This window comes from Catenuloplanes sp. NPDC051500 (assembly GCF_044454585.1).
Taxonomy (GTDB): domain Bacteria; phylum Actinomycetota; class Actinomycetes; order Mycobacteriales; family Micromonosporaceae; genus Catenuloplanes.
Genome location: NZ_JBITDX010000003.1, coordinates 374,765 through 420,422 on the forward strand (window position 1 = coordinate 374,765; position 45,658 = coordinate 420,422).

At 70.6% G+C, this 45,658-nt stretch carries 33 protein-coding genes, 1 tRNA gene and 2 riboswitches; of the genes, 21 read left to right on the top strand and 13 right to left on the bottom strand.

Annotated features, from left to right (window positions below):
* Window positions 1-94: 94 nt before the first annotated feature.
* From ACIA8K_RS08290 to ACIA8K_RS08315, 6 genes are all read left to right on the top strand, one after another.
* Window positions 95-1,402, top strand: coding sequence for an ABC transporter ATP-binding protein (locus ACIA8K_RS08290; RefSeq protein ID WP_396056323.1), 1,308 nt, complete (start codon window positions 95-97; stop codon window positions 1,400-1,402).
* Window positions 1,403-1,630: 228 nt separating this feature from the next.
* A complete protein-coding gene (locus tag ACIA8K_RS08295) occupies window positions 1,631-2,386 on the top strand; it encodes an HAD family hydrolase (RefSeq protein ID WP_396056325.1) in 756 nt (251 codons plus the stop codon).
* 57 nt (window positions 2,387-2,443) lie between these two features.
* Window positions 2,444-4,810: a glycoside hydrolase family 65 protein gene (locus tag ACIA8K_RS08300; protein ID WP_396056327.1), complete on the top strand. Its 2,367-nt coding sequence runs from the start codon at window positions 2,444-2,446 to the stop codon at window positions 4,808-4,810.
* 218 nt (window positions 4,811-5,028) lie between these two features.
* Window positions 5,029-5,160, top strand: a riboswitch (cyclic di-AMP (ydaO/yuaA leader).
* 2 nt (window positions 5,161-5,162) lie between these two features.
* Complete coding sequence (locus ACIA8K_RS08305) at window positions 5,163-6,161, top strand: coiled-coil domain-containing protein (RefSeq protein WP_396056730.1); 999 nt, start codon at window positions 5,163-5,165, stop codon at window positions 6,159-6,161.
* A gap of 213 nt (window positions 6,162-6,374) precedes the next feature.
* On the top strand, window positions 6,375-7,622 hold the full coding sequence (locus ACIA8K_RS08310; protein WP_396056329.1) for a hypothetical protein: 1,248 nt from the start codon (window positions 6,375-6,377) through the stop codon (window positions 7,620-7,622).
* Between the two features lie 244 nt (window positions 7,623-7,866).
* Window positions 7,867-8,556 carry an HAD family hydrolase gene (locus tag ACIA8K_RS08315; protein WP_396056331.1) on the top strand — a complete coding sequence of 230 codons (690 nt, stop codon included), beginning with the start codon at window positions 7,867-7,869 and terminating at the stop codon, window positions 8,554-8,556.
* Here ACIA8K_RS08315 and ACIA8K_RS08320 read toward each other — a convergent pair.
* Complete coding sequence (locus tag ACIA8K_RS08320; protein WP_396056333.1) at window positions 8,553-8,675, bottom strand: 50S ribosomal protein L36; 123 nt, start codon at window positions 8,673-8,675, stop codon at window positions 8,553-8,555. The two genes, ACIA8K_RS08315 and ACIA8K_RS08320, sit on opposite strands and share 4 nt — an antisense overlap.
* A gap of 58 nt (window positions 8,676-8,733) precedes the next feature.
* Between ACIA8K_RS08320 and ACIA8K_RS08325 the strand changes: the two genes are divergently transcribed.
* Window positions 8,734-9,513, top strand: coding sequence for an SDR family NAD(P)-dependent oxidoreductase (locus tag ACIA8K_RS08325; RefSeq protein WP_396056335.1), 780 nt, complete (start codon window positions 8,734-8,736; stop codon window positions 9,511-9,513).
* A 30-nt stretch (window positions 9,514-9,543) separates the two neighbouring features.
* Here ACIA8K_RS08325 and ACIA8K_RS08330 read toward each other — a convergent pair whose 3' ends face one another.
* From ACIA8K_RS08330 to ACIA8K_RS08340, 3 genes are all read right to left on the bottom strand, one after another.
* A complete protein-coding gene (locus ACIA8K_RS08330; protein WP_396056337.1) occupies window positions 9,544-11,352 on the bottom strand; it encodes an immune inhibitor A domain-containing protein in 1,809 nt (602 codons plus the stop codon).
* A gap of 122 nt (window positions 11,353-11,474) precedes the next feature.
* The gene (locus tag ACIA8K_RS08335; protein WP_396056339.1) at window positions 11,475-13,100 is read right to left on the bottom strand and encodes a sulfatase-like hydrolase/transferase; all 1,626 of its coding nucleotides are present in this window, start codon (window positions 13,098-13,100) and stop codon (window positions 11,475-11,477) included.
* A 49-nt stretch (window positions 13,101-13,149) separates the two neighbouring features.
* Window positions 13,150-13,836, bottom strand: a complete 687-nt coding sequence (locus tag ACIA8K_RS08340; protein WP_396056341.1) for a hypothetical protein — start codon at window positions 13,834-13,836, stop codon at window positions 13,150-13,152.
* 364 nt (window positions 13,837-14,200) lie between these two features.
* Between ACIA8K_RS08340 and ACIA8K_RS08345 the strand changes: the two genes are divergently transcribed.
* The 7 genes from ACIA8K_RS08345 (at window position 14,201) to ACIA8K_RS08375 (ending at window position 23,482) form a co-directional block, all read left to right on the top strand.
* Window positions 14,201-16,060 carry a protein kinase gene (locus ACIA8K_RS08345; protein WP_396056343.1) on the top strand — a complete coding sequence of 620 codons (1,860 nt, stop codon included), beginning with the start codon at window positions 14,201-14,203 and terminating at the stop codon, window positions 16,058-16,060.
* 139 nt (window positions 16,061-16,199) lie between these two features.
* Complete coding sequence (locus tag ACIA8K_RS08350) at window positions 16,200-17,798, top strand: O-antigen ligase family protein (RefSeq protein ID WP_396056345.1); 1,599 nt, start codon at window positions 16,200-16,202, stop codon at window positions 17,796-17,798.
* On the top strand, window positions 17,758-19,209 hold the full coding sequence (locus ACIA8K_RS08355; RefSeq protein WP_396056347.1) for a lipopolysaccharide biosynthesis protein: 1,452 nt from the start codon (window positions 17,758-17,760) through the stop codon (window positions 19,207-19,209). Before ACIA8K_RS08350 ends, ACIA8K_RS08355 begins: the two co-directional genes overlap by 41 nt.
* A gap of 22 nt (window positions 19,210-19,231) precedes the next feature.
* Window positions 19,232-20,350 carry a polysaccharide pyruvyl transferase family protein gene (locus ACIA8K_RS08360; RefSeq protein ID WP_396056349.1) on the top strand — a complete coding sequence of 373 codons (1,119 nt, stop codon included), beginning with the start codon at window positions 19,232-19,234 and terminating at the stop codon, window positions 20,348-20,350.
* Window positions 20,347-21,492 carry a glycosyltransferase gene (locus ACIA8K_RS08365; RefSeq protein ID WP_396056351.1) on the top strand — a complete coding sequence of 382 codons (1,146 nt, stop codon included), beginning with the start codon at window positions 20,347-20,349 and terminating at the stop codon, window positions 21,490-21,492. The genes ACIA8K_RS08360 and ACIA8K_RS08365 overlap by 4 nt, the downstream gene beginning before the upstream one ends.
* The gene (locus tag ACIA8K_RS08370; protein ID WP_396056353.1) at window positions 21,489-22,319 is read left to right on the top strand and encodes a glycosyltransferase family 2 protein; all 831 of its coding nucleotides are present in this window, start codon (window positions 21,489-21,491) and stop codon (window positions 22,317-22,319) included. Before ACIA8K_RS08365 ends, ACIA8K_RS08370 begins: the two co-directional genes overlap by 4 nt.
* Window positions 22,316-23,482: a glycosyltransferase family 4 protein gene (locus tag ACIA8K_RS08375; protein ID WP_396056355.1), complete on the top strand. Its 1,167-nt coding sequence runs from the start codon at window positions 22,316-22,318 to the stop codon at window positions 23,480-23,482. Before ACIA8K_RS08370 ends, ACIA8K_RS08375 begins: the two co-directional genes overlap by 4 nt.
* On the opposite strand, the gene ACIA8K_RS08380 is transcribed toward ACIA8K_RS08375, so the two are convergent.
* From ACIA8K_RS08380 to ACIA8K_RS08400, 5 genes are all read right to left on the bottom strand, one after another.
* Window positions 23,462-24,967, bottom strand: coding sequence for a sugar transferase (locus ACIA8K_RS08380; protein WP_396056357.1), 1,506 nt, complete (start codon window positions 24,965-24,967; stop codon window positions 23,462-23,464). The two genes, ACIA8K_RS08375 and ACIA8K_RS08380, sit on opposite strands and share 21 nt — an antisense overlap.
* A gap of 52 nt (window positions 24,968-25,019) precedes the next feature.
* Complete coding sequence (locus ACIA8K_RS08385; protein WP_396056359.1) at window positions 25,020-26,090, bottom strand: LCP family protein; 1,071 nt, start codon at window positions 26,088-26,090, stop codon at window positions 25,020-25,022.
* A gap of 225 nt (window positions 26,091-26,315) precedes the next feature.
* Window positions 26,316-28,133, bottom strand: coding sequence for an ABC transporter ATP-binding protein (locus ACIA8K_RS08390; protein ID WP_396056361.1), 1,818 nt, complete (start codon window positions 28,131-28,133; stop codon window positions 26,316-26,318).
* Window positions 28,130-29,734 carry an ABC transporter transmembrane domain-containing protein gene (locus tag ACIA8K_RS08395; protein ID WP_396056363.1) on the bottom strand — a complete coding sequence of 535 codons (1,605 nt, stop codon included), beginning with the start codon at window positions 29,732-29,734 and terminating at the stop codon, window positions 28,130-28,132. The genes ACIA8K_RS08390 and ACIA8K_RS08395 overlap by 4 nt, the downstream gene beginning before the upstream one ends.
* A 41-nt stretch (window positions 29,735-29,775) precedes the next feature.
* Entirely contained in the window at window positions 29,776-30,801 is a 1,026-nt protein-coding gene (locus ACIA8K_RS08400; protein WP_396056365.1) for an ArsR/SmtB family transcription factor, read from the bottom strand.
* Window positions 30,802-31,079: 278 nt separating this feature from the next.
* Between ACIA8K_RS08400 and ACIA8K_RS08405 the strand changes: the two genes are divergently transcribed.
* Window positions 31,080-33,293 (top strand): S8 family serine peptidase, encoded by a 2,214-nt coding sequence (locus tag ACIA8K_RS08405; protein WP_396056367.1) that lies wholly within the window; start codon window positions 31,080-31,082, stop codon window positions 33,291-33,293.
* A gap of 1,014 nt (window positions 33,294-34,307) precedes the next feature.
* Here the strand turns inward: ACIA8K_RS08405 and ACIA8K_RS08410 are convergent.
* Both ACIA8K_RS08410 and ACIA8K_RS08415 read right to left on the bottom strand, forming a co-directional pair.
* Window positions 34,308-34,380: transfer RNA gene (locus tag ACIA8K_RS08410), tRNA-Arg, on the bottom strand.
* A gap of 56 nt (window positions 34,381-34,436) precedes the next feature.
* Window positions 34,437-34,697 (bottom strand): hypothetical protein, encoded by a 261-nt coding sequence (locus tag ACIA8K_RS08415; RefSeq protein ID WP_396056369.1) that lies wholly within the window; start codon window positions 34,695-34,697, stop codon window positions 34,437-34,439.
* A gap of 31 nt (window positions 34,698-34,728) precedes the next feature.
* Here ACIA8K_RS08415 and ACIA8K_RS08420 point away from each other — a divergent pair, with 31 nt between their 5' ends.
* Window positions 34,729-35,832 carry a serine hydrolase domain-containing protein gene (locus tag ACIA8K_RS08420; protein WP_396056371.1) on the top strand — a complete coding sequence of 368 codons (1,104 nt, stop codon included), beginning with the start codon at window positions 34,729-34,731 and terminating at the stop codon, window positions 35,830-35,832.
* Here the strand turns inward: ACIA8K_RS08420 and ACIA8K_RS08425 are convergent.
* Window positions 35,829-36,038, bottom strand: a complete 210-nt coding sequence (locus ACIA8K_RS08425) for an RNA-binding S4 domain-containing protein (protein WP_396056373.1) — start codon at window positions 36,036-36,038, stop codon at window positions 35,829-35,831. The genes ACIA8K_RS08420 and ACIA8K_RS08425 overlap by 4 nt on opposite strands.
* A 50-nt stretch (window positions 36,039-36,088) precedes the next feature.
* Window positions 36,089-36,181: riboswitch (ZMP/ZTP riboswitch) on the top strand.
* Window positions 36,182-36,201: 20 nt separating this feature from the next.
* Between ACIA8K_RS08425 and ACIA8K_RS08430 the strand changes: the two genes are divergently transcribed.
* Window positions 36,202-37,623 carry a glycine hydroxymethyltransferase gene (locus ACIA8K_RS08430; protein ID WP_396056375.1) on the top strand — a complete coding sequence of 474 codons (1,422 nt, stop codon included), beginning with the start codon at window positions 36,202-36,204 and terminating at the stop codon, window positions 37,621-37,623.
* Between the two features lie 125 nt (window positions 37,624-37,748).
* Here the strand turns inward: ACIA8K_RS08430 and ACIA8K_RS08435 are convergent, their stop codons facing one another.
* The gene (locus ACIA8K_RS08435; protein ID WP_396056376.1) at window positions 37,749-38,549 is read right to left on the bottom strand and encodes a class I SAM-dependent methyltransferase; all 801 of its coding nucleotides are present in this window, start codon (window positions 38,547-38,549) and stop codon (window positions 37,749-37,751) included.
* A 66-nt stretch (window positions 38,550-38,615) separates the two neighbouring features.
* On the opposite strand from ACIA8K_RS08435, the gene ACIA8K_RS08440 reads away from it, so the two are divergent.
* From ACIA8K_RS08440 to ACIA8K_RS08455, 4 genes are all read left to right on the top strand, one after another.
* A complete protein-coding gene (locus ACIA8K_RS08440; protein WP_396056378.1) occupies window positions 38,616-39,740 on the top strand; it encodes a glycosyltransferase in 1,125 nt (374 codons plus the stop codon).
* 10 nt (window positions 39,741-39,750) lie between these two features.
* Window positions 39,751-40,218, top strand: a complete 468-nt coding sequence (locus tag ACIA8K_RS08445) for a YdeI/OmpD-associated family protein (protein WP_396056380.1) — start codon at window positions 39,751-39,753, stop codon at window positions 40,216-40,218.
* Between the two features lie 114 nt (window positions 40,219-40,332).
* Window positions 40,333-40,671, top strand: a complete 339-nt coding sequence (locus tag ACIA8K_RS08450) for a hypothetical protein (RefSeq protein ID WP_396056383.1) — start codon at window positions 40,333-40,335, stop codon at window positions 40,669-40,671.
* A 106-nt stretch (window positions 40,672-40,777) separates the two neighbouring features.
* Window positions 40,778-43,834 (top strand): EAL domain-containing protein, encoded by a 3,057-nt coding sequence (locus tag ACIA8K_RS08455; protein WP_396056385.1) that lies wholly within the window; start codon window positions 40,778-40,780, stop codon window positions 43,832-43,834.
* The last annotated feature ends 1,824 nt before the right edge of the window (window positions 43,835-45,658 follow it).

Below are 45,658 nucleotides of genomic sequence, written 5' to 3' on the forward strand. Positions count from 1 at the left end.
ACATGGCACGTTTACCCGATTGGCTAATTCCGATGACGCTCGTCACAGTGGACACAGCTGGGGGCCGGCCTCACGAAGCTGCGGGGAGGTGGCGGTGACAACCGTCGCGCTCAAAGACGTCACAAAGGTGTTCCCCGATGGAACGGTGGCGGTCGACAGGGTCAACCTCGACGTCGAGGACGGCGAGTTCATGGTCTTGCTGGGGCCTTCGGGCTGCGGCAAGTCCACAGTGCTGCGCATGGTCGCGGGTCTGGAGGACCCGAGCAGCGGCGTCGTGCTGCTCAACGGCGAGGTGGTCAACGACATCCCGCCCCGAGATCGACGTATCGCGATGGTCTTCCAGGATTTCGCGCTCTATCCGCACATGACGGTGAACGAGAACATCTCGTTCCCGCTCCGCCTCTCCGGCGTCGAGCCGGGCCCGCGCTCGGAGCGGGTGGCTGACGTGGCCGGCGCGCTCGGCATCGGCGAGTTGCTCGGCCGGCGACCGGGCCAACTCTCCGGCGGTCAGCGTCAGCGGGTGGCGATGGGCCGCGCGATCGTCCGCCGTCCCGGCCTGTTCCTGATGGACGAGCCCCTCTCGAACCTGGACAGCGGCCTCCGCGCGGAGCTGCGCGCGGAGATCTCCGGCCTGGTCCGCGAGCTCGGCGTGAGCACCATGTACGTCACGCACGATCAGGCCGAGGCGCTGACCATGGCGGACCGGGTCGCGATCATGCGGAAGGGCGTGCTTCAGGATGTCGGCACGCCCACCGAGGTCTACGGCCGCCCGGCCACGCTCTACGTGGCCGCGTTCCTCGGCAGCCCGCGGATGAACCTGATCGAGGCCTCGGTCTACGTGCACCTGGACCGCTATGTCGCGCTCAATCTCGGTGAGCAGGCGCTCTATCTGCCGTGGGACGACATCCGGGCCCGCGCGGTCGCGCACTTCCACGGCGAGCGGATCGTGATCGGCCTGCGCGCGGAGGCGCTGACCCCTGTCGCGCCGGACTCGCCGGGCGACGTGCTGCAGGGCCGCATCCGCTACCTGGAGCACCACGGGCACGAGTCGCTGGCGTTCGTCGACGTGGGCGCCACCGCGGTGCTTGTGGACGAGCTGGGCGGCGCCGCGGTCGAGATGGACGAGGTGGAGACCGGCCCGATGCGGCGGCTCGGTCAGGCGGTGCAGCGGATCGCCGGGCGGTTCGGCGACCGGAGCGAGCCGGAGCAGTCGTCAGGCGGCGGCCGGACCAGCGTGCTGAGCGACCCGGGTCGTCATCACCGGCGCCCGGCCGAGCTGGCGGTACGGCTCGCTCCCTACCCGGCGATCAGGCCCGGCAGCCCGCTGGCCATCGGCGTGCGGATGGACGCGCTGCACTTCTTCGACGAGCGCGGTGACCGGATCGATGTGGGCTGGCGATAGAGGTGATCATTTGAAGATCAACTAAGGGGGAGCCGAACGGTCAGGCCCGACGGACCCTTTGTGCGATCGTTTGTGTCGTCCGGGCGACATGAAAGGTTCACCGTTTTCCCGCGCGAGCGCGCTGACCGGCGATAACCTGCGGAACGGGGCACCACACGAGCCGCCGCGCCCGGGGTTTGACACCGGCGAAATCCGGTTAAGTTTCCATTTCACGGTTAAATTGAGCGGGTGCTTGGTCTTCCACCTCATGTGACCACCTGCCTGTTCGATCTGGACGGTGTCCTCACCCAGACCGCGCTTGTCCACAACGCGGCCTGGAAGGAGACGTTCGACGAATATCTGCGCAGGCGCGCCGAAGCGGACGGGACTCCCTTCGTCCCCTTCGACTCCGGATCCGACTATCTCAAGTACGTGGACGGCCGACAGCGGGCCGACGGCGTGCGTACGTTTCTCAAGTCCCGGGGCATCGAGCTTCCCGAGGGCACCCCTGATGACGCCACCGACGCCGAGACCGTCAACGGCATCGGCAACCTCAAGAACGTGCTGGTGCTGAAGTACATCGGCGAGGGCAAGGTGAAGGTGTACGACGGCTCGGTCACCTACCTGCACGCGGTGCGCGATGCGGGCATGCGGACCGCGGTCGTGTCCGCGAGCGCCAACTGCCGCGACGTCCTGCGCGCGGCCGGCATCGAGGATCTGCTGGAGGAACGGGTCGACGGTGTGGTCGCCCGTGCGGAGGGACTGCCCGGCAAGCCCGCGCCGGACACGTTCCTCGCGGCCGCGAAGAGGCTCGGCGTCGACCCTCAGAACGCGGCCGTCTTCGAGGACGCACTCGCGGGCGTGGAAGCCGGCAAGGCCGGCGGCTTCGGATTCGTGGTCGGAGTGGACCGGGTCGGGCATGCGGATGATCTCCGGGCCCACGGCGCCGACATCGTCGTATCGGACCTCGCCGAACTCCTGGACGGCGGCGAGTCCCCCCGGTAGGACGCAACCCGCCGGTGGTTCACCGACGGGCTCAGATCAACACTGAAAGGGATCACTGTGATCCGAGAGCGGGCTTATCCGGTCGAGCCCTGGCATGTCCGCGAGACACGGCTCGACCTCGACGTCCTGGCTCAGTCGGAGTCCGTGTTCGCGCTCTCCAACGGCCACATCGGCCTTCGGGCCAACCTGGACGAGGGCGAGCCGCACGGTCTGCCGGGCACCTACCTGAACAGCTTCTACGAGCTTCGGCCGCTGCCGTACGCGGAGGCCGGCTACGGCTTCCCGGAGTCCGGTCAGACGATTGTCAACGTCACGAACGGCAAGCCGATCCGGCTGCTCGTCGACGACGAGCCGTTCGACGTCCGCTACGGCGACCTGCAGTCGCACGAGCGCGTGCTGGACATGCGGTCCGGCACGCTTGAGCGCGAGGTCGAGTGGGTCTCACCGGCCGGCCGGTCGGTGCGGGTGCGCTCGACCCGCCTGGTGTCCTTCACCCAGCGCGCGATCGCCGCGATCTGCTACGAGGTCGAGCCGGTCAACGGCCCGGCCCGGGTGATCGTGCAGTCCGAGCTGGTGTCGAACGAGCAGCTGCCGCCGACCAAGCGTGACCCCCGGGTCGCGGCGCTGCTGGAGTCTCCGCTCGTGGCGGAGGAGCACCTGGTCCAGGACCTGGGCGGACTGCTGATCCACAGCACGAAGAACAGCCAGCTGCGGATGGCCGCCGCGATGGAGCACGTGGTGGAGACGGACGGCCGCCACATGGTCAAGACCGAGGGCAACCCGGACTGGATGCGGACCACTGTCGCCTGCATGCTCGAGCCGGGGCAGAAGCTCCGGATCATCAAGTTCATCGCGTACGGCTGGTCCAGCCGGCGCTCCGTGCCCGCGCTCCGTGACCAGGTCGGCGCCGCACTGGCAAGTGCGCGGCTGACCGGCTGGGACGGGCTGGTCACGGCGCAGCGGGAGTACCTGGACGCGTTCTGGGACCACTCGGATGTCAAGGTCGAGGGCGACCCGGAGGTGCAGCAGGCGGTGCGCTTCGCGCTCTTCCACGTGCTCCAGGCCGGCGCCCGGGCGGAGATGCGGCCGATCGCGTCGAAGGGGCTGACCGGCCCCGGGTACGACGGCCACACGTTCTGGGACTCCGAGACGTTCGTGCTGCCGGTGCTCACCTACACGCAGCCGGATGCGGCCAAGGACGTGCTCCGCTGGCGGCACGCCACGCTCGACCTCGCCAAGGAACGGGCCGAGACGCTCGGCCTGCGCGGCGCGGCGTTCCCGTGGCGGACCATCCGCGGGCACGAGACCTCGGCGTACTGGCCGGCCGGCACCGCGGCGTTCCACATCGCGGCGGACATCGCGGACGCGGCCCGCCGCTACGTGACCGCGACCGGGGACGAGGACTTCGAGCGCGACTACGGGTTCGATCTGCTGATCGAGACGGCCCGGCTGTGGCGCTCGCTCGGCCACCACGACCGGCACGGCCGCTTCCACATCGACGGCGTGACCGGCCCGGACGAGTACACGGCCGTGGTGGACGACAACATCTACACCAACCTGATGGCCCAGCAGAACCTCTACGCGGCGGCGGAGGTGGCGCTGAAGTACCCGGAGAAGGCGAGCGCCGCCGGCATCGACGAGGAGGAGATCGCGGGCTGGCGGGACGCGGGCGCGGCCGTGCACCTGCCGTACGACCACGAACTCGGTGTGCACCAGCAGTCGGAGGGCTTCACCCGGCTGCAGGAATGGGACTTCGAGGGCACGCCGCAGGAGAACTACCCGCTGCTGCTGAACTACCCGTACTTCGACCTCTACCGCAAGCAGGTCGTGAAGCAGGCGGACCTGGTGCTCGCGATGCTGTGGCGCGGCGATGCGTTCAGCGACGAGGAGAAGCAGCGCAACTTCGCCTACTACGAGGCCCGGACGGTCCGTGACTCGTCGCTCTCCGCCTGTACGCAGGCGGTGCTGGCGGCGGAGACCGGGCACCTGGAGCTCGCCCACGACTACCTGGGCGAAGCCGCGCTGATGGACCTGCACGACCTGCACAACAACGCGCGCGAGGGCCTGCACGTGGCGTCGCTGGGCGGATCGTGGATCTCGCTGGTGATGGGTCTCGGCGGCATGCGGGACCACGGCAGTCAGCTGTCCTTCAACCCCCGCCTGCCGGAGCGGATCACCCGGATGGAGTTCGCGCTGCTCTGGCGCGGGCTGCGGCTGCGGGTGGACGTACGCAGCGACGAGGTCACCTACTCGCTGCGGAACGGCACGGGTGAGAAAAGCATCACACTCGTGCACCATGGCGAGCTGGTCACCGTGTCCGCGGACAAGTCGGTGACCATGGCGATTCCGGAGCGCACCGACGTCGGGCCGGAGCCGCATCAGCCGGCCGGTCGCGCGCCGGCACGACGGTCAAGCTCTCTGTAGTCAGCCGATCGACAACTGGTCAGGATAGGTCGCCTCGGGAAACCGGGGCGGCCTATTTCCGTACCATTTAGATGTCGCTCTATGATTTAGGGTCATTGAGCGGGCACTTTCTGTGACTATAGGGTTTTCTTAAGTTTCGTGATCTTGAGCGTGGCTGTTTGTCGCACCTGGGTAGTCTTGCCGCCGGTTGTCATCAGCGGGCGCCGCACCGGCGCCAGTGACCACCACCGCCAAATCGCACAGCGAGTCGGGGAACCACGTTTGTGGGGTGAATCCGCGTCAAGCGGTAGGGGTGTCGTTCCCATCCCGAACCCGTCAGCTAACCCGGCCGGCGGTCCGAGAAAGGGACATGATGCGCCTACGGCGAATAGCGGTGCTTGCCGTGCTGCTGGCGAGCGGTGCCACGGCCGCGCTCGCGACGCCTGCCTACGCGATCGACGAGGGCGGCTCAGATCAGCTCAGAGAACAGCTCGACGCGGCCAGCAAGGGCTTCGTCGAGGCGAAGAACAAGCTTGCCGCCTCGGAGAAGCGCCAGAAGGAGCTGACCGAGGAGCTCAAGACCATCGAGTCGGACCTCGTGGTCCGGGAGAAGACTGTCGGCGAGCTGGCCGGCCGCACGTACCGCAACGGACGCCTCGCCCCGATGGTCGCGATTCTGAACGCGTCCGAGGGCGACGGGTTCATGGACCGCGCCACGTTGGTCGAGACCATGACGATCAACCAGGAGAAGCAGGTCCAGAACCTGGTCACCGCGAAGGACGAGGCCTCGCGTGCGAAGACTGCCATCGAGTCTGAGATCGGTGAGCAGAAGAAGCAGGTCGAGAACATGGAGAAGCGGAAGAAGCAGGCGGAGAGCGCGCTGAAGGCAGCCGGTGGCGGCGCCGCAGCGAACGTCGAGTCCGGCTCCGGTTCCGCCGCGGTCGCGGCGTCGGCCGAGCGCAATTCGGACGGCTCCTTCCCCTCCGAGGGCTGCACGGTGAACGACCCGACCCCGACCGGCGGCTGCATCACGCCGCGCCTGCTGCACGCCTACAAGCAGACGAAATCGGCGGGGTTCAACCACTTCGTGTCCTGCTACCGCAGCGCGGAGGACGGCGGCGAACACCCACGCGGCCGGGCCTGTGACTGGTCGGCCCAGGCGAGCGGCTTCGGCGGCGTCGCGGCCGGCTCGGACAAGGTCTACGGCGACAACCTGGCGAACTTCTACATCAAGAACGCGGACCGCCTCGGCGTGCTCTACGTGATCTGGTTCCGCCGGATCTGGCTGCCGTCGAGCGGCTGGCAGTCCTACTCGGGTGGTGGCAGCCCTTCGGGTGACCATACGAACCACGTACACCTATCGGTGATCTGATGTAGTTCAGGATCCGTTCGAGAACCCGCGGGATAAGCGCATCCCGCGGGTTCTTGCATATGTCACACGCATACAGGTTTGCTGATTTCCGGCGGTGGATAAATCAACCGACCGGGCGACCCGCACTTGACGGGACGCGACCGGCGCGGAACCGTTCAGAAGATCAGCGGGCGCGTCTTCACGGACGTGTGAGGGGAGATCCGGCGGATTGCGATGACAGACTCCGTTGACGAAAACGACATCTTCCAGGGCCGATGTACCGGCGGCCCGCTTGACGGCCGGACGTACGCCATCCGAAAGCCCGCGGGGTTCGTCCTCGCGGACAAGAGCACGGCGACCGGGTGGTACTACGACCGGGTGGACGACGGATTCCGGCTGCGTGCGGGCCAGCCCGTCCGGCTCCGCCAGCCCGACGTCGTCGCGATCGCGGCCGGCGACGACTACGACGTGATCGCCCCGCCGGAGGACCCGGACAGTCAGCCACCGCTGGCGCTTGCCGCGGCGAACCCGAACCCGGCACAGATCACGGCGGAGATCTGGCGCTTCTGGGGGCAGTTCGACGCGTTCGAGCCGTCCGTGCAGCTCGGCGGCGTCTACGCGGCCAAGCCGGGCTACCACAACTACCGCAACGCGCTCGCCACAAGCGACTATTCGCGGGCCGACGTGGCGAACGACAGGCAGGGCCCGGGCGACAAGGCCGCCGCGATCGACCTGACCATGTCCGACACGGCGATGCGCAAGTACACCACCCGGATGGACGTGGCATGCCGGGCGCGGGACGAGCGCCTGTTCATCGGCGGCGCGCCGATCATCCGGGAGTTCATCGGCACCAAGGACAGCCGGACGGTCTACTGCTACGTGCTCACCGGCGGCCGCGCGCTGGGCGTCGGGGCCGACGCCGGGCCGGACCCGGGCCGGGACGACACCCACCTCTGGCACCTGCACCTGTCGATCATCCGCCGGTTCGTCGCCACCCAGGACGCGCTCGACCGGCTCATGTCGATCCTCCGCGGTGAATCGATCGAAACCTGGAAGGCGCGCTCGGAGAGCCCGCGAGGAGAGGAAGAAGACGAGATGTCATACCAGGTCATCCCGGTCCCGGCCGGTTTCGCCTTCGACGAGAACCAGAACCTGATCGATCGGCGGTACGCGGTGTCGATCCCGGTCGAGCCGGCCGGCCGGCCCGGAAACCCGATCGTCGGCACCCGCCGCCTCTACCTGTCGTTCAGCTCGGACTTCACCGGGGCCGAGCCGGTGCGGGTCCGCGTCGCCATCCACAACGGCGAGGGCTGGAGCGTCACGCTGATCGACGTCCCGGCCGGTGGCCGGGTCGGGGCCGCGGTCCCACCGGCCCGGGGCGACAGCGCGTTCAACATTTCGGTGGGCCGGGTGCGGAGAACCGCATCGTCCGGCGAGTTGGAGGCCACCGCACCGCTTTCGGTACTTGTCACCGTCGCCTGAACAAACAATTGTGCGGGCGTTCCGACAATCGGAGCGCCCGCACAATTGTCAGATGCGCGATTCGCCGTACCGGAATAAGCGTCACGGTCGGCCCATATGCCTGTCGCGATGCCGCGCCGTATATCGCCGGATCGATTGTTAAGCGTGGTCGCCACCTCGAGCTCGATCGTGTTCCGGCCTCGGATCGTCGCCGGTCGCCCGGCGCCACGAAACTCGGACGACACGACACCCGCCGCGTGATCGGATGCAGAGCATGAGCACCCTCGTCTTCGACGCCGACGACACGCTGTGGGAGAACAACATCCTGTTCATCCGCGTGGTCGACGACTTCCTCGCCTGGCTCGCCCACCCCACACTTGACCACGCCGCGATCCGCGCCGTGCTCAACGACGTGGAACGTGCCAATGCCAAGACTCACGGGTACGGCAGCCGCGTCTTCCTGCGCAACCTGGCGGACTGCTTCGAGCGGCTGAACGAGCGCCCGGCCACCGAGGCCGAGCGGCGCGAGATCGAGCGGCTGGCCGCCGCGCTCGTTTTCGATCAGGTCGAGCTGATGCCGGAGGTCGCGGCCACGCTCGCCGACCTCGGCGCCCGGCACGAGCTGGCGCTGCTCACCAAGGGCGACGACGCGGAGCAGCGGCGCAAACTCGCCGCGTCCGGGCTGGCCGCGCATTTCGGCAGCGTTCACGTGGTGCGGGAGAAGGATCTCGCGGCCTACCTCGCGCTGACGTCCGAGCTGCGGCTCGACCCGGCGACCACCTGGATGATCGGCAACTCCCCGAAGTCGGACATCATCCCGGCGCGCCAGGCCGGGTGGAACGCGGTCTTCATCCCGCACCCGCACACCTGGGAGCTGGAGCACGCCGCACTTGACCCGGCCGACACCGGCGTACTCCAGCTGCCGTCATTCACCGCGCTGCGTGGGCATTTCTAGCCCTGACGGCCGTTCCAGCGCGGGTTCTTGCGGTTGACCACTGTGACACGGCCCCGGCGGCGGACCACCTGCGAGCCGGGCTTGCGGGCCAGGGACCTGAGCGAGCTGCGTACCTTCATGTTTTTGACAATGATTTCCAGCTAGCCGATATTCCGCGCGACCGGTAGGACTAGACACATGGGACGAGTCGTAGTGGTGAGTGGTGGCGGAACCGGCATCGGGCAGGCGGTCGCGGCCCGGTTCGCGCGGGACGCGGCCGAGGTGGTGATCGTCGGCCGGCGCGCCGACGCGTTGGCGCGCGCGGCGGCCGGGATCGAGGCACAGGGCGCCGGCTCGGTGCTCACCATCGCGGCCGACCTCACGGACGCGGACCAGGCGCTGCGGGTACGCGACGAGATCGTCGAGCGCCACGGCAAGGTCGACGTGGTGGTGGCGAACGCGGGCGGCAACGTCACCCGCAAGCAGGCGCCGACCGACTTCGACGTGGACCGGCCCGAGCTGGACCGGCTGCTGAAGGTGCGCGAGCACTGGCAGGGCAACTTCGAGCTGAACGTGCTCACCGCCGTGCTGCTTGTCGAGGCGCTGGCCGACGTGCTCACTGACAACGGGCGGATCGTGCTGCTCAGCTCGATCGCGGCGTACCGCGGCTCGGGCAACGGTTCTTACGGCGCGTCAAAGGCGGCGCTGCACCCGTACGCGTTCGACCTGTCGTCCGCGCTCGGCGAGCGTGGCGTGACGGTAAACGTGGTCGCGCCGGGCTACATCGAGGAGACCGAGTTCTTCGGCGACACGATCACCGAGGAGTGGCGGGAGAACCAGCGCAAGCAGGGTCACACCGGCCGGGTGGGCACCTCGACCGACATCGCGGAGACAGTGCACTGGCTCGCCTCGCCGGGCGCCGGGCATGTGACCGCGCAGATCGTGCAGGTCAACGGCGGCGCGGCGCTGGGACGGTGAGGAAGGGGGCGCTCACCCGCCCCCTTCCCGTCACTTCGCCGGGGGCGTGACCCTCAGCGTCATCAGCGGGATCAAGCCGGTGATCTGCGACTTGACCTCGATCTTCACGCCCGCGCCGGCCACCTTCACCGAGTTCTGCGGGTTGGCCGCGTTCCAGTAGCGCAGCGGGTCGGAGTCGTCGAAGACCGGGACCGCCTTCTGCCGTGGCACCGAGACCGGCACGCCGTTGCGGTGGAACGTCACCGGGTCCGTCGACTGCAGGCCGAACGAGGCGTCGAACGGCTGGCGGCGGTTGCTGAGCAGTGTGCCGTCCGGGAACGTGATCGGCGTGGGGCGCGCGTCGACCGGCAGGGTGAGGCCGGTGCCGGGGTGGACGCTTGTGTTGTTGTTGCCCGCGGCCGGGTTCACGTACCAGACCACGAGGCCGTCCTGGTAGGGGAAGCGCTCCGCCCAGTCCGGCTTGGTGTTCGCCCAGCCCCAGTTGTACGGGCCGAGTCGCAGTGTCTCGTCGTATCCGGTGTACGTCCGGTATTCGGCGAGGTAGTAGGTGCCGTCCGCGAGCGGGATGACGATCGCCTGCGGCAGGATCCCGTCCGCGTTCGCCGCCGTACCCAATGTCACGTATTTCGATGATTTTCCGGGTTTTATGGTGGTGAAGTTCAACCAGCCGAGGTAGAGCTTCTCCCACGCGCCCATGTAGCCGGGCGTCGAGCCGATCGTCGGGCTGCCCCGGCCCAGCCAGGAACCCGAGGACATCACGGTCCAGAAGCCGGTGCCGTTCTCGCCGCCGGCCGTGTCGTAGAGGTCGGGCAGGCCAAGGTCGTGGCCGTACTCGTGGACGAAGACGCCGAGCCCGCCGTTCTCCGGCTCCGTCGTGTAGTCGCCGATCCAGAGCCCGGTGTCGCCGATCTGCACGCCGCCGGCCAGGTTGCCCGCCGGGCCCGCGCTGCCGGCCAGGCTGGAGAACGCGAACCAGCGGTGCGCCCAGATCGCGTCCGTGCCCTCGGCGCCGCCGCCGGCCTCCTCGCCCGCGCCGGCGTGGATGGCCTGGAAGTGGTCGACGTACCCGTCCGGCTCGTTGAAGTCGCCGTCGTGGTCGAAGTCGTCGCGGTCCCACACGTCGAACGAGGTCAGGTACGCCTTGACCTGCTCCGGCGTCTGCCCGGCGGCGAGCTGCGCGTCGTACCAGGAGGTGGCGCTGTCCTTGACGAAGTTCCAGTAGCCGTCGCGCTGGGGGACGGAGTTGCTGCCGTAGCGCGCCTCGTTGTACGGCACGGTCACCCAGTCGGAGACGTCGCCGCCGACCGTGTACCGCCCGCCGGACTGCTTGTAGTAGAAGTTCGCCATCGACTCCTTGTTGTTGGCGAACAGCAGCTCCTCGTAGTGCGCCGGGTCGAAGTCGGCGTCCCAGATCGTGGTGTTGTCGTCCGTCGCGCCGCCGTCCCACACCCGGTCCGGCTCCGGGATGGCGTTGTGCACCGGGCCTGGCGTGCCACCCGCGGCCGGGTACACCTGGTCGCCGAACTCGACAAGGAACGTCAGCACCGGATCGGCCTTCGTCTCCTTCTTCCGGTACTCGACGAACCGGTTCCCGCCGAGCCGGATGACCTCCGACCCGTTCCGCTTCTCCGTCGTCGTCCGGCCCGCGATCAACTGCTCGACCGCCTCGGTCCGCTCCGCCTCACGCTGTTCGGCGAGTGGGTGCGGCAGGTTGTCGTCGCCGAGCACGGCAGTGGGTTCCGCGTCCGCCGTGCGGGTGCCGGGTGCGGCCTCCGCCGGCGTCGCCATCAGGGCCGCGACCAGGGTGCCGGCCACGACCACACTCAGTTGCCTCTTCACGAGGGCAGGCTCCTTCCCTCCGGATGGTTCCGGGGGACAGCCTGTGGATCTCATGTATCTGGATGTGACGATGTCCTATTTCGTCTTCGTGTCGCTTTCCTCACCGTTCAGGAAGGTCCAGGTCAGGAGCCATTGCCGGTGGCGAAGGCGGAGAGGAAGTGGTCGCGGAAGGACTCCATCGGCCAGGCCGGGGCGTCGGGCGCGGGCGTGAGGCCGGGGGACCAGTTCCAGGAGGCGATCTGGTCGAGGACCGCCGGGTCCTTGGCGACGATGGTGATCGGCACGTCGTGGCTGGCGTTCGGGCCGGTGACAGTGGTGGCCGGCTGGTGGTCGCCGAGGTAGATCACCACGGTGTTCTCGTCGCCGTGCCGCTCCAGGTAGGTGAAGAGCGCGGTGAGCGAGTACTCGATCGAGGTGCGGTAGGCGTCCCGCTGCTCTGCCGGGATGCTCGGGGCCAGGCGCTCCGGCATGCCCGCGAACGCGGCGCCGTCGCCGACCGCGTCCCAGTTGATCATCTCGGGGATCGAGTCCCACGGGAAGTGGCTGGAGAGCAGGTCCAGCTCGGCCATCATCGGCCCGCGATCGGACCGGCCGTGCTCCAGCCGCTCGAACGCGGTGAGCGTGTACTGGTCCGGCATTGTGGTCCAGCCGAACTTCGGGCCCGCGTAGCCGAGGTTGCGGGAGTCGTAGACCTTGTCGAAGCCGTACCAGTCGCCCTCCGGCCAGGCGTAGGTGTTCGCCGGCGCGACCCCGACCGTGGACCAGCCGGCCCGGCGGAACGACTCGGTGAGCGTCAGCCGGTCGCTGGAGACGATCGTGCGGTAGCGCTGCTGGTTGTCGACGCGCAGGCCGGACTGGAACGAGGAGTGCGCGAGCCAGCTGTAACCGCCGAACGTGGTGGACGTCAGCCAGCCGCTGCGGGCCGCGAAACCGGACGCGGTCAGCCGCCGCTCACCGTCCGCGAGCACCGCCCCGACACCCGCGGACATCGCCGGATCCTCGACCGCGCTGCGACCGTAGCTCTCCACGAACGTGAGCAGCACGTCCTTGCCACGCAGGCCGGTCAGCAGCCGGCTCGGCGGCACGTCACCGAACGCGTCCACCGCGGCCGCGGCCGCGAACGCCTCCCGGTCGTGCAGCGCGGCGTTGACCAGGCCGGTGCGCGCGGTGAGGAACGTCGACGCGCCGCGGTCCGCGACCGGGTTGCCGACCAGCGCCAGCACCAGCCAGACCGTGGTCAGCACCACGATCCCGCGCGTGGTCGCGGTCTGGTGCCGGGCGAACGCCCGCCCCAGACGAACCAGAGCCAAAGCCATCAGCAGGGGTACGGTGAGCAGCAGCGCGACCGCGAGGATCACCGCGACGACCGCGCCGGGCCGGCCGATCGAGCCGGTCAGGAACGTGATGCCGTCGTCCGCGAGGCTCCAGTCCAGCACCAGGTCCATCTGGCGGGCGTAGACCGTGATGAAGCCCATGTCGGCGAGCTTGACCAGCACCAGCAGGCCGAGGACCACGCCCGCGACGACCGCCCCGGCGGTACGGGCCCGGCCCGGCAGCACCAGCAGCAGCACCGCCACGATCAGCGCCTCGACCGGGAGGCGCAGGAACGCGCCGGCGGTGAGGCCGGTCGGCTGGTTCGGCAGCAGCAGCGCCGCCACCACCAGGAGACCGGCCAGCACCGTGACCACCGGGCCGAAGACGACGCGCTTCGGCGCTTCCGGCGTTACGTCCTCTTGATCCTCCGGCACACCAAACCCCTTGTCAGAACAGTCAGGTCTAGTGGCCAATACGAGCGGATCAGCCGACGAGTTCGATGACCGCGCGGCGGATCAGGAACTTGCCCGGCTCGCGGACCTCTTCGAACGCGGCGTTGTTCAGCAGAATGCAGCTGCCGGACCCGCTGGTCACCTCGACCGTGATGCTCTTGTTGTTGTCCAGGTTCGTCACCCGCAGCCGGGTGCCGGCCGGGAACTGGTTGCTTGACGCGGCGGGCGCGCCGCCCTCACCGGAGAGCGTAACCGTCGAGCCGTTGCAGACGACCTCACCGTTCGCGGCACCACCACCGGCGTTCGCGTCGTCACCCTCGGTGTCGTCACCCTCGGTGTCGTCCCCGTCCGGCGCGTCCGCGACCGGGGGTGCTTCGCCGGCCGGCGGTGCCTCCTCGGCCGGGGGTGCGGCGACCGCGTCGTCCCCGCCCTGGGCCGGTGCGCAGCCGGCCTGCTTCAGCTGGAGGTCGATCACGGCGATGACCTCCTGCCGGTTCTTGATCCGGGCCTCGGACTGGGCGTCCGGGTTCGCCCGCTGGGCCGCGATGAAGTCAAGGTTCTGCCGGCGCGCCGACTCGATGCCCGCACACGCCGCGTTGGCGCCGGTGGCCGCGTTGCCGATGCCGGCGACCGCGAGCGCCCCGCCGGCCAGCGCGGCCGCGGTGACCCCGATGACGATCTTCCGGTTGCGTCCGATGAGGAGGCGGCGCCAGTTCATGATGTGCTCCATCCGTGTGCCCTGCGTCGTTGCGGCATCCGTTCCTACGCGTCCGGGCATTCGGGGAGATCAAAAGGCGAACCCTAAATGTTCACTAAGAGTCACGGTGCGGTCCGGGTATGGTCTACTCGGCGGACCGGGGTGCGGATTATCTGAAGCGCGCACGACGGTCTGTAATAGCGATGTTCGGTTCTGCGAATTGCGAGGTTTCCTATCTGGGAGCCCGCTGGAGTTGTTGCAGGCCAACGGATGTTTGTCGCATGCAGGTAGATGTGACGGGCGTCCAATGTGACTTAGACGACTGTGGCCGATTGCCGACCGCGTCGATATGATCCCGCGATATTTGAACCGGTACGGTGCTGACGTGCCCGAAACCTCGCAACGATCGCTCGCCGGTCGTTACACCCTCCTCCGCGCGCTCGGGCAGGGCGCCATGGGCCGGGTCTGGCTGGCCCGCGACGAGATGCTGCGACGCGACGTCGCCGTTAAGGAGCTCGTGCCGCCACCCGGTCTCAGCGAGGCGGAAACCGCGCAACTCCGCGAGCGGTCGCTGCGTGAGGCCCGCGCGATCGCGCAGCTCAGCCACTCCAACGCGGTCCGCATCTTCGACGTCCTGATCGACGGCGGCGACCCGTGGATCGTCATGGAGTTCATCCCGTCGCAGCCGTTGCACAGCGTGCTGCGGGCCGAGGGGCCGCTGTCCCCGGCCGCCGCCGCCCGCATCGGCCTCGCGGTCCTGGCCGCGCTCAGCGCCGCGCACCGCGTCGGCGTGCTTCACCGCGACGTCAAGCCGGCGAACGTGCTGCTCGGCACGGACGGCCGGATCATGCTTACCGACTTCGGGCTGGCCACGGTCGAGGACGACCCGGCCATGACCCGGACCGGCATCGTGCTCGGCTCGCCGGCCTATCTCGCGCCGGAGCGGGCGATCGGCGAGCCGGCCGGGCCCGCGTCCGACCTGTGGTCGCTCGGCGCGACCCTTTACGCGGCGGTGGAGGGGCGCTCGCCGTACGCGCGGTCCTCGTCCATCGCCACGCTTGCCGCGCTCGCCACCGAACTACCCGCGCCGCCGCAGCGCGCCGGCACGCTGTTCCCGGTGCTTGAGGGCCTGCTGCGTAAGGACCCGGCCCGCCGGATCAACGCGATCGAGGCGGAGAGACTGCTCCAGCAGGCCGCGGGCTCGGGCGAGGAGACGTCGTCCCCGGTCGCCCCGCGGACCACCGCGCCGCCCTCGCCGGCCGTGCCGCGCCAGCGCCGGGACGAGCGGGCGGAGGCGACCGGCGTGGCCCCCACCTCGGGCGGCGGGGGCGGGACGCTTGATGCGCGCTTCGGCTACCGCGGCCCGGATGCCAGCGCGTCCGCCCCGATCGCCGCGCCGAAGTCCTCGGCCATCCCGGGGGTGGAGGGCAGCTTCGGGTTCTCCGGCTCCGGTGCGCCGGGCACGCCCGCGGCCCGGACGCCGGCCACCTCGACGCGGTCGGCGAACGGTCTTCTCGACCAGTTCCTCGGCCCCGGCGCCGGGCCGGTCCGGCTGGCCGTCCTGCTGCTGGTTCCGTTGCTGGTGCTGCTGATCGCGCTGCTGCTGATCGTGCCGACGCTCGGTGCGGACGACGAGTCCGGACCGGGCGAAAGCGGGGCCCCGGCCGTCGGCGCCCCGGCGGTCGCTGCTCAGGGCTTGACGACGCCCGTCGCGATCGGCTCCCCGACCCCCACCCCGGTGCCGCCGACGGCGAGCGGTGGCGGCGCCGGCCTGCCCCGGTTCGACGTCTCGCCGACGCCCGGGAAGACCTCCGCCGCCCGCCCGGTAGCCGGCCCGGCCACCTCCGCTCCGCCCGCGTCCGTCTTCACCGGGCGCCCGATCGTCGGCTACGGCAGCGGCCGATGCCTGGACGTGCCGAACAGCGACGCGTCCACGCTGCAGCCGATCCAGATGTGGGAGTGCAACGGGCAGCCGGGGCAGTCGTATGAGCTGACCGCGACCGGGCAACTGCGCACCCTGGGCCGTTGCCTGGAGGTGTCCGGCGGCGGTGACGGCGCCACGCTGCGCCTCGCCGCGTGCGACCCCGCCTGGGACCAGATCTTCTCGCTCAACTCCGTCGGCGACCTGACGAACACGCGCGTCGACAAGTGTGTGGACGTGATTGACGGCAACGCCGGCAACGGTGCGCCGCTTCAGATTTGGCAGTGCAACGGTGGTGCGCACCAGAAGTGGTACGTCGGCTGAGCTGAGTGGTGCCGACAGCTGGGCGGACGAGTTCCGGAAGATCGCGAACGGCGTCCACGACGCCGCTGCTTCCTGGCAACCGATACTGTGGCGGTCGTCGGTCCCTCCGCACCGCAGAAGAACGGAAATACGTAAAACCATGGCCACGGTACGCCTGCGGGCGCTCACCGGCTGGGTGGTCGACCGCCCGTCCACAGCGGTGCTCGGGGCGGTGGTAGTCACTCTCGGTATCGGCCCGATGGCGTTGCTGCCGGCCGAGAGTCCTACCTACTCCGGCATGGCGAACATCGGTCCCACGCTGTTCACATACACCATCGCGCTCGTCGCGGCGTTCGCCGTGATGGCCGTGCGCATGCCGCGACGACTGGCCTTCGGAACTCTCACCTGGGTCCCGCTGGCCGCCTGGGTGGCGCTGGGGCTGATCTTCTGGCCGCACGAGCCGCGCACGTTCTCCGGCGCGATCCAACTCGCCCTGGCCGGGATGGCGTTCGCCACCGGCTGGGCCGCCGCGCAGGTGCGCCTGACCCGGCTTGACGACGAGCCCGGCGACCGCTGGCCGCCCGCGCTCGGCTGGGTGTTCGCGCTTGTCGCCTGGGTGCAACTGCTCGCGGTCGGTCTCGCGGCCGCCGGACTGCCGCTGCGCCGGATCGAGGGCGTGCAGGCGCTTGACGTGCTGGGCCGTGCGACAGGGCTCACCGCCCACCCGGGCGAGCTGGCGAAACTGCTGTTCTTCTGCGGCCTGTGCGCGCTCGCGCTGCCGCAGCGCACCGACCGGCAGCGCTGGCTGGCTTGGTCGACGCTCGCCGCGGTGTTCCTCGGCATCTGGCTGACGCAGAGTCGTACCGTGCTGGTCGCGGTGGTCGGCATGGTCGGGCTGTTCCTGCTGCTGCAGATGACCGCGGGCCGCTGGCAGCGCCGGGACCTGGCGATCCTCGGGCTGACCGCGGCGCTCGGCCTGGCCTCGCTGCCGTGGCTGGTCGCCCGGTTCCTGGCCGATCCCGGTGGTGGCGCGCGCGGGCACGTGACCGGCGTCGCGCTGGACGCGATCGCGGCGCACCCGCTGCTCGGCGTGGGCGTCAACGGATACGTGGCGGTGGTCGGCCAGACCGACAAGGTCACCGAGGGTGGCGTCCCGGTGCACAATGTGTTCCTGCTCAGCGCGGCCGAACTCGGCGTGGCCGGCGCGCTGCTGCTCTGGTCGCCGCTGGTGCTTGTGCTGGCCGCGGCCGTGCGCCGCACCTGGGTGACCCGCGGCGCGGACCTGCCGGCCCGGCTGGTGACGAGCGCGGGGCCCGGCGTGCTGCTGATCGCGATGACCGGCTGGGGACTGATGCAGGGGCCGTACCTGCTGATGTTCATGCTGCTCTTCGGCTATTTCGGCGCCCGCATCGACATCGCGGCCCCGCATCCGGGATCGCTTGTCATCCGTGCCGGAGTGGTGCCGCCCGCACCCGAACCGGATACTGACGCAGCGTACGAGCCCGGACCGGCCGATGCGAACGACATCCCCGTCGACCCGGACCCGGACCCGGACCCGGACCCGGACCCGGACCCGGTCGCGGCCGGACCGGAGACCGAAGCGGCCGTGACCGCGGCCGACCCCGAGGTCGAACCGGCGGTGACCGCGGCCGACCCCGAGGGTGAACCGACGGAGAGCGCAGCCGACCCCGAGATCGAGGCGGACATGGAACGGCCCGATGAGAACGAGAAGGCAGGCGACCATGGTCGCCGCCGCTGAGGCGCCGGCTCCAGCACGCCGCCGTGCGTCCCTGACCGTCGCCTCCGGCCTGCTCGGGCTGGCCGCGATCGCGAACCGCCTCACCATCCTGGTTTTGATGGCGCTGCTGACCCGCGGCGCCGGCGCGGCCACGGTAGGCATCTACGGCATCGCCACGCTCAGCGCCTCGTTCACCGCTGCCGCACTGTCGTTCGGCCTGGCCACGTTCCTGACCCGGGAGTATGCGGCCGGCGGCGTCACACCGGCCGAGGTGGCCCGGCTGCACGCGTCGCGCCTGCCGTTGCTGGCCGCGGCCGTCGCGGTGGCCTGGCCGGTGACCGGCTTCGCCGTACCCGCGGATCTGCGTCTGGCTTTTGTGCTTGTCTTCGTGGCCAGCCTGCTGGAGCAGTGGAACGAGACCGCGTGGGTGCTTGTGCGCGGGACCGCCCGGGGCTGGATGGAGGCGGCGACGAACGGCGCGTGCGGCGCGCTGCTCATCGCGTTGTGCGGTGCGGAGTTCTGGCGCACCGGCGCGCTCAACTTCGAGCGCGCCGGGCTGTACCTGCTGGGCGTGGCCGTGCTGCGGTCGTTCGGCGCGATGGTCTTCACCGGCCTGCTGCGGGCGCTGCCGGCCGGGCTGCGCGGCGCACGGACCACAGGCGCCCGCATCCGGCAGGCCGCTCCCTACTTCGCGGCCGATCTGCTCGGGCTCGCCTACTTCCGCAGCGACACGTTCGTGCTGGCGTTCTTCGTGTCCACGGCCGCGATCGGCGCCTACGTCTCCGCCGCCGCACTTGTCGGCCCGGCGGTGCAGGTGGCGGCCGCGATGGGCGTGGGCGCGCTGGCGTTCGCGGCCAGCCGGAAGCCGGACGGGAACCCGGCGGAGAACGACCCGGGCCTGGTGTTCCGGTTCTTCCGGACGGCAGGGCTGGGCGCGAGCGGGGTGCTCTATCTGGGACTGCCGCTCGCGCTGGTGATTCTGTTCGGCGACGACGCGGAGAGCGCGACGATCGGCGGGCTGACCCTGGTCCTCGGCCTGTTCCTGGCGTTGCGGTTCGCGAACTACGGCCTCTCCGCGGTGCTGCTGGCCGGTGGCGGCGCGGGCGGGCGGCTGTTGGTTCTGGTCTTCAGCCTCATCGCGAACGTGCTGCTGAACCTGGCGCTGGACGGCCCGTTCGGCGCGTACGGCGCGGCGTGGGCAACTGTGGCGACCGAGCTGGTCGTGGCCGCGTCGATGCTCTACTTCATCCGCGACCGGGCGCTGATCCGCCCGGTGCTGACCGGCGTGGCGACCGTCGCGGTTGTCGGTGCCGTGCTGGTCGGGGCAGCGCACACTGGCGGCGTCACGGTAGCTTCCCTCGGTGTGGGGGTGTTGCTGCTCGTTCTGGCCGCGGCGCAGCTGCTTCGAGAGCGTCGCCGCGCAACCGGTTGACGTCATTTCACGGGGGATCTTGGTGAGGATAGGCATCGCCGGCTGGTTCGGCTCGGACAATCTCGGCGACGAGTTGCTCCTGCACAGCCTGAGGACGAACGTGCGCGCCGCTGACCCGGCCGCCTCCTTCGTCATCCTCTGCCCGGTTCCGGAGCGGGTCTCGGCGCTGCACGGCGTGGACGCGATCCACATGCCGACGCTCCGGGCCGCCGGCTCCGCGGGCCGGAGCGTGGCGGTCCAGCGCGCGCTGCGCGAGTGCGACCTGCTGCTGCTCGGCCCCGGCACGGTGTTCCAGGAACGCTCGCCGAACCTGCCCTGGCCGGGCACGCTGCCGATGTTCGCGCGGATCGTGGCGATGGCCAGGACTGCCGGAACGCCTGTGGCGATCGCGGGCGCGGGCGTCCGGGAGGGCGTCACCCTGGCGGGCAAGGTGGTGCTGCGCGGGATCGGCGCGGCCGTCCGCGCGGCCGGTGTGCGGGATCAGCGCAGCGCTAACCACTTCGGAAGGTCCACACACGTAATCGGCGACATGGCGTACGCGTTGCCGCTGCCGTCCGTCACGCCGCCGCAGCAGAACCGGCTCGCGGTCTCGATGCGCCCGCTTGCGCCCGAGATGGAGGCGGCGGTGCTGGCCGCGCTGACCGAGACCGTGCGGCGCTTCACCGCGGACGGCTGGACCGGCGCGTTCCTGCCGATGGCGTACGGCCGGGACACCCAGGGCGAGGACGACGCGGTCGTCTACGACGCGGCGTTCAAGGACGAGCTGGACCTGGTGGCGAACCCGCTGGCCGCCCCGTTCAGCGAGGACAACCGGTTCGGCGTCGTGCTCGACGAGTGGATGACGCGCCTGGCCGGGCACCGGCTGGTGATCGGCGCGCGGCTGCACGCGGTGCTGCTCGCGGTCACCCTGGGCGTGCCGACTGTCGCGATCGCCTACGAGCGCAAGGTGCTCGACGCGTTCACCGACCTCGGCCTGGCCGACTTCGTGCTGCTGCCGGACGCGAACGCGGACACGCTGCACGCGACCGCGCTGCGGGCTGCCGCGTCGCCCGAGGTGTTCCGGGCCGCGGCCGGCCGGGTGACCGCGCAGGGCGCGATCGCCAGGGACTTCGTCGCCTCGGTGATCAAGGGCCTGCCGTGACGCGCACGTTGCTGCTCACGCCGTTCGCGCCGGATGTGAAGCACGACCACGCGGCGGCCGACACGCTTGTCCGGCTGGTGCCGTTGCTTGCCGCGCGGACCGAGCTGTTCGTCTTCTCGCCGCAGGTCACCGCGGACCGGGCCGGGGACGGCTACACGCTGCTCGGTGCGGGGGAGCAGGCCCCGCCAGGCCTCTTGCACCGGTTCGGCGTCCGGCCGGCCTGGCTTCGTGAGGCCTGGTCCCGGCAGACCGCCCGGGCGGCGGCGGACGCGATCACACGCCTGAAGCCGGATGTGGTGCACGTGGAGTACCTGCAGGGCGCGGAGGCGCTGGCGCACGCGCGGAACACGGTGCTCGGCCTGCACGACATCACCGAGGCGGTGGCGGCGGAGTCGTACCGGGTGTCGCACGGGCCGGCCCGCGCCTACCGGCTGGCGGAGCTGGTCCGGACGCGGCGGTTCGAGCGGGACGCGATCCGTCGGGCCGGCGCGGTCATCACGCTTTCGGACGCGGACCGGGCCGCCGCGAGCGCGCTCAATCCGCGCGTGGTGCTGGCCCGGGTCGGCGTCGACCTGCCGGAGCTGCCCTGGACGAGCCCGGCGGGTGGACCGCCGACGCTTGTCTTCACCGGTGCGCTCTGGCGACGGGCGAACGAGCTGGTCGCGCTGCACCTTGCGGAGAACGTGCTGCCGCTGGTCTGGCGCACCCATCCGGACGCGCGGCTGCGGCTGGCCGGTGCCCGCCCGGGCCCGCGGCTGAGCGCGCTTGCCGCGGCGGACGAGCGGATCGTGGTCACCGGCGCGGTGCCGGATCTGCGCGACGAGATGCGGGCCGCACACGCGATCCTGGCGCCGTCGATCATCGGCGGCGGCGTGCTGCTGAAGGTGCTGCACGCGATGTCGCTCGGCGCACCGGTGATCACGTCACCGGGACCCGCGGAGTCGGCCGGTGCGGACGACTCGATGGTCTACGTCGGGGACAGCGCGGAGCAGCTTGCGGACGCGGTCGGCGCGGTGCTTGCGGACCCGGCCGCGGCGGCGACACGCGGCGCGCTGGCCCGGCAGCACATCGGCGAGCGGTTCCGCTGGTCGGACACGGTCGACTCCTACCTGGAGGCCTACGCCATGGCGGGCGCACGATGAAGGTCGCCGCGGTGGTGGTGGCGTACAACTCCGCCGCCGACCTGCCGGAGAGCCTGGGCGGGCTGAGCGCCCTGCCGCTTGAGCGGATCGTGGTCGCGGACAACGCCTCGCCGGACAACAGCGCGGAGGTGGCGCGCGCGTTCACGCCGCACGTGCTGCGCCGGGCGAACGACGGCTTCGGCGCGGCTAACAACGACGCGGTGGCCGCGTTCCCTGACTCGGACGCGTACCTGCTGTTCAACCCGGACGCGCATATCTCGCCGGCGGACTTCGCGGAGCTGGTCGCGGCGCTTGAGGCCGATCCAAGGCTGGGCGTGGTGTCGCCGCTGATGCGGTACCCGGACGGCACGTTCGGCGTCTCGTCCGGATCACTGCCGAGCATGGCCAAGGAGTGGCTGGCCGCGCTACGGGTGGACGAGCTGGTGCCGGCCGGCGCGAAGAAGCGGCTTGCCGCGTCCGCCACCATGCGCAAGCTGATCCCGATGCTGTCCTATCTGGACGTCGAGCCCACACCGCGTACCCGAGAGGTGGATTGGGTCTCCGGGTTCTGCATGCTCGTCAGGGCGGAGGCGTTCCATGCGATCGGCGGCTTCGACACCGGGTACTTCCTGTACTTCGAGGATGTGGACCTCTGCGTGCGGCTTCGCGACGGCGGCTGGGGCGTCGCCTCGGTCGGTACCAGCGTGGCCCAGCACCGGGAGAGCACCAGCACGGCCACGGTCGGCAAGCGGCGGCTCTACCGAAACGGCATGAACGAGTACTTCACCAGGCACGGCGGGCGTGCACAGCGCGTGGCCGCCCGGGCGCTGCGGAGGCTGCCGCTGTGAGAATCCTGTTCGTCGCACCCTGGATACCCTCGCCCGAACGGCCGCGCAGCCTGATTCTGCTGCGCATGCTTGCCGAGGAGCACGAGGTCCGGTTCCTCGGGCTGGTCAAGAACGACGCCGAACGCGCTCTGGCCGCGCAGCTGCCTGTCGCGGACCCGGTGCTGGTGCCGAACCCGACGTCCGGTTCGATGGTCCGCAGCCTCGGCGCGCTGATCGCCGGCCAGTCGCTGCAGACCGGCTACGCCAACCCGTCCGCGCTTGTCCCCGCCCTGCGCCAGGAGATCGAGTCGTGGCGCCCGGACGTGGTGCACCTGAACGTCTTCCGCTCCGCGCACCTGGTCGAGGCGGCCGCGCCGGTCCCGGTCATCATCGACCTGGACGAGTTCCGCAGCGAGTACTACAACCAGCTGGCCGTGAACGGCGCCAACCCGGTCTGGCGGGTGCTCGGCCGCATCGAGGGCCCGCGGATGGCCGCGCGTGAGCAGCAGATGGTGCGCAACGGCGTGCGGATCATCCTGTCCGGGCCGGAGGTGCCGGGACCGCCCACGCCGGGCACCTCGGTGGTCCGCAGCCCCTGCGACTTCCCGCTGCGGGAGCCGGGCAGGGTCACCGCGCCGGTCGTGCTGTTCGTCGGCCGGCTCAGCTACGAGGCGAACGTGGTCGGCCTGCGCTGGTTCGTCGACAACTGCTGGCCCGCGCTCAAGGCCGCGGTGCCGGGCGTGACGCTGCGCGTGGTCGGTGCGGACCCGCCGCCGGTGGTGCGCGCGATGGCCGGCGACGGCATCGAGCTGCACGCGAACGTGCCGCGGGTAACGCCGTACTACGCGGAGGCGACCGCCGCGATCGCGCCGATCTTCCGGGGCACCGGAATCCAGCTGAAGCTGATCCAGTCGCTTGCGTCAGGTGTGCCCACGGTGATCAGCTCCACGGTCGCGGAGCGTGCGGGCGTCCGCGACCGGGTGCACGTGCGGGTCGCGGACGAGCCGGCACAGTGGGTGGCCGCGCTTCGTGACCTGCTCACCGATCCCCGATCCGCCGAGGCGATGTCGGCCGCCGGCCGCGAATGGGCCGTCGCGGAACACGGCACGGAAGCGGTGAAACGGCAGCTCGCGGCCGCCTACGAAGGGATCGGGCCGGAGGCCTCAGCGACCCCTGCCGCGTAGCACCTCGGAGAACGTGCGGATGACGACCTTCACATCGAGCCAGAGCGACCAGTTCTCGATGTAGAAGTTGTCGAACCGGGTCCGGTCGGAGATCGGTGTGTCGCCGCGCAGGCCGCTTACCTGCGCCAGCCCGGTCAGGCCGACCGGCGCCCGGTGGCGCATCGCGTATTCCGGGTGCTCCGCGGAGAACTGCTCCACGAAGTGCGGACGCTCCGGGCGCGGGCCGACCACTGTCATGTCACCGCGCAGGATGTTCCACAACTGGGGCAGCTCGTCAAGCGAGGTGCGGCGGATGAACCTGCCGACCGGGCCGACGCGCTTGTCGTTCGCGATCGACCATCGGGTCTGCGACTCCTTCTCGTCCACCGGGTGCATCGAGCGGAACTTGTACACCTCGAAGAGGCGCCCGTTCAGGCCGACGCGCTCCTGCCGGAAGAACACGCCGTGCCGGAAGCCGCTCTCCGCCCACACCGCGAACGCGGTGAGCAGCATGATCGGCGAGACCAGCACCAGGAAGAACAGCGCGAACACGATGTCCGTGGTCCGCTTGATCCACCACCGCGGGCCGGAGAACTCGGTGTGCCGCAGCTGCACAAGCGGGATCGCGCCGATGTGGTCGGTCAGCCCGCCCTGGGAGCGGGAGCCCCACAGCCGCGGTACCACCCACAGGTCCAGGGAGCGGGTGTCAGGTCGGCGCAGCACCTCCCACAGCGCGGGTTCCGGTGCGTCCGGGTCGGCGAGGATCAGCACGTCGGCCTCGCACATCGCGACCGCGGCGGAGAGGTTGTCGAGCGTGCCGAGCAGCGGTGGCGCGCCGCGCCGGGGCGCCTCGTCCACGTAGCCGGCGAAGCGCAGGCCGTACCGCGGGTAGCGGCGCACCAGGCGGGCCAGCTCGACCGCGATCGGGCCGGAGCCGATGATCACCGCGTTGTGCTCCACCCAGCGACGCTGCCGCGCGTACAGGTTGATCGAGCGGGTCACGAACCTGCCGGCCAGCACAAGTCCGGCGGAGATCGCGACGGCCTGGATGAAGCCGGCCACGTACGGTACCGAGTCGTGGCGCAGCGTGGCGGCGATCGCGACCACGGCCATCGCGGTCAGCAGCCGGCCGATCAGCGCGGGCAGCTCGTCCAGGATGCTGATGTGCCGGCGCGCCCGGTAGAGCCCGCCCGTGGCGAAGATGAGCATGGTGAGGGCCGCCATCGCGAGCGTGCCCTTCCAGTACTGCAGGGTCCAGACGAGCGGCGCGAGCAACGCCAGCGCGTCGATCGGCGCCGTGATCATCCAGCCGCGCAGCCTTCGCGTGCGCCCGGACGTGACCGACACCGGGTACGGCAGCACGTCTGTGGACGCGCTGGCCCGGGTCTCCGGTTTCGGCTTGTCCTGGAACCAGCCGGTGTCGTAGGTAGGTGATCTCTGCGCCGGGACGGCCGGCGGGCCGGGTATCGCGTTCGACTCGGAACGCGAGGTTGCCTCCATCGTCATTTACATCCCCGTTGACGTGGAACAGTCAGAGCGGCTTTCCTGGCCGCCGGTGTTACTTCTGCGCGGAGGCGAGGATGTCCGTGACCGCATCCTTGCGTACCGCCTCGTACAGGGCCTTCGCCTTCTCATCGTCGGCGAGGACCACGCTCTGGTCGCCGACCTGCCCGGTACCTGTGGTCGGCGTGGTGAGGAACGTGAGGTTGCCGCCCCGCACGTTCCGCATCTGGGTGGCGAGGTCCACGATTGACAGCGTCTTGTCGACCGAAACCGAGTTCGCCGTGGCCTTTACGAAGTCGTTGATGCTTGCCGGGCTGGAGAGCATGCCGCCGGACGCGGCCTTGTCCAAAATTGCCTTGATCACCTGCTGCTGGTGCCGGATGCGGGCGAAGTCGCCGTCCGCGAACTGGTACCGCTGCCGCGCATAGTCGAGCGCGGTGGCGCCGTCCATGTGGGCGGTGCCCTTCTTGAAGTTCCGGAACGGCTCGTGGATCGAGGTGAAGTCCTGCTCCACGTCGATGTCGATGCCGCCGAGCGCGTCCACGATCTGCTGGAAGCCGCCGAAGTCGATGAGCACCACGTGGTCGATGCGGACATCGGTGAAGTCCTCAACGGTCTGCACCATCAGCGGGATGCCGCCCCACGCGTACGCCGCGTTGATCTTCGCGTCCGCGTCGCCGTTCTGCCCGTCGGCGGCCCGGGGCACGTGCACCCAGGTGTCGCGCGGGATTGAGATCAGCTGTGCGCCGGACCTGTCGGCCGGCAGGTGCGCCACGATGATCGTGTCGCTGCGGGAGCCGGTGGAGTTCTCCGGGTCGCGCGAGTCGCTGCCGAGCAGCAGCAGGTTCAGCGCCTTGGCCGCGGTGGCCTCCCGCTCCGGGCGCGACTCCTCCGGCACCTCGGTGAACGCGTCCACCTTGTCGATGCTCTTCTCCACCGAGCGCACGTAGAGCGCGGTCGCGGCGCTCGCGCCGCCGACGATCACCAGCAGCGCCACAAGCGTGATGACCAGGACACGCTTCCACGACCGCTTCCGCTTGTGCGTGCCCTTTTTCGGCTCACCCGCGGTTACTGCCTCGATGACCTCGGTCGAGTCATCTGCGACAAGGTGCCCCCCACGTTCCATGCGGAGGATCGTACTGATTGACGACCAGCCATACAGCTGTCGTTTTACCGGCAGATACGCGGTGCAACCAGGGATTTTGACTAGACATGTCCGAAAAATACCGGCGGAAATGCCCATTGCCCGATGAAGCTCCGGGGCACGTACCGGGCAACTGTGACAAATCTGCGACCAACATTGTCCTCCTCGAAATGTGCGGTGTCGTCTTCGCCACACGTAATGCGAATGTCACGCCCAGGCCTTCCACAGCCGCGCATAGGCGCCACCCGCAGCGACCAACTCGTCGTGCGTGCCGCGCTCCACGATCCGGCCCTCGTCCACCACAGCGATCCGGTCGCAGGCGCGGGCCTGACTCAGCCGGTGCGCCACCACGATCGCGGTGCGCCCGCGCACGACGGCCGCCGCCGCACGGTCCAGCTCCCTTGCCCCCGCGCTGCCCGCCTCCGCGGTCGCCTCGTCCAGGATCACCACCGGCGGATCGCGGAGCAGCAGCCGGGCCAGCGCGAGCTGCTGCGCCTCCGCCGGTGTGAGCGCCGTGACCGGGCCGAGCCCGCGGGTCCAGCCCACCGTGTCCAGCGCCGCGGTGAGCCGGGCGTCGTCCGCGCCGGGCGAGGCCAGCCGGAGATCGTCGCGAACCTCCCCGGCGAACGCGTGCGTCTCCTGCGAGACCAGGCACACCCAGTCGCGAAGCACTGCCGCGTCCAGGTCGGTGACCCGCACCGCGCCGGCCCGATCGGTAAGCGTGACCCGCCCGGCCGTGGACGGGAACACCGCGGCCAGGATGCCGGCAAGCGTGGTCTTGCCCGCGCCGCTCGCGCCGACAAGCGCCAGCGACGTCCCCGCCTCCACCACCAGATCAACACCCTTCACGACCTCCTGGTGGTACGAGTGCCGCACGCCTGACGCCTCGACCGTGACCGGGCCGGCCGGCCCACGGGTGATCCCGGCCGGCGCGGGCGGCACCAGCAGCACGCCGACCGTCCTGGCCAGCGCGGCCCCGGCGCGCTGGACCTCGTCGAACGACAGCAGCAGCGTGCCGAGCGGCGTGAACAGCCTGTGGAAGAGCAGCGCGGCGGCGGTCGCGGCGCCGACCGAGGCCGCCCCCGCATGCACCAGCCAGTACCCGGTGAGCAGGATGGCCGAGAGCCCGGCCGCCTCCGCCGCGTTCATCGACTTGCTGAACCACACGTAGAGGCGCAGGGCGCGCAGACCCACGGTCAGCGCCTGCCCGGACGCCTCGGCCGTGCGGCGGGTCTGCAACTCGGACATGTCGTACGCGGCGACCGTCTCCCGCCCCCGCAGCGACTCGATCAGGATGCGCCCGCGCTCCGCGGCGAGGCTGCGCTCCCGCGCGTAGAGCCTCGCGGCGTGCGGCAGGTAGAGGCGCAGGCTCACCGCATAGATCGGGAACACGCAGCCGAACGCGAGCGCCAGCCGCCAGTCGAGCGTGAGGAACCCGGGCGCGGCCACCACCACCGTGATCACCGCGATGAAGACCTGGGTGATCAGCGGCACCGCGGTCGCGAAGTTCTCCACGTCCTCGGTCACGCGCGAGGAGACGTCGCCGCTGCCCGCACGCTCCAGCACCGGCGCGGGAAGGCCAAGCGTGGCGCCGAGCACCGACTCGCGCAGCTGGGCCGCGACCCGCGCGCCGAGCTGCTCGGTCGCCCGCCGGGCCAGCGCGGTGCCGACGGCGCCGACCAGCACCGCTGCCGCGACCAGACCGAACAGCACGGGCCGGAACGTGTCGATCAGGCGGCCGAGCAGCAGCGGCGCGGCCACGGTGCCGACCGCGGCGAGCAGCGTCCAGCCGAGCGCGGTCCACGCGGCCGCGGGCTCGGCACGGACCGCACGGGCCAGTCCGGCCGCGGTCTGCCGCGCGGTGGCGACCGGCAGTGCGCTTGTGACCGGCAGTGCGCTTGTGACCGGCAGCGCGCTCGTGACCGGCAGTGCGCTTGTGACCGGCAGCCCGCTTACGACAGGCGGCGCGCTTCTCGCATCACGGCCGGCGCCGCTCGCCGTACCGCCGCGGCGCAGCGGGCTCATCGCAGCACCGCCGCGGCGTAACCGGGGTGGGTGCCGAGCTCGGCGGCCGTGGACAGCACTGCCGGTCCGCTGTCCGGCAGGAACAGCACCCGGTCGCAGTGCGCAAGCAACGCCGGTGACGTGGTCACGACCACTGTGGCGCCGCCGCCGCCCTCCCGCCGGAACGCGGCCAGCCCGGCCGCGACCTCCTGCTCGGTGACCGCGTCGACCGCGGTCAGTGGATCACGAAGAACCAGCAGCGGGGGTACGGCCGCGAGCGCACGCGCCAGGGCCACGCGCTGGCGTTGACCGCCGGAGAGGTTCGCGGACGCGTCAAGCAGGTCCTCCGCGAGGTCGGTGGCCTGCGCCGCCACCAGGGCGGGCCGTGGATCGGTGTCCCGGCCGGTGTCGAGCGCCTCGGTGAGCGTGCGGCCGAAGAGCGAGACGGTGTGCGGCGCGGCCAGCACGTACCGGCGGAGGTCCGGGTGTCCGGGTGTGAGCTGCCCGAAGGTGACCTCGCCGCGATCCGGTGCGCGCCGGCCACCGAAGAGGCCGGCGGCGGTGTCCGCGAGCGTGCGGTCGGCGGTGACGACGCCGAGCATCTCGCCGGGGTGAAGCGTGAGATCGAGGCCGGTGACCGGGCCGATCACCGCGTCGTTAAGTCTGGGCAGGCCGGGAACGCCGGTATTCCTCGACTCCTCGTCCACCGGCAGTGGTGTCAGCGCCGTGATCCGGTCCGCGCTCGCCCGCGCCGCGAAGAGCTGTTGGAGACCGCGCGCCACCCGCTGCACCGGGTCCCCGACGAACGACACCATGGTGACCGCGGTGACGAACCCGCCGATGGTGATCCGCCCGGACGACACCAGGGCGGCGGCCGCCGCGACCGTGCCGAGCAACGCGACAGCTGACGCGAGCAGTCCCATCCCCTCGACAAGCGAGACCGCGGTCGCGCTGCGCAGCGCCGCGTCCCGGGACTCACCGACAGTCCTCCGGTAGCGGCGCAGCGCCTCCGGGCCACCGCCGAAGCCGCGCAGCGTGCGGAGCGAGGTGACGTACTCGGCGGCGAGCGCGGCGGCCCGCCCCACGCTCGACTGCCGCGCGCTGACCCGGCGCTCGAGCCACGGGCCGAGCCGCCGCACCACCCAGGTCATGGCCGGGACCAGCAGCAGGATGCCGACGCCGAGCAGCGGGTCCACCCGCAGCAGCACCACGACCGTGACGATCAGGCCCGCGGCGCCGGAGACGATGTTGACAAGCCCGCGCAGGAACTCGGCCGCGGCCGTGGCGTCCACGGTCAGCACGCTGACCAGGTCCCCGGTCCGCCGGTCCGCGCCAAGCCGCGGCGTGGCCAGCAGCGCCGAGGTCGTCCGCACGCGCAGCCGGTGCGCCTCGGTCAGGACCGCGGCGTTCAGCCTGTAGTACGCCATCCCGGCCGCCGCGCCGAGCACCACGAAGAGCAGCAGGATCGCGGCCACGGCAAGCAGGATCGCGTCCGGCGGGCCGCCGTCGATCGCATGGTCGACGGTCAACCCGATCGCCAGCGGGACCAGCGCCTCGCAGACCTGGTGAAGACCGGAACCGCAACAGCAGAGCGCCACGGTACGGGCATGACGGCGAACCATGTCGTGCAACATGGATCCGGACGCTAACCGGGGCCTGTCGGTCACTCCATCGGTTCGGCCTTGACCGAATCCTGGAAGAGCGCGAGCAACGACACGCCAAGCGGTTCGAGGCGGTAGAAGACCTGCCGGTCCGCCCGGGACCGGGACACCAGCCCGGCCTCCTGCAGGCCGGTGAGCTGCTCGGAGACCGTGCTCGGCGCGCGGCCCAGCACGGCGGCCAGACCGCTTGTGGTGGCCGGCTCGGTCAGCGCGCGCAGCACCGCGGCCCGGCCCGCGCCGATCAGCAGCCCCAGCCGGTCCCGACTCGGCTTCCTCCCCTTGGCGGAGAGCACTGCCGCGCCGCGCGCCTGATACGTGATCATGAGGGTCGCCGGGTCGTCAGTGCTTACCGAGGGGCGGCCCTGGGCCAGTACCACAGGTACCAGCAGCAGCCGCCGATCGCCGCCGGCGAGCGCGGACTCCCGGCGCTTGGGCAACGACAGCACCGGCGACTCCCAGCTCGCCGGCCCGCTCAGGCTGCCCAGCACCGCCTCCGGCCCCTGCTCGGCGAGGACGCGCGCCCGCAGCACGATCTCCTCCTCAAGCACCGCGCGCATGGCCGGCCAGTACGGCGCGACAGCCCGCTCCCAGAACACCTCCACCGCGTCCGCAAGCGCGCCGAACGCCCGCGTGCCGTCGTTCAGGTAGGGCAGCAGGAAGTCCGGCACGCCCTCCGGATAGTGCTTGGCGCACTGGGCCGCGACGACCTCGGGCGGCGTGCTCCGGAGGGTCGCCAGCTCGTCCGCGAGCGCCGGGCGCGAGGACGGCGGCGCGGGCTGGAACACGTCCGGCGTCGTACGCCCGTGGTCGACGCCGAACAGCAGTGCGTAGACGCGCAGCGGCCCGGTCGCCGGCGTCGTGCGCAACACCTCGGCGGCGTGCACGGCCCACTCCGCGTACGGCCAGCCCGCGTCCCGCCCCTGCCGGGTGCGGTGCACCAGCTCCACGCCGCTGATCACCTCGCGCAGCGGACTTATCGCGAGCCGGGTCCGCTCCAGCGTGTGCTCGTCCAGATGAATGCGGATCACGACAGCAATCCGATCATGTCCTCCCCGTCCAGGCACTCGTTCGGCCCGCGCGCCGGCGACCGGCGCGGCCATCCGGCGGACGAGCGCGGCCTGCTCGCCGAACCGCCGATGTCGATCTGGTTGCTGTGGAGGCTCGCAGGCAGCCCCGTTGACCTGCGGCGATGCGACACGCGGAATCCGGTTCCCAGCGAAGTGTGTAAATCTCATCACTGCCTATATGGGCGGTTCCTTCCTAGCATGGCGGCGTTGCCTACATTGGGAGGAACGCCTTGATATCGGTGGGAATTCGAAGAGCCGGCGCGATAACTGCGGTAACGCTTCTGGCGCTCGGCGTCGCCGCGCCGGCCTCGGCCGTCGAGCCGGAGGGCACCGTGCAGGCGACCGGCGGGCCGACCGCCGTCGCCGGGTCGTACATCGTGGAGCTCAAGAACGGCGCCGTGCCGGCGGACCAGGTCATCGGCAAGGCCCGGTCGCTTGCCGCGCGGCACGGCGGAGGAGTCGTCCGCACGTACCAGCATGCGGTCCGGGGCTTCGAGGTGAACCTCAGCGAGCGTGCCGCCCGCCGGCTGGCCGCCGATCCCGCGGTCGCGTCAGTGACGCAGAACCACACGGTGACCGCGTCCGACGTGCAGTCGCCTACGCCGTCCTGGGGTCTGGACCGCATCGACCAGCGCACGCTGCCCGCCGACGACAGCTACACCTACCCGGGCGGCGCACCCGCCGTGACCGCGTACGTCATCGACGGCGGCATCAACCTCACCCACACCGACTTCGCCGGGCGGATCCGTCCCGGGCAGGACTTCGTCGACGGCGGCGCGCCCGACGACTGCCGCGGGCACGGCACGCACGTGGCCGGCACGATCGGCGGCACCACCTACGGCGTCGCCAAGAACGTCGAGCTGGTCCCGGTCCGCGTGCTCAACTGCGAGGGCAGCGGCACGGTCGGCGCCATCATGGCCGGCCTCGACTGGATCACCGCCGACCACCGGCCAGGCGCGCCGGCCGTGGCCAACATGAGCATCAACGGCTCCAGCCGGTACGCGCCGGAGGAGAACGCGGTCCAGCAGGCGATCGCGGACGGCATCACAGTCGTGGTCTCGGCCGGCAACTTCGACGGCGCGAACGCCTGCAACAACACCCCGGCCGCGGTACCGGCGGCGATCACCGTGGGCGCGGCCGGCCCGGACGACACCCGCCCGTCGTTCTCGAACATCGGGCCGTGCGTCGACCTGTTCGCACCCGGCGTCGACATCGTCTCCGCGAACATCGGCGGTGACACCGCGTCCCGGACCTGGAGCGGCACCTCGATGGCCGCGCCGCACGTGGCCGGCGCCGCCGCACTGATCCTCGCCGACCACCCCACCTGGACGCCCGCGCAGGTCGCGGACGAGCTGATCGCGGACGCCACGCCGAACGTGATCGCGAATGCCGGCGCCGGCTCGCCGAACCGGCTGCTCCACATCGACGGCTCCCGGCCCGCGGACGACTTCTCGCTCACAGCGACCCCGGCCGCCGCCACGGTCACGGCCGGCGGATCCGTCTCCACAGCGATCGCGGCCACCGGCGCGCCGCAGCAGATCTCACTCAGCGCGAGCGGGCTGCCGGCCGGTGCGACCGCGTCCTTCGACCCGGCGGTGATCGGGACCGGCGGCACGTCCACGCTCACCGTCTCCACGACCGCGGCGACCGCGCCCGGCACGTACCGGGTGCTTGCGGTCGGCGCCGGACCGGCCACGACCCGGGCGGTGCGCTTCACGCTCACCGTCACGGCCGCGTCCGGCTGCGTCGGCGCCAACGACACCGACACCTCGCTCACCACGGACAACCCGGTCGACATGCCGGTCACCATCACCGGCTGCGGCGCGACAGGCGCGGCCAACAGCACCATCGAGGTCCACGTCGACCACACCTACATCGACGACCTGGAGGTCGAGCTGATCGCGCCGAGCGGCACCGAGTACTCGCTGCTCGACCGCACCGGCGACGACACGGACGACATCGACTACACGTTCACCCACGACCTCTCCGCCGAGCCGGCCGACGGCGTCTGGAAGCTCCGCCTCTTCGACAACGCGCCGAGCGGCACCGGCACGTTCGACTCCTTCGTGCTCAACCTGGGCGGCGAAAACCTGCCGGTCCCGGTCTGTGGCGGTCTCGCGCCAAGCACAAGTGACAAGCGGTTCTTCGACATGGAGTCGGTGGAGAGCCCGCTCACTGTCGCCGGCTGCGACGGTGCCCCCTCGGCCGCCGCCTACGTGGAGGTGCGGGTCCGGCACCCGTACGAACGCGACCTCGGCATCCACCTGATCGCACCGGACGGCGAGCGGATCACACTTCAGTTCACCCAGGCGTACTACAAGCCCGACGTGCTCCGCACCTACGTCGTGAACGTTGCCGGGCACCCGGCGAACGGCGTCTGGAAGCTGATGGTGGAGGACCTGAGCTGGGGCAACGAGCCCGGCTACATCGACGGCTGGAAGCTGACGCTCTGATCCCGGCGGCTCGGCCGGTCCACACCGGCCGAGCCTCGGTTTCGATCCGTGACGAGACCGCCTCGTGGGTCTGCCGGCCGACGATTTCCCGCCCTCGCCGACCATTCCCGGCGTCGCCGGTCAGGTTTTGGGGCGGCCCTGCCCCAGCCCCCGGCAGCAGGCCTCACAGGCTCCGAGCCCCTTGGCCAGCGCGTCAACAGTCGGGACCGACCTCAGATCGGAGCGGACACCGCCGCGCCTCTCAAGCTGACGCCAGCCGTCATGAAGGGCAGCACAACCCTCGCTGATGTGAAAGACCGAGCCGCCGGACGTGACCTTCACCCGATCCGGGAGGTTCCCGCTCCTGGGCCGGCACTGCCAGCACTGACTCCTGACAAGGTCGTGCAGGCAGCGGGCATCACGCTCACTCACGGCTCTGCGCAGTTCCTCCCCCGCCAGGACGACCGCGCGCGCTTGGTAGGAATCATCGTCGTCCACGTCCGCGCACTCGACCCGGTGGGGCCCGGTGGACACGGACCCGAGCACGGCCGGATCGGCATGGAGCCGCACCCGCGCCGGACGGGTGAGTACGGCGAGCGCGGCCGCCGCGGCCGTCGACAACAGCTCATCCGGGCTCGTCGGCGTGGGTTCGCTCCCCGTCAGCTCCCGATCCGCCTCCCCGTAGCGCAGAACGGCTCCCCACCCCGCCGGTCCTTGGTCACCGTCGCGCACACCGGCTATGTACACGTCCACCACACCCTGCCCACCAGACATGAGCCACCCCCGCCGGCATCATAGATAGACGATGCTAATTCCCGGCGGGCCGAGGGCCCTTTGAGGCACGCAAAAACGCTCCTGCACTCGCACCACGAACGGCACCACGCAAGATCTACCGAAAGTCGGCCCGGTGTCGCCCACAGTTCGCCGCGCAACCGACACCCAGACCGTGGGGGCTTCCGGGGGCTCGGCCCCCGGAGCGGAATGACGAGCGCTCCATGTCCGCGCTTCCCAGCGGACATGGAGCGCGAAAGCTCGTGCCCCCGGCAGGATTCGAACCTGCGACACACGGTTTAGGAAACCGATGCTCTATCCCCTGAGCTACGAGGGCGCGGCTGCTCATGCTACCCGACCCGTGACACGGCCCGGGTAGCCGGAGGCGGCGCGCTAGGAAGCGAAAGCGATCCCCGTGAACGCGCCCCCCGCGGACACCTGGACTGAGGCCTCCGTGCCGTCCGGGAGGCGGAGGGTGCCTTCGCCGGACGAGAGCAGCAGTTCGGCGATCTCGGCGTCGCCGAGGTCGAGGGTGCCGGACCAGGTGACGAGGCCGGTGGCGGCGTCGCGGCGGGTGCGGATGCTTGTGTGTTTGACGGACTGTGCGTTGCCGTCGGAGGCGATCAGCGTGGCGCTGCCGAGGTAGGTGCCCATGGGACGAAACTACAGCCACTACGGTCGGAGGATGACGGAGCGGATCCGCGCGGCGCTTGCAGCGCGCATGAAGAGCAATGAGCTTCCGGGGTACGTGGCTGTCGTCGCCGGCCCGGACGACGAGTGGGTCGACGTCGCCGGGGTGACCGCGTTCGGCGGGGGCACGCCGATGGAGCGGGACACGCCGTTCCGGATCGCGTCCACCACGAAGCCGATCATGGCGGCGGTGGCGATGACGCTTGTCGAGGACGGCACGCTGCGGCTGGACCAGCGCGTCGACGAGCTGCTGCCGGAACTCGCTGACCGCCGGGTCCTGACCCACGTCGACGGCCCGCTCGACGACACGGTCCCGGCGCGGCGCCCGATCACCGTCGAGGACGTGCTCACGTACCGCATGGGCCATGGGTTGATCTTCGAGCCTTACGATCCGGACTTTCCGATCGTCAACGAGGGGAAGCGGCTGGAGTTGACGCTTGCCGAGCCGGATCCGCGCACGCCGCACCCGCCGGACGAGTGGATCAGGCGGTTCGGCACGCTGCCGCTGATGAGCCAGCCGGGCGAGGAGTGGCAGTACAACACGGCCGGGGCCGTGCTGGGCGTGCTGATCTCCCGTGCGGCAGGTGGACCGCTTGCCGACGTGGCCGAGGAGCGCCTGCTGGGGCCGCTCGGCATGCGGAGCACCGGCTTCCACCTGCCCACGCATCAGGCGGCGCGGCTGCCGGCGCTCTACCTGAACGGCGAGCCGCGCCCGGGCTCCACCAAAGAAGAGTGGAGCAGCCCGCCCGTCTTTCCCAGCGCCGCGGCCGGTCTTGCCTCCACCGCGGACGATCTGCTGCGCTTCGGCCGGATGATGCTTGCCGGCGGCGGCCCGGTCCTGAGCAGAGAATCAGTCGCGGCGATGACCACGAACCACCTGACGGACGCCCAGATCGTCCGTGGCGGCGTGTTGCTGGACGGCTCCGGCTGGGGCTACGGCCTGAGCGTGACGGAGCACGAGTACGGCTGGCCCGGCGGCTACGGCACGTTCTGGTGCAACGTGCCCGCGAAGCGGCGGGTGGGCATCCTCCTCACCCAGACCGCCGACGTGCTCTGGAACGGCACGCTCACCGAGTTCACCCGGGCACTGATCGACTAGGCCACCGTGAGCGAGATGTCATCACCCACCGTCACGACATCGCCGCGGAAGAGTTGGCGCCCGCGGCGGTTCTCCGGCTCGCCGTTGACAGTCACGTCCGCGGAACCGAGGAGTTGTTTCACGTCCGAACCCGCATCGATCACGTCCGCGAGCTTGAGAAACTGCCCGAGCCTGATCATGTCGTCGCTGATGGTGACCTCACGCATGAATTCATCATTCAGCCTGGCCGGGAAGTCCGGCGCAGCGGGTATGCTCCGAGGCGGACCGTGACTGGCGCTGACTAGATGGATCAACCATCGGGGAGCGGTTCCGCCCAACCGGGTGTCTGCCGCGCGCCTGGGCCTCTTCCACCTGTGATAGGGAGGTCCAATGTCAGAGTTGAATGCTGAGTCGACCGCTTTCCGCGCCGCGCTCGAGGTGATCCGTTCCGTCGAGCCGCGCGTGGCCGATGCGATCGTGTCCGAGCTGACCGACCAGCGCGAGTCGCTGAAGCTGATCGCCAGTGAGAACTATGCGTCACCGGCCGTGCTGCTGGCGATGGGCAACTGGTTCTCCGACAAGTACGCCGAGGGTACGATCGGCCGCCGCTTCTACGCCGGCTGCCAGAACGTCGACACCGTCGAGTCGGTCGCCGCCGAGCACGCGAAGGCACTGTTCGGGGCCGCGCACGCCTACGTGCAGCCGCACTCCGGCATCGACGCGAACCTGGTGGCGTACTGGGCGATCCTCGGTGAGCGCGTCGAGAAGCCGTTCCTGAAGAAGTTCGAGAAGCGGCAGATCAACGACCTGACCGACGCCGAGTGGGCGGAGCTGCGGGCCGCGTTCGGCAACCAGCGCATGCTCGGCATGTCGCTCGACGCCGGCGGCCACCTGACGCACGGCTTCCGGCCGAACATCTCCGGCAAGATGTTCGACCAGCGGTCGTACGGCGTGGACCCGGCGACCGGCCAGATCGACTACGACGGCCTCCGCGAGACGGCGAAGGAGTTCAAGCCGCTGATCATCGTGGGCGGCTACTCGGCGTACCCCCGGAAGGTGAATTTCCGCATCATGCGGGAGATCGCCGACGAGGTGGGCGCCACGTTCATGGTGGATATGGCGCACTTCGCGGGTCTGGTCGCGGGCAAGGTCTTCACCGGCGACTTCGACCCGATCCCGCACGCGCACATCGTCACCACTACCACGCACAAGAGCCTGCGCGGCCCGCGCGGCGGCATGGTCCTGTCCCAGCCGGAGCTTGCCGACCAGGTCGACCGCGGCTGCCCGATGGTGCTCGGCGGCCCGCTCGCGCACGTGATGGGCGCGAAGGCGGTCGCGCTTGCCGAGGCCCGCCGCCCGGAGTTCGCCGATTACGCCCAGCGGATCGTCGCGAACAGCCAGGCGCTCGCCGAGGGCCTGATGAAGCGTGGTGCCGCTGTCGTCTCCGGTGGCACCGACAACCACCTGGTGCTGATCGATGTGCACGGGTTCGGGCTCACCGGCCGCCAGGCCGAGCAGGCGCTGCTGGACTCCGGCATCGTCACGAACCGCAACTCGATCCCGAACGACCCGAACGGCGCCTGGTACACGTCGGGCATCCGGGTCGGCACGCCGGCGCTGACCACCCGCGGTCTCGGCACCGGTGAGATGGACCAGATCGCCGAGCTGATCCACACGGTCCTCACCCAGACCACGCCGGATGCGGGCTCCAAGGCCAAGTTCGCGCTTGACGCGGCCGTCTCCGACCGCGTCTCCAAGCAGGCCACCGAGCTGCTCGCACCGTTCCCGCTCTACGGTGCCGTCACGCTCTGAGTCACGGATGCACGAAGGCCCGGCCGGGGTTCCGGCCGGGCCTTCGCCGTGTGGCGGGTCGTCAGCGGACCCGGACGGGCGAGCGGTCGGCCCGCGCCGAAGCCTGACAGGCGGGCCCGTGGGGATCAGGCGCGGCAGATGATCTCGCCGTGCAGGAGCGTGAACCAGGCGTCGGGCGACTCGGACCAGGAGCGCCAGCCGGCCGAGAGGCGTCGGAGGTCCTCCGGGGTGGCGAAGCCGGCGGCGAGGGCCTGGCGGGCCATGTCCGACTCGATGACGCGGTCCGCCCACATCCCGCCCCACCAGCGGCGGTCCTCCTCCGAGGCGTAGCACCAGACGGATGCGCCGGGGGTGATGTCGGTGAAGCCGGCCAGGCGGGCCCAATGGTGCAGGCGGCGGCCGGCGTCGGGCTCGCCGCCGTTGGCGCGGGCGGTGGCCTGGTAGAGCGCGAGCCACTCATCCAGTTCCGGCGCCGCGGGGAACCAGGCGAACCTGTCGTAGTCGCTGTCCCGCGCCGCCACCACGCCGCCCGGCCGGCAGACGCGCCGCATCTCGGCGAGCGCGCGCACCGGGTCGGCCACGTGCTGAAGCACCTGATGGGCGTGCACCACATCGAAGCTGTCATCGGGGTACGGCAGCGCGTGCACGTCCGCGACCGCGAAGTCCACAGTGGTCACGCCGCGGGCTGCCGCCTCCGCGCGGGAGAGCGCGAGCGCCTCGTCGTCGATCTCCGTGGCGGTGACCCGGCCGGGCGCGACCCGGGCGGCGAGGTCGATGGTGATCGTGCCGGGCCCGGCGCCGATGTCGAGCAGCGTCTGGCCGGGGCTCAGGTGCGGCAGCAGGTAAGCTGCCGAGTTCTCCGCGGTGCGCCAGCGATGCGAGCGCAGCACCGACTCGTGATGACCGTGCGTATATACGGCTGCCATGCACCGACGATAGATCTCTCATCCCGTAATTCGGGAGCCTTCTCCCACAGGTTAGGACGGAGACTCATGCGCATCCTCTTCTCCTGCGTCGGCGGACCTGGGCATTTCCTGCCGCTCGTGCCGATCCTGAGTGCCGCGGGCTCCGCCGGGCACGACGTCGCGGTGGTGTCCGGGCCGAAGGTGGCCGACCTGGTCCGGCGGGCCGGCTTCGAGGCGCTGACCGAGCACGACGGCGCGGGCGATCAGCCCCGGGCGCGTGGGCCGCTGGCACCGCTTGACCCGGAGCGGGAGCGCGGCGACATGGCCGACGGGTTCGTCCGCCGCGCGGGCCGGGAGCGCGCGGCCCGGATGCTCCGGCATGCGGCGGACTGGCGGCCGGAGCTGATCGTCTGCGACGAGGTGGATTTCGGCGCGATGACCGCGGCCGAGCGGCTGGGCCTGCCGTACGCGACGGTGGTGGTGCTGGCGGCCGGCTCGTTCCTGCGGGACGACTACCTGGCGGACGCCCTCGACGAGGTGCGCGCCGAATTCGGCCTGCCCCCGGCCCGCGCGGGGGCGGTCCTCGGCCGGCACCTGATGCTGGAGCCGGTGCCGCCGGGCTTCCGCGACCCGGCGTTTCCGCTGCCGTCGACCGGCCGCCCGATCCGCCCGGCGGAGACGCTGCCGCCGGCCGCGGAGCCGAATGCGCGGCCGCTGATCTACTTCACGCTCGGCACGGAGTTCAACGTCGAGTCCGGCGACCTGTTCGAGCGGGTGCTGGCCGGCCTGCGTACGCTCGCCGCCGACCTGGTGATGACGGTCGGCCGGCACATCGACCCGGCCGTCTTCGGGCCGCAGCCGCCGCACGTGCGCATCGAGCGGTTCGTGCCGCAGGAGGAGCTGCTGCACCGCTGCGACCTGGTCGTCTCGCACGGCGGCTCCGGCAGCGTGCTCGGCGCGATCGCGCACGGGCTGCCGATGCTTGTCGCGCCGATGGGCGCGGACCAGCCGGACAACGGCGCGCGGATCGCCGCGATCGGTCTCGGCCGCGTGCTTGACGCGGAGTCCGTCACACCGGAGCGGGCCGCCACGGAGGCCGCCGCGGTCCTCGCCGACGCCCGCTACCGCCGCACCGCCCGTGAGCTGCGCGCCGCCTGGGAGACGCTGCCCGGCCCGGCCGAAACAGTGCGCCTGCTGGAGGGCGCGCTCTAAACTCCCGTCCATGCCGAGCCGCGCGTTCGAGGCGACCGTCGAGGTCCCCGAGGAGGGGCAGGGCGCCGTGGTCGCGCTGCCCTTCGACGCGCGGGAGGCGTTCGGCAGGTCGCGGGCGCTCGTGGTGGTGACGTTCGAGGGCCGGGCGCCGTTCCACACCACGCTCGCCCGGTTCCGGAACCGTAGCTGGATCACGCTGCGCCGGTCGCAGCTGGACGATCTCGGCCTGACACCGGGCGACACGGTCACTGTCACGGTCGCGCCGGACGAGGCGCCGCGCACGGTGGCGGAGCCGGACGAACTGGCCGCGGCGCTGAGTGCGAACCCGGAGATGCGGCTCGCCTACGACCGGCTCTCCCACGCCCACCGCCGCGAGTACGCGGAGTGGGTCGGCGCCGCGACGAGTGCGGAAACCCGGCAGCGCCGAGCGGAGAAGGCGCTGCGCTGGATCCGCTCCGGCGGCCGGAAGCCCAACTGATCGTTCCCGGTCACGGACTCTCCGCGTACCCACGTCAGGTTTTTGAGGTCTTTGGTCTGTTTTCTGACCTGGGAATCGGTTGCTGTCAAGGCGTCTTGACGGCACTCTGGAGGCATGCCTGCGCCGGATGATCTGGAGTACGAGTACACCCTGCTGACCGCCGTTGCCCGGTACGACATTCTGCGCACCAGGGACGCGCTGGCCTCTGCATCCTCCTATGAGGACGACCCCGGCGCGGCGCCGCTCTCCAAGGACGAGGCGCTTGAGCTGATAGCGCTCGGCGAGCTGATAGCGCGCAAGGCCTCCTACGGCCGGGAGCTCGATGTGCGTACCGCGCGAAAGGCGGGCGCGTCATGGGCCCAGATCGGTCAGTCGCTCGGCTGCACGAAGCAGGCCGCCTGGGAGACGCACGCGAAGTGGCTCGACGAGCAGGTCTGGACGCAGCGAAAGTGATCGGGCTCTAAGCCTGGGGCCCGGATCGAACTAGGTGGATTTTCATCAAGTTTGACCGGATTGCTACCGAATAGGCAATCAGCCGTACCGTCGAAACGGAGAGCTGATGGCCACTCGAGTCGCTCGGGTCTGCTTCGCCGTGTGGATGGTCGCGCTGGCGGCGGCCTACTACGCGTTCCCGGCGTACGGGACCGGCCTGTGGGCGGCGCTCGGCTTCTCCGGGGCGGTCGCGGTGGTGGCGGGAGTGTTCCTGAACCGGCCGGCGCGACGCCTGCCGTGGTTCCTGCTCTCCGGCGTGCTTGTGACGTTCACGGTCGGCGACGCGACCTACAACCTGCTGCCGGGCAACAGGTTCCCGTCCCCGGCCGACGGGTTCTACCTGCTGTCCTACCCGCTGCTCGCGGCCGCGCTGCTGATCTTCATCCGGTTCCGGTCCGGCGCGGACGACCGGGCGGCGCTGCTCGACGCGCTGGTCCCGACGGCCGCGGTCGGGCTGCTGGTCTGGATGGTCTGGATCGGGCCGTTGGTGCGGGACACGGATCTGGGCACGGCGGAGAAGCTCGCCTCGATCAGCTATCCGTTCGGTGACCTGGTCGCGCTCGCCATGCTGCTGCGGCTGCTCAGCGCGCCCGGCACCCGGCACGTCGCGGTCGGCACGCTCACGTTCGGGGTCGCCGGGCTGCTCGCCACCGACCTCGTCTACGGGCTCAGCCAACTCAACCAGGACTGGCACACCGGCGGCCCGGTCGACCTGGGCTGGGTCTACTTCTACTCGATGCTCGGCTACGCGGCGCTGGACCCGTCGATGACCCGGCTCACCGAGCACACGGTAGGCCGGTTCGTAGACCGGGTGGCCGGGCCGCGCCGGATCGCCGTGCTGGTGGCCGCCGCGCTGGTGGCGCCGGCCGTGCTGGTCTACGAGAACGCGGACGGCACGGTCTCCGACGCACCGATCATCGCGGCATTCTCCGCGCTGATGTTCCTGCTTGTCATCGGCAGGCTGGCCGGGCTGCTCGCGGACCACCGGCGGATCAGCGGGCGGGAGCGGGCGCTGCGCCACGCGGGGACGCGGCTCGTCTCCGCGGCCACGCCGGCCGACGTCGCGGCCGCGGTCCGGGGCGCGGTGGCGGAGCTGATGCCGCCGGACGAGCCGTACCTGGTGGAGACCTTCGGGGTCTTCGAGGGGATGACCCGGGAGGAGTTCTTCGCCGGGGGTGTCACGCTGCGGCGCGTGTCCGAGCTGCCGGAGGCGCATGACGTACCCCTGGCCGGTTTCGAATTCACGCTCCGCGCGCCAGGTCCTCTGCTGCCCGAGGCGGGGGCGTCCGGAGCGCCGCAGTTCACCTGGATCTACCTGGCGGCGAGCGAGCGGGTGCTGTGGCGGCTGCGGCCGTCGTTCGAGGCGCTGGTGGCGCAGGGCATCATGGCGATCGACCGGATCACGCTGAACGCGGAGATCGCCCGGCGGAACAGCGAGTCGTACTTCCGGACGCTGATCCAGAACGCCTCGGACGTCATCCTGATCGTCGGCGACGACAACCGCATCAGGTACGCCAGCCCGTCCGCGGCTGAGGTCTTCGGCACACCCGCGCTGGTCACCACGCCGGTCACCGACCTGATCGTCGGCGAGCAGCACGAGCGCCTGATCGAGTCGCTGCGCCGGCTGCGCGAGGGTCTCGGCCAGGCCGCGTTCGACCTGGTCGGGCTGGGCGCGGACGGCAGGACGGTGCAGGTCGAGTGCACGCTGCAGGACATGCGCGCCGAGAAGACCGTCCGCGGCGCGGTGCTGACCATGCGCGATGTCACCGAGCGCCGCCGCCTGGAAAGCGACCTCTCCCACCAGGCGCTCCACGACACGCTGACCGGCCTGGCGAACCGGCTGCTGCTGCAGAACCGGCTTGAGCACGGCCTCACGCTCGCGCAGCGGGACCGGTCCGTGATCGGCCTGCTGTTCGTCGACATCGACGACTTCAAGGTGGTCAACGACACGGCCGGCCTGGTCGTCGGCGACCGGCTGCTGTCCGCGGTCGGGGCCAGGATCGCAGGCGTGGTCGGCCCGCAGGAGACGGTGGCCCGGATCGGCGGCGACGAGTTCGCGGTGCTGATCGAGCAGGCGCACGGCCCGGCCGAGGCGGACGACGTGGCCGCCCGCATCGTGGCGGCCTGCGAGGAGCCGTTCGAGCTGCGGTACGACAGCGGCGGCAGCGCCATGCTCAGCGGCGCGGTGAGCGTCGGCGTCACCACGAACGTCGAGGCGCACGACGCGGCCGAGATGCAACGACAGGCCGACCTCGCGCTCTACGTGGCGAAGGGCGCCGGCAAGGGCCGCTTCCAGCGCTACCGTGCCGATCTGCACACCGCGATGGTGGAACGCCTGGAGATGCGCGCCGCACTGAGCACCGCGGTCGAGGACCAGCAACTGGTCCTGCAGTACCAGCCGATCGTCGACCTGGCCACCGAGGAGATCGTCGGCCTGGAGGCGCTGGTCCGCTGGCAGCACCCGACCCGCGGCCTGATCGGGCCCGGCGAGTTCATCGAGGTCGCGGAGGAGAACGGCGCGATCGTGCCGATCGGCGCCTGGGTGCTGCGCGAGGCGCTGCTGGCGATCGCGGACTGGCGGCAGCGCGTCCCGGCCGCCCCGCTGCGCTACGTCTCGGTCAACGTCTCCGCCCGCCAGTTCCGCAACCCCGGCTTCGTCGACGAGGTCTCCCAGGTGATCACGGAGAGCGGCGTCCCGCCCTGGCGCCTGCTGCTGGAGATCACCGAAAGCCTGCTGCTCCGCGACGACGACTCGGTCTGGCAGGACCTGGCCCGGCTGCGCGACATGGGCGTCCGCATCGCGATCGACGACTTCGGCACCGGCTACTCCTCGCTCAGCTACCTGCGCCAGATGCCTGTCGACATCCTGAAAATCGACAAGTCCTTCATCGACGACATCCTGAGCAGCAGGCAGCAACGCGCGCTTGTCGCCGCGATCGTCAGCATCGCGGACAACCTGAGCCTCGGCGTGGTCGCGGAGGGCATCGAGGACCCGGCCCACCGCCAGATGCTGCTGGACATGGGCTGCCCGTTCGGCCAGGGCTACCTCTTCTCACGCCCGGTCTGGCCGGACGCGGTGGTCGAGTGGCTCAACAACGGCATCCGCCATCAGATCGCCGCCTGAACCGTCACCGGGTAGAGACCCAGATCAACCCCATCTTCCCGCTCCGGTACGGCGTCCAGCCCGCAAGGACCGGCACCGAGGCCGCGAGTTCCGCAGGTGTGTGGGTCGGTCGCGACATGTCGGCAGGTCTCAGGGCCGGGCACCAACGCGCAGCCACACCGGACCCGCATATGTCAGGGCACAGCCCGCGCTCACGACCCGCCTTATGGAGGTTCTCGGTCAGTGTCCAGGTTCGCGCTCCGCGCGCCTGACATTTCGTCATATAGATGCCTCCCTGCACGCTCATCTCGACGCCGAAAGACCAGGAAGTCCCACGTCAAGATCCTTGCGGCTCTGGTAGCCCCTATCCGAGCGGGATAGGGGCCACCAGAGCCGCAAGGATCTTGCATCCCGCCAGATGGACGCGAGATCCCGACCAACGAGCCCATCTCGGCGCGGAGCGCCCGAGCCGCCATTGCCCTGGCGCGGCGACACGCGAGGGCCAAGATCGACTAATCCTTCGGCAGCCCCGGCTTCGGTGCCGGCTCTTGTAACCGCCCAGGCCGAGGTCAGCCGCCCCTCCCGCCAACCCCAGGCGTCGATGCCGGCCCTTGCGACCACCCAGACCGAAGTTGCCCTGACCGGGCGGGGGCGGGGCATGCGGTGCCGTTCCTGGCTGAGCCGCTGCTTACTGACCTTCCGCGGTCAGGGTCAGCCCGTCTCAGAGGCCTTTATATAACGAAATTTCGGGCGCGGAGTGCCCGATTAGCACGCCGACCACGAAACCCCAATAGACAGTGACCGTGCTGCCCCCGCGCGCCACGAGACTGCCGACCGACCGAAACGACCCGCCACACTCCCGGCCTCGATGCCAGCCTTTCGATCCTGAGGCCCCCGAACCGCCGAACGCGAATGGGCAGCAGCCGGGAGTGCTCTGCTGCCCAGCTTGGGGCGGCTCAGTTGTCGCTTGATCGGACCCAACGTCTGCCAGAAATATCGGAAAAGTCCCCCGCTGCAGGCGCCTTGCCGCTGACATCAATCACCAACGGCCGATAGATCAACGGCCAGGTGAGGCATGTACACGTCATTCCTCGCGAATAACGTGCTCACGCCTCACCTGACGCCCTCCACCGTCGCCGCTTCTCCGCATTTCGCCCATATCCGGCCGCCCGGCCGCCCGGCCGCCCCGCCTCGCCGCCTCGCCGCCTCGCCTTTGACCTTGGTGTCGTGTGCGCAGCACACAAAAGTGACCGCCTGGCTGCCCCGTCTGCCATCGACCCGCCCCACGGGGAGCAGATCATCGGCAGGGCCGCCACCAACGGACAGATACCGACACCACCAGGCGCGACCAGAGGCACGCGCCCACCCACGCGGCCGCAGCCCGGCGAACCCAAGGGCGACCAGCAGACTCGTGAGGAACAACCAAGCCGGCGCCATCACCACCCAGCCTGGCGGCCCTGCCGATGATCTGCTCGGCTCTGCCCGGGTCGATGGCAGACGGGGCAGACAGGCCACACGAAACCCGACCACCGACAGGCTTTAGCAGCGAAGCTGACATGCGTTTCCGGTTGCCCCGGAGCCGGAGCGCTCCTCCCGGAGGGCCGCCGGAGGCAAAACCCGTAGCCAACCTGCCCGCACTACCCACAGACAGAAATGTCGGGGGTAGGCCGCCGTCGCCGCGATGCGTTCGTCGTGCCGCAGGACGCGCCCCGCCACCAGCCGACACATAGGGCAAAGGCTCCGCTGCCGCTCCGCTGCCGCTCCGCTGCCGCTCCGCTGCCGCTCCGCTGCCGCTCCGCTGCCGCTCCGCTGCCGCTCCGCTGCCGCTCCGCTGCCGCTCCGCAC

Coding starts and splice junctions, on each gene's coding strand:
- ACIA8K_RS08390 (WP_396056361.1), bottom strand. CDS start 28,133: ATGAGCCCGCTGCGCCGCGGCGGTACGGCGAGCGGCGCCGGCCGTGAT.
- ACIA8K_RS08340 (WP_396056341.1), bottom strand. CDS start 13,836: ATGAACTGGCGCCGCCTCCTCATCGGACGCAACCGGAAGATCGTCATC.
- ACIA8K_RS08310 (WP_396056329.1), top strand. CDS start 6,375: ATGACAGACTCCGTTGACGAAAACGACATCTTCCAGGGCCGATGTACC.
- ACIA8K_RS08415 (WP_396056369.1), bottom strand. CDS start 34,697: ATGGGCACCTACCTCGGCAGCGCCACGCTGATCGCCTCCGACGGCAAC.
- ACIA8K_RS08380 (WP_396056357.1), bottom strand. CDS start 24,967: ATGACGATGGAGGCAACCTCGCGTTCCGAGTCGAACGCGATACCCGGC.
- ACIA8K_RS08425 (WP_396056373.1), bottom strand. CDS start 36,038: ATGCGTGAGGTCACCATCAGCGACGACATGATCAGGCTCGGGCAGTTT.
- ACIA8K_RS08440 (WP_396056378.1), top strand. CDS start 38,616: ATGCGCATCCTCTTCTCCTGCGTCGGCGGACCTGGGCATTTCCTGCCG.
- ACIA8K_RS08435 (WP_396056376.1), bottom strand. CDS start 38,549: ATGGCAGCCGTATATACGCACGGTCATCACGAGTCGGTGCTGCGCTCG.
- ACIA8K_RS08455 (WP_396056385.1), top strand. CDS start 40,778: ATGGCCACTCGAGTCGCTCGGGTCTGCTTCGCCGTGTGGATGGTCGCG.
- ACIA8K_RS08370 (WP_396056353.1), top strand. CDS start 21,489: ATGAAGGTCGCCGCGGTGGTGGTGGCGTACAACTCCGCCGCCGACCTG.
- ACIA8K_RS08325 (WP_396056335.1), top strand. CDS start 8,734: ATGGGACGAGTCGTAGTGGTGAGTGGTGGCGGAACCGGCATCGGGCAG.
- ACIA8K_RS08450 (WP_396056383.1), top strand. CDS start 40,333: ATGCCTGCGCCGGATGATCTGGAGTACGAGTACACCCTGCTGACCGCC.
- ACIA8K_RS08355 (WP_396056347.1), top strand. CDS start 17,758: ATGAGAACGAGAAGGCAGGCGACCATGGTCGCCGCCGCTGAGGCGCCG.
- ACIA8K_RS08320 (WP_396056333.1), bottom strand. CDS start 8,675: ATGAAGGTACGCAGCTCGCTCAGGTCCCTGGCCCGCAAGCCCGGCTCG.
- ACIA8K_RS08445 (WP_396056380.1), top strand. CDS start 39,751: ATGCCGAGCCGCGCGTTCGAGGCGACCGTCGAGGTCCCCGAGGAGGGG.
- ACIA8K_RS08315 (WP_396056331.1), top strand. CDS start 7,867: ATGCAGAGCATGAGCACCCTCGTCTTCGACGCCGACGACACGCTGTGG.
- ACIA8K_RS08420 (WP_396056371.1), top strand. CDS start 34,729: ATGACGGAGCGGATCCGCGCGGCGCTTGCAGCGCGCATGAAGAGCAAT.
- ACIA8K_RS08385 (WP_396056359.1), bottom strand. CDS start 26,090: ATGGAACGTGGGGGGCACCTTGTCGCAGATGACTCGACCGAGGTCATC.
- ACIA8K_RS08395 (WP_396056363.1), bottom strand. CDS start 29,734: ATGGTTCGCCGTCATGCCCGTACCGTGGCGCTCTGCTGTTGCGGTTCC.
- ACIA8K_RS08305 (WP_396056730.1), top strand. CDS start 5,163: ATGCGCCTACGGCGAATAGCGGTGCTTGCCGTGCTGCTGGCGAGCGGT.
- ACIA8K_RS08430 (WP_396056375.1), top strand. CDS start 36,202: ATGTCAGAGTTGAATGCTGAGTCGACCGCTTTCCGCGCCGCGCTCGAG.
- ACIA8K_RS08350 (WP_396056345.1), top strand. CDS start 16,200: ATGGCCACGGTACGCCTGCGGGCGCTCACCGGCTGGGTGGTCGACCGC.